Here is a 54,636-nt window from a genome sequence, read left to right as displayed (position 1 = left end):
ATGCAGAAGCGCATGATCGACGCCCAAATGCAGGGCGTGGAAGCTGCGCGCGACATGGTGGAGGCCGCGCAGCGCCAGGTGCAGAGCGGCATGGCCGTCGCGCAGGCGAACGAGGCGGGCATGAAGGCGATGAAGAACTGGATGAACCTGTGGGGCGTCCGCACTTGACGGCGACGATCGCTCTTCCGGCCGTTCGCGGCGCATTGAAGGCGGACGCGCCGCTGGCCCCGCTCGTCTGGTTCAAGACGGGCGGACCCGCGCAGTGGCTGTTCGAGCCGCAGGATGCGGACGATCTGTCCGACTTCCTCGCCCAGCTTGACCCGGACATGCCCGTGATGGCGCTTGGCCTCGGCTCCAACCTCATCGTTCGCGACCGCGGCGTGCCGGGCGTCGTGGTGCGTCTCGGCAAGCCGTTCGCCAGGGTCGAGCGGCAGGACGAAACGACGCTGGTCTGCGGCGCTGGAGCGTCGGGCATCCTCGTCTCGTCGACCGCCCGGGATGCGGGCATCGCTGGGCTTGAGTTTCTGCGCTCCATTCCCGGCACGGTGGGCGGCTTCGTCCGCATGAACGGCGGAGCCTATGGCCGCGAGACGGCCGACATATTGGTGGAGTGCAACATTGTGCTGCGCTCGGGCGAGCAGGTGACGCTGCTCAATCGCGACCTAGCTTACACTTATCGCCACTCCAATCTTACCGATGGGGCGATCGTGGTCAGCGCCTGCTTCCGGGGGAAGCCGGGCGAACCCGCCGCGATCCAGGCGGAAATGGACCGCATCGCCGCCGCGCGGGAGGAAAGCCAGCCGCTGCGCAGCAAGACCGGCGGATCGACGTTCAAGAATCCCGATGGTCACAAGGCCTGGCAACTGGTCGACGAAGCAGGCTGCCGCGGCCTGCAACTGGGCGGCGCGCAGGTGAGCGAGAAGCACACCAATTTCCTCCTCAACACCGGCAACGCCACCAGCGCCGACATCGAGGCGCTGGGCGAGGAAGTCCGCCGCCGCGTCAAAGACAAAAGTGGAATTGAACTGGAATGGGAAATTCAGCGCGTCGGAGTGGCGAAGTGACTCGCGGTCCCTGGCATGTCGCCGTCCTGATGGGCGGCTGGTCGGCGGAGCGGCCGGTGTCGCTGTCGAGCGGGGAGGGCGTGGCCAAGGCGCTGGAATCGCGCGGCCACAAGGTCACGCGCATCGACATGGATCGCGACGTGGCGCGGCGCCTGGCCGACGCCCAGGCCGACGTCGTGTTCAATGCGCTGCACGGCGTGCCGGGCGAAGACGGCACGATCCAGGGCATGATGGACCTGATGGGCCTCACCTACACCCATAGCGGCCTTGCCACCTCCGTCATCGCGATCGACAAGCAATTGACCAAGCAGGCGCTCCTGCCACACGGGATACCGATGCCCGGCGGCCATGTCGTCGACAGCGAAAGCCTGTTCACCGCCGACCCCCTGCCGCGCCCCTATGTGCTGAAACCCGTCAATGAAGGCAGCTCAGTCGGCGTCGCCATCGTGACCGCGGAGGGCAATTGTGGCGATCCCATCGCCCGCGACAGCATCGGCCCTTGGCAGGACTTCCCCCAGCTGCTGGCCGAACCCTATATTCGCGGCCGCGAACTCACCACCGCCGTGCTGGGCGACGAAGCGCTGCTGGTGACGGAGCTGCGTCCCAAAAGCGGCTTCTACGATTTCGACGCCAAATATACCGACGGCATGACCGAGCATGTCTGCCCCGCCGACATCCCGCCCGAAATCAGCGAAGCCTGCAAGGCGATCGCCTTGCGCGCGCATCAGCTGCTCGGCTGCCGCGGCGCGTCGCGCGCCGATTTCCGCTGGGATGACGAGCGCGGGCTAGACGGCCTCTATCTGCTGGAAGTCAACACCCAGCCCGGCATGACGCCGCTCAGCCTCGTTCCCGAACAGGCGGCGAAGCTGGGCATCGACTATGCCACGCTGGTCGAAACGATCGTGGAGGAGGCGCTGGGCCGCTCCGCAACGCCGGGAAAGACGGGGCAGGGGCATGGCTGAGGCACGGATAAGGCGCGGCGGCGCCGCGCGCATGAGCAGCGCCAAGGGCAGGGGTGCGGGCCGCGCCGGGCGCGGTCGCGCGCTCAAGCGGCAAAGCTGGGTCGATCGGCTGATCGAGCATCTTCCGGTCAGCGAAGCGACGCTTCAGCGCATGGCGAGCTGGGCGATCGTCGGCATCTTCGGCGCGATCCTTGTCGCCATCGCCATGTTCCTCGGCCTGCCCGAAATCGCGCGGCAACAGGCGGCGGACATCGCCGCGCGCGCGGGCTTCGAGGTCGAGAAGGTCGAGGTGCGCGGCGTCGAGCGCATGGACGAACTGCCGGTCTACAACATCGCGCTGGGCCAGGTCGATCGATCGATGCTGTCGCTGGACCTGCCCCATGTCCGCGCCGGAATGCTGAAGCTCGGCTGGGTCAAGGATGCGCGCATATCGCGTCGCCTGCCCGACACGCTGGTGGTCGACATTGTCGAGCGCGATCCGGTTGCGGTGTGGCAGCATGACGGGCAACTGCATCTCATCGATGTGTCCGGCGTCGTGCTGCAGACGGTGTCGGCCAGCGCCATGCCCGACCTGCCGCTGGTCGTTGGCCCCAACGCCAATCGCCAGACCGCCGGGCTCAACAAGCTGATGGAAAACGCCCCGGCGCTCAAACCGATGCTCGCCGGCGCCACCTGGGTCGGGAACCGCCGCTGGGACCTGCGCTTTCAGTCGGGGGAAACCCTTTCCCTGCCGGAAGGGGATACGCAATCGGCGTCGGCGCTGGTGAATTTCGCGCGGATGGACGGGGTGAACCGGCTGCTCGGCCGGGGCATCGTCAAGTTCGACATGCGCGATCCCGATCGCTTCGTCCTGCGCCTGCCGCAGGGGCGGGTGGAGGAAAAACCGGTTGAGGCGGCGACGAGCGCCGCTGCCCCGGCGGAAGGTGAGGAAGGCTGAAATCCATGGCGCAGCCCAAGGTCGAAAAGCTCATCACAGCGGTCGACATTGGCTCCTGGAAGGTGTCCGCGCTGATCGCCGGGCGCACCGACACGGGCGAACTGGCGATCCTGGGCACGGGCCAGCGGGAAAGCCGGGGCGTGCGGCGCGGCTTCATCGCCGATATGGAGCGCACCGAACTGGCCGTGCGCGAAACGGTGGAGCAGGCCGAGCGCGTCGCCGGCACCAATATCGAGGATGTCTGGGTCAGCTTTTCGGGCGGCAGCCTGGTGAGCGATGTCGTCACGGTCGAGCGCGACATGGGCGGCTATCGCGTGGAACAGCCCGACATTGACGATCTTCTCACCACCGGCCAGCAGGGCATCGATCCCGATGGCCGGATCGTGCTTCATGCCCAGCCGACCTGCTTCACCATCAATGGCAAGGTGCCGGTCAAGAAGCCGCTCGGCATGCACGCCGATCTTCTGGGCGTCGACATTCATGTCGTGCTGGCGGACGGCGCGCCGCTTGCCAATCTCGACCTGTGCGTGCGCGGCGCGTATCTGAACGTCAATTCGATCGTCGCCTCGCCGATCGCGACCGGCCTTGCCTGCCTGTCGGAGGAAGAGCGGGATCTTGGCGTCGCGCTGGTGGAAATGGGCGCTGGCGTCACCAATGTCTCGCTCTATGCCGGTGGCATGCTGGTGGGCCTGCATTCCATTCCGATCGGCGCGTCCGACATCACCGATGATATCGCCTCCTCCTTCGGCATCCGCCGCAGCCAGGCCGAGCGGATCAAATGCTTCTATGGCTCCGCCATGCAAAATCCCCGCGACTTTCGCGAGATGATCGAGATCGCGCCGCCCCATGGCGACGTCGCCGTGCCGGGCCAGGCGGCCGGCCCCAATGCGGAGGGCGGCAAGATCACGCGCGCGGCGCTGGTGGGCGTCATTTGCGAACGGCTGAACCAGATCATGACCGAAGTGAACGCGGCGCTGGCCGGCATGGGCTTCAACTCGACGGGACGGCAGGTGGTGCTGACCGGCGGTGGCGCGGAAATGAAGGGCATCGCCGACTATGCCCAGGGCGCGTTGGGCCGGGCGGTGCGGATCGGACGCCCCAGGGGCTTGTCCGCCTTGCCCGAAGCGCATAGTGGCCCGGCTTTCGCGACTTTGGCGGGTCTGGCGCTTTACGGCGCTTCCAACCCGGTTGATCTCCGCACCATGGCGCCTGCGCCGCAGACCGTGCATCGTCTGGGCGCGCCGCTGTGGTGGCAGCGCATGATGCGGGCGATCAAGGCGAACTATTGAACGAATTTGGGCAAAGACGAAATTAGGTGGTTCAATCCCCTATTTTCTGGTGTTAACGATTAATGACGATGTCGCTTCCTGACGAGGAAGCTGAGGGAGCAGAATATATGAGCATTGAGATCAGCCCGCCTCATGTGGACGAACTGAAGCCGCGCATCGCGGTGATCGGTGTCGGCGGCGCGGGCGGCAATGCCATCGCGAACATGATTGCCGCGTCGGTCGAGGGGGTGGACTTCATCGTCGCCAATACCGACGCGCAGGCGCTCAACAGCTCGCCCGCCGAACGCCGCATCCAGCTGGGCCCCCAGATCACCGAGGGCCTGGGCGCGGGGTCGCGTCCGGAAATCGGCAAGGCAGCCGCGGAAGAGACGATCGCCTCGGTCGAGGAAGCGCTCAATGGCGCGCATATGTGCTTCATTACCGCCGGCATGGGCGGCGGCACCGGCACCGGCGCCGCTCCGGTCATCGCCAAGGCCGCGCGTGATCGCGGCATCCTGACTGTCGGCGTCGTGACGAAGCCCTTCACCTTCGAGGGCAATCGTCGCATGAAGTCGGCGGAAAGCGGCATCGAGGAACTGCAGAAGCATGTCGATACGCTGATCGTCATCCCGAACCAGAATCTCTTCCTGATCGCCAATCCGAACACGACCTTCAAGGAAGCGTTCCAGATGGCGGACGAAGTGCTGCAGCAGGGCGTGCGTTCGATCACCGACCTCATGATCATGCCCGGCCTCATCAACCTCGACTTCGCAGACGTGCGTTCGGTCATGGGGGAAATGGGCAAGGCTATGATGGGCACCGGCGAAGCCGAAGGCGACGGCCGCGCGCTCCAGGCGGCCGAAAAGGCGATCGCCAACCCGCTGCTCGACGGCGTGTCGATGCGCGGCGCGAAGGGCGTCATCGTCTCGATCGTCGGTGGCGACGACATGCGCCTGATGGAAGTGGACGAAGCCGCCAACCATATTCGCGAACTGGTCGATCCGGATGCGAACATCATCTGGGGTAGCGCCTTCAATGACAATCTCAACGGCAAGATCCGCGTCTCGGTCGTCGCCACGGGCATCGACAATGATGTCGGCGGCCAGGCCGCGCCGCTGACCCAGCCTTTCAGCTTCGCCAGCCGCCCGGCCGTGTCGGTGCCGCAGCAGGCGGCGCGTCCCGCGCCTGCCGCGCCGGCGCCCGCGCCGCAGCCGGCCGCGCCCACGCCGCCGGCCGAGCCGGAAACGCTGGAACTGGACGTGCCCGAAGCGCCTGCGCCGATGGCCGCCCCGGCTGCTGCGGCTCCTGCGCCGACGCCTGCACCCGCGCCCTTCTCGCCGCCCAAGCCGGCCGCCATCTTCTCGGACGAAAATCCCGATGAGGATGAACTGGTGCTGGGCGCCGACAATGCCGAAATGCCCGCGCCGGCTCCTGCGCCCGCCCCGACCCAGCCCGCCCCGCGCGTCGCCACTGGCGGCACCCTGTTCGAGCGGATGGCGGGCCTGACGCGCGGATCGGAAAAGGCGCCGGGTTCGAACGCTGACGAGGGCACGCCGGGCGTCGATATTCCCCGCTTCCTCAATCGCCAGAGCAATCAATAAGGGTGCGCGCGGTCCGGCCGCGCGACTGCCCGTCAAAGCGCGCCATCGGCCGCCCGGAGCGGCCCGGCGCGCTTTTCGCTTCGGCTAATTTCCCATTCAGCATGGCATCGGCTAAGAGGGAAATGTGACAAAGTCTCTTCCCTGGATTCTCGCCGCGCTGCTCGCCGCGCATCCCGCTTCCGCCCAGACCGATCAGGCCGACCTGGTCCGGCCGCTGGGTGCTGCCGACCTCAACAGCAATCTCGCGCGGCTCGCCGCCAACCCGCGCGACGTCGACGCGATGATCGGGGCGGGCGAGGCGGCGCTGGCGCTGGATGATCCGCATGGCGCGGCGGGCTTCTTCGCGCGCGCCGACGCGATCCAGAGCGGCAATGGGCGGATCAAGGCGGGGCTGGCCCGGGTCATGCTGAAGCTACAGAACCCGGGTGAGGCGCTGCGCTTGTTCGATCAGGCGCAGCGGCTGGGCTTCCCCGATGGCGGGATCCTGATGGATCGCGGGCTGGCGCGCGACCTGACCGGCGACCAGGCGGGGGCGCAGCGCGACTATCAGGCCGCGCTCGCCCGATCGCCCGACAATGCCGAACTGCGTCGCCGCTACGCCGCCTCGCTCGGGATAGCCGGGCAGGTGGACGCTGCGGAAAAGATGCTGGAGCCGCTGCTCTACAAGAGCGACCGCGCTGCATGGCGCTATCGCGCCTTCATCTATGCGATGAACAACCGCCAGGCCGATGCCCGCAAGGTAGCAATGCAGACCATGCCGGGGCAGCTGGCGGCGGCGATCACGCCCTATATGGAGAAAATGCCCTATCTGACCGCGCAGCAGAAGGCAGCGGCCGTGCATTTCGGGCAGTTCCCCTCGCAGATCGGCACGACCATCGCCGCCGTCACGCCGACTGCCCCGCCGCCCGGCAGCGCGCCGGCGACCACTGCGCCCGCTACGCAGGTTGCACAGGCCGCCGCGCAGCCGCCGGCGCAGGCCAAGCCCCGTCCGCTCAGTCGCGCCGAACAGCGCCGCGAGCGGCGCGAAGCCGCGCGGCTCGCGCGCGTGGATGGCAGGGTCGCGCCCACGCCGGCTCAAAGCCAGCCGACGCAAGCTCAGGCCACGGCCACACCTTCGCCCGCTCCCACCGCCAGCCAACCGACGCCGACGACCGCCCCCAGCACGCAGCCGCGCCAGCTTGCGCAGGCGCAGACGGTCCAGCCTCTGCCGGCACGGCCCGCCCAGCCAGTCGTCCAGCCCTTGCCCCAAAGGCCGACAACGCCCGCGCCCTCCACGCCCGCTCCGACGCCCACCGGAGCCGCGTCGACCATGCAGGGGCCGCCTGCGCCAGGCTTTGAGTCGATTCAGGGCCCCGCGTCCGCTAGGCCCGCCGCCGTCGATCCGGGGGCGCAGCGCGACGGCACGGCCGTTGCTCGCGCGACTACGCCCCCCGCCACGCCGGCGGCGCCACAACCCGCGCCCGCCTCCGGTCCCGCCACGCTCCAGCCTGCCGCATCGCCGCCGCCCGCGCCTGATCCCGAGGCGACCCGCACCCTGGCCGACATTATCCGCGCCATCGACGTCCCCGATGCAGAGCGGCAGACGACCGTCGCCGCCGTCGATCTGAACGAGATCGCGGCGATGCAGGCGGAACGTCGTGCCGAACGCGAAGCCGCCGCCGCAGCCGCCGCGGCCAAGGCGAAAAAGGAAGCGGCCGCCAAGGCCAAGGCGGAGGCCGCCGCCAAGGCGAAGAAGGAGGCGGAGGAAAAGAAGCGCCTTGCCGACAATCCCGCGCGCAACTGGCTGCAGGTCGGTGTCGGCCAGAGCAAGTCGGCGCTCGCCTTCACGATGAAGCGGCTGCGCGGCCAATATGACAGCATCGCGCCGCAGGATGCCTGGACCGCGCGATGGGGCCAGACCAATCGCCTGCTGGTTGGCCCCTTCGCCAGCTTCACCCGCGCCAAGGAACTGGAAACCAAGCTGAAGGCCGCCGGCGCCGACGTGTTCGCATGGAAAAGCGACGCGGGGGAGGTAGTCGAGACGCTGGCGGGCGAGTAAGGGGCGGGGCATGACGATGCTCGCCTCCTATGCCTGCCATCCCGCCGCCAGCCGCGGCCGCCTCCATCCCGAGCCGGGCGGGGAGATGCGCGGGCCGCGCGACGTGTTTCAGCGCGATCGCGACCGCATCATCCATTCCATCGCCTTTCGCCGCCTGCGCCACAAGACGCAGGTGTTCGTGTCGCCCGATGGCGATCATTATCGCGTCCGCCTGACCCATAGCCTGGAAGTCGCGCAGATCGGCCGCACCACCGCGCGCACGCTGGGCCTCAATGAGGATCTGACCGAGGCGCTGTGCCTGGCCCATGACATCGGCCACCCGCCCTTCGGCCATGCCGGCGAGGATGCGCTGGAGCAGGCGCTCGACGCGCATGGCGGGTTCGATCACAATGCGCATACGCTGCGCACGCTGATGCTGCTGGAAAGCCCCTATCCCCGCTTCCGCGGGCTCAATCTCAGCTGGGAAATGCTGGAGGGCCTGGCCAAGCATAATGGTCCGATCAATCGACCCGGTTGGGCGATGCGCGAACTCGACGCGATGTTCCCGCTCGACCTTGCCAGCCATGCCTCGCTGGAGGCGCAGCTGGCCGCGATCTCCGACGATATCGCCTATGACAATCATGACATTGACGATGGCCTGCGCGCCGGGCTGCTGACGCTGGAGCAGCTGCTGGAAGTGCCCTTCGTGCGCGCCTGCTGGGATCGGGTGCGCGCCCGCTATCCCGATGTGGCGCAGGATCGGCTGCTGCGCGAACTGGTGCGCGAACAGATCGGCGTGATGGCCAATGACCTGATAGACGCCACGCGGCGGAATATCGCCGAATCAGGGGTGCAGACGGTCGCGGATGTCCGCGCGCTCGGCCGCACCCTGGTCTGTTTCTCGCCCGAACTGGCCGCGCAGGAGCGGGCGCTCAAGCGCTTCATGTATGCGACCCTCTATCATCATCCCGACCAGCTGGCGGCCGCCGACCGCGCGCGGGTGATCGTCACCGACCTGTTCCGCGCCTATCAGGATGATCCCGCCCTGATGCCGCCCGAATGGCGCGCCGAGTGCGCGCTGGAGGAGCCGACCCGCAGCCGCCACATCGCCGACTTCATCGCCGGCATGACCGACCGCTATGCCGAAAAGCGGCATCGGGAAATCTACGGAGCGCTTGCGCTGGCCGATTGACGCGCCCCGTCCTTTGTCGCAATGCGCATCTCGTCTCCGGCGGATTCGTTCGTCGGGCATGATGCGGGAGAGCATGGGAAGCCTTTGAGGCCGCCCCGTCGCCGAAGGAGCAACCGCCCCGGAATCTCTCAGGCCAATGGACCGCATCATGTGCAAGGCACTCTGGAAAGCGGACGGCTCGCCCGTCCCACCGAAGGGGTAAGCTGGTCGGCCGCAAGGCCGCTGGTCAAAGCTCTCAGGTTCCGTGACAGAGGGGGTGGCAGCGACCCGGCCCATCGGGCAGGATGACGCTGTCGCCACGCACTCATCATGGAGGCCGCTCATGTCCGGCACTGACGACGTCGCCCATCTCGAAGAAGATCTGCCGCTGCAGGATCTGCCGCTCGATGCCTGGCATCGTGCCAAGGGCGCGCGCATGGTCGGCTTCGCCGGCTATCACATGCCGATCCAGTATGAAGGCATCATGGCCGAACATGCCTGGGTGCGCGAACAGGCCGGTCTGTTCGACGTCAGCCATATGGGCCAGCTCAGCTTCTCGGGCGAGGGCGTGGACGCCGCGCTCGAACAATTGCTGCCCAGCGACATCAAGGGTTTGAAGCCCTTCCGTCAGCGCTATTCGATGCTGCTGGACGAAGAGGGCGGCATTCTCGACGACCTGATGGTCTCGCGCTTGGGCGACGGCGCGTTCGACGGCGCCGACATCTACATGGTCGTGAACGGTGCGACCAAATATGACGATATCGGCTGGATGATCGAGCATCTGCCCGATGAGGTCGTCATGAACCATATGGACGAGCAGGCGCTGCTGGCGCTTCAGGGTCCGCAGGCCGGCGATGCGCTCGCCAGCCTCATTCCCGAAACCGCCGACCTTCTCTTCATGCAGTCGGGCCTGTTCACCTGGCGCGGCGTGCCGCTGTGGATCAGCCGCTCGGGCTATACCGGCGAAGACGGCTTTGAAATCAGCGTTCCGGGCGAGGATGCCAAGCTGCTGGCCGACGCGCTTTGCGCGCTGCCGCAGGTCAAGCCCATCGGCCTTGGCGCGCGCGATTCGCTGCGGCTGGAGGCGGGGTTGCCGCTCTACGGCCATGACCTGACGCCAGCCGTCAGCACCATCGCGGCGGATCTCGGCTTTGCGATCCAGAAGCGGCGGCGCGAGGAAGGCGGCTTCATCGGCCATGCGCGCGTGATGAAGGAACTGGCGGACGGACCAGGCGCGCGCCGCGTCGGGCTGCGCATCGAAGGCCGCCTGCCTGCGCGCGAAGGCGCCAAGATCTACGCCGGTCCAGTCGAAGTGGGCGCGGTCACGTCTGGCGGCTTCGCCCCGACCGTCGGCGCGCCGATCGCCATGGGCTGGGTCAGCACGCCCCATTCCGCGATCGACACCGCGCTGGAAATAGAAGTGCGCGGCAAGCGTATAGCCGCTGCGGTCGCGCCGATGCCGTTCGTTCCGCACCGGTACCGCCGCAAGGCCTGATTTCATCATCTCCGCAGGGGAGTATCTGTATGAGCCGTTATTTTACCGACGAACATGAATGGATTGATGTCGAGGGCGAAATCGCCACCGTCGGCATCACCGACTATGCGCAGGAGCAACTGGGCGACATCGTGTTTGTCGAACTGCCCGCCGAAGGCGCCACGTTCGAAAAGGGCGATGACGCCGCCGTGGTCGAATCGGTCAAGGCCGCGTCCGACGTCTATGCGCCGATTTCGGGCGAAGTGGTCGAAACCAACAGCGCGCTGGAGGACGAGCCCGCGCTGGTCAACAGCGACGCCGAGGAAGATGGCTGGTTTTTCAAGCTGCGCCTGACCGATGCGACCGAACTGGAAGGCCTGATGAACGAAGCCGCCTACAAGAAGTTCGTGGCGAGTCTCTGATGCCTGAATAAGCCCCTCCCTTCCAGGGAGGGGGAAGGGGTGGGTGGCGAGCAAAGCGAGCCTTGCGACCTGGCCTCACGGCGTTGCCGGCGATTGCCGCGCAATCGCACCCACCCCCGGCCCCTCCCTGAAAGGGAGGGGAGTGGAGATATAGATGCGCTACCTACCCCTTACCGACGGCGACCGGCAGGCGATGCTCGCCACCATCGGCGCCGCTTCCATCGACGACCTGTTCGTCGACGTGCCCGCCGAAGCCCGGCTGGCCGGCACCATCCCGGGGCTTCCCGACCATGCCAGCGAACTGGCGGTCGAGCGGCACATGGCTGCGCTGGCGCGCCAGAATCTGTCGGCAGGGGAAGCGCCCTTCTTCCTGGGCGCGGGCGCCTACAAGCATCATGTTCCCGCCAGCGTCGATCATCTGATCCAGCGCGGCGAGTTCCTGACCGCCTATACGCCCTACCAGCCCGAAATCGCGCAGGGCACGCTGCAGGTGCTGTTCGAATTCCAGACGCAGGTCGCGCGGCTGCTGGGCTGCGACGTCGCCAACGCCTCCATGTATGACGGGTCGACCGCCTGCTGGGAAGCGATCGGCATGGCGCGGCGCATCACCAAGCGGGGCAAGGCGATCCTGTCGTCGGGCCTGCATCCCCATTATGTCTCGGTCGCGCAGACGATGGCGAAGTTCACGGGCGACGAGCTTGCTTATGCGACGCCGGAACTGGACAGCGAAAGCGACAACAGCACGCTGATCGCGGCGATCGACAAGGACACGAGCTGCGTTGTTGTCCAATATCCCGATATTCTCGGCCGAATTGAAGATCTTACCCCCCTGGCGGAGGCCGCGCATGCGGCCGGCGCGCTGCTGGTCGCGGTGGTGACCGAGCCCGTCGCGCTGGGTGCGATCAAAGCGCCGGGCGCCATGGGCGCGGACATCGTCGTGGGCGAAGGCCAGTCGCTCGGCGTCGGCCTCCAGTTCGGCGGGCCCTATCTCGGCCTGTTCGCGTGCAAGCAGAAATATGTGCGCCAGATGCCCGGGCGCCTGTGCGGCGAGACGGTGGATGCGGCGGGCAAGCGCGGCTTCGTGCTGACGCTCTCCACCCGCGAGCAGCATATCCGCCGTGAAAAGGCGACATCGAATATCTGCACCAACTCCGGCCTTTGCGCGCTGGCGTTCAGCATCCACATGACCTTGCTGGGCGAGAGGGGGCTGCGCCAGCTGGCCGGCCTCAACCACGCGCTGGCCTGCCAGGCAGCCGACCGGCTAGCCAAGGTGCCGGGCGTAACGCTGATGAACGACAGCTTCTTCAACGAATTCACGCTGATCCTGCCCACCGATGCGCGGGAAGCGGTGCGCAACCTGGCCGACCGGGGCATCCTTGCCGGCGTATCGCTCGGCCGCCTCTTCCCGACCGCGCCGGACCTCGCCAACGGCCTGGTCGTCGCGGTCACCGAAACAACGACGGCCGAGGATATTGAGGCCCTGGCCAAGGCTCTGGAGGAGGAACTGGCATGACCATGCTCAAGGAAGGCCGCCCCACCGCTCCCACGCCTGTCGAGGACGCCCATATGGCCCCCGCTACCGCCACTGGCAATCGCGCGCTGATGCTGGAAGAGAAGCTGATCTTCGAGATCGGATCGACCGACACCACTGGCGTGGATTTCGCCGCCGCGCCGCAGGTCGCCAGCCGCCTCGGTTCGCTGGCCCGCACCGACAGCATCGGCCTGCCCGGCCTGTCGGAGCAGGAGACGGTGCGGCATTATACCCGCCTCAGCCGCCAGAACTACGCCATCGACCTTGGCCTGTTCCCGCTCGGTTCCTGCACGATGAAGCATAATCCGCGTCTGAACGAGAAAGTCGCGCGGATGCCGGGCTTTGCCGACATCCATCCGCTGCAGCCGCAATCGACGGTGCAGGGCGCGCTGGGCGTCATCAACGAACTCGCCGTCTGGCTCATCACGCTGACCGGCATGCACGGCGTCGCGATGACGCCCAAGGCCGGCGCGCACGGCGAATTGTGCGGCCTGCTCTGCATCCGCGCAGCGCTGGAAGCGCGCGGCGACGCGCGGCAGGTGGTGCTGGTGCCCGAAAGCGCCCATGGCACCAACCCGGCCACCGCGGCCTTCTGCGGCTACAAGGTCGAGGATATTCCCGCCACCCCGGATGGCCGCGTCGACCTGGAAGCGCTCAAGGCGCGGCTCGGCCCCGATGTCGCAGCGGTGATGATCACCAATCCCAATACCTGCGGCCTGTTCGAACGCGACATGAAGGTGATTTCCGATGCGGCCCATGCCGCCGGCGCCTTCGTCTATTGCGACGGCGCGAACTTCAACGCCATTGTCGGCCGGGTCCGCCCCGGCGACCTGGGCGTCGATGCCATGCACATCAACCTGCACAAGACCTTCTCCACGCCCCATGGCGGCGGCGGTCCGGGCTCCGGCCCGGTGGTGCTGAGCGAAGCGCTCTCGCCCTTCGGCCCGCTGCCTTACACCGCGCGCATGGCCGATGGCACGATCCACCTGATCGAGGAGGATAATGTCGGCGAGGAGATGCCGCAGAGCTTCGGCCGCATGTCGGCGTTCCACGGTCAGATGGGCATGTTCACGCGCGCGCTGACCTATATTCTCTCCCATGGCGCGGATGGCCTGCGCCAAGTGGCGGAGGATGCGGTGCTGAACGCCAATTATGTGCTGCGCAGCCTGGAGGATGTGCTCGACGCGCCCTTCGGCGCCAGCGGCCCATGCATGCATGAGGCGCTGTTCAGCGACAAGGGGCTGGCCGAAGGCTTCACCACGCTCGACATTGCCAAGGGGCTGATCGACGAGGGCTTCCACCCGATGACCATGTATTTTCCGCTGGTCGTCCATGGCGCGATGCTGGTCGAACCGACCGAAACCGAAAGCAAGGCGGCGCTCGACCAGTTCATCCTGGCGCTGCGCAGCCTGGCGGAGCGGGCGAAGGCCGGAGACGAGGCGCTGAAGGGCGCGCCCTATCATGCGCCGCGCCGCCGCCTCGACGAGACGCTGGCTGCGCGCAAGCCGGTGCTGAGCTGGAGCGAACCGGACCTGGCGGACGCCGCCGAGTGACCCTCTGGGTTCCGGGCGAAGCGGGGGCGGCCGGCGAAAGACGCCACGCCCCCGCCACGCTGCGAAACCGTGACGCTATCGTAACGATCTTGCGAGATGCTCTGCCATCGTCCGGCCTGGTGCTGGAGGTGGCGAGCGGCAGCGGCGAACATGCTGTCCATTTCGCTGTCGCATTCCCGCATCTCGACTGGCAGCCGACCGATGCCGATCCCGCCGCGCTGGCGTCGATCGCGGCTTGGCGCGCGGAGGCGAGTCTCCCCAATCTCCGCCCGCCGCTCCAACTGGATGCGAGTGCGGACTGGCCGATCGCGCAGGCTGATGCGATCCTGTGCATCAACATGATTCACATCAGCCCATGGGAAGCCACGCTCGGCCTGCTGAAAGGGGCAGGGGCCGCGCTGGTACCGAGCGGCCTGCTCTATCTCTATGGCCCCTACACGCGCGACGACGTGGAAACCGCGCCCAGCAACCTGGCCTTCGACGCCTCGCTCAAGGCCCGCGACCCATGCTGGGGCCTGCGTGCGGTGGAGGATGTGGTCGTGGCGGCCGGGAAGGAAGGGCATGCGTTTGAGCAGCTGATCGAAATGCCCGCCAACAATCTGTCGTTGCTGTTCCGGCGGCGCACTTGAAAGAGCAATCTGCTCCTGTGAAAGCCGGAGCCGAGGGCGTCAGAGCGTTCCCCGCGATCCTGGGCTCCTGCTTTCGCAGGAGCACCTCTATATAGTAGTTCCATGCCCAACCAACTCCTCCCCCTCGTCACTGCCGAACTTGCCGCCCCGGCCGATCCGCGCGCGGCCGCCATGGCAGGTGCGCTTGCCGCGAAATATCCCGATGCCGCGCGCGCCGTGCTTTTCTACGGCTCCTGCCTGCGCGAGGCCAATCTCGACGGGCTGATGCTCGACTTCTACCTGATCGTCTCCGACTATCCGGCCGCCTATGGCAAGAGTTGGCTCGCGCGCGCCAATGCGCTGGTGCCGCCCAACGTCTTTCCATTCGAACATGGCGGGCTGATCGCCAAATATGCGGTGCTGTCGGAAGCGGACTTTGCCCGGCTGAACAGCCCGGCCGCTGACAATGTGTCGATCTGGGCGCGCTTTGCCCAGCCGTCGCGCCTGCTCTGGGCGTCCGACGATCTGGCCCGGCAGCGCGCCTACGCCGCCGTGGCGCAGGCTGCCCCGACGCTTCTGTCACTCGCCCGGCCGGTCGCCGGCGATGGCTCCGATGTGCTGGACGTGTGGCGCGCGGGCTTCACCTGCACCTATGGCGCCGAACTGCGCGCCGAGCGGACGGGACGATCGCTTTCGATCGTCGACGCTGATCCCGACCGCTATCGCCGGTTTGGCGAGGCCGCCCTGGCCGATGGCCTGCCGCCGTCACCCGTTGATGCCGCCGCTCTCTGGCGCCGGCTGCAACGGCGGGGCAAGCGGCTGTCGGTGCTGCGCCTCGCCAAGGCGAGCTTCACCTATGCCGGCGGGATCGACTATCTCGCCTGGAAGATCAATCGCCATGCCGGCACGCGGATCGTGATCAAGCCCTGGCAGCGGCGCTGGCCGCTGCTGGGCGCGGTCACTCTGCTGCCGCGGCTGTTGCGGGGTGGTGCGATCCGCTGAGCGTCGCGCCCAGCGCCTGGGCGAGCGCCGCCAGCGTATAGGGCTTGCGCAGCACCGGGTGGCCGCCGAAATCCGCCTGGTCGCTGGCATCGCCGGCATAGCCGGTGACGAACAGCACGGGCAGATGGCGGTAGGCCGCGGGCAGCGCCCGGACCATTTCCGGCCCGGTCATGTCGGGCATCAGCACGTCGCTCAGGATGAGGCCAATGTCGCCATTATGCGCCAGCAGCCGGGCCGCCTTGGCCGGATGGTCGCAGGCGATCGGCAGATGGCCCAGCTCACCCAGCGCCGCGATCGTCTGGTTGAGCACGCGCGGATCATCCTCCACCACCAGGATGCGCGTGGGCGGATGCTCCACCGGCGCGCGCGCCAGCGACAGGCTATCGGCCGCCTGCGCATCGCCCTGGGCGGCGCAGCGGGGCAGGTACAGCTGGACACTGCTGCCCCTGCCGGGTTCGGAATCGATGCGGATTTCGCCCTGGCTCTGGCGGACCAGGCCGAAAATCTGGCTGAGGCCCAGACCCGTGCCCTTGCCGACCGGCTTGGTGGTGAAGAAGGGTTCGAACACGCGCGCCAGGACATCGGGCGCCATGCCGCAGCCATCATCCGTCACCGTCAGCCGGACATAATCGCCCGGCGCGCATTCGCCGATCTCACCCTGCGCCAGCGTCGCGCGGCCGGTCGCCAGCGTCAGCCGTCCGCGCCCTTCCATGGCGTCGCGTGCATTGACGCACAGGTTCAGGATCGCATTTTCCATCTGATGCTGGTCGACGAAAATCTGCCAGCCTTGCGCGTCCCGCTCGAACGTGACGATGATCTGGTCGCCAATGGAGCGGTCGATCAGGTCGGCCATGCCCGACAGCAGCTGGTCCGGATCAATCGCGCTCGGCAGCAGGGGCTCGGACCGAGCGAAGGCGAGCAGCCGGCGAGTAAGGGCGGCCGCGCGATTGGCGCCCTCCATCGCATTGTCCAGATGGCGCGAGGCTTCCTCGGGCTTCAGCCGCAGCTTGCGCCGCGCCAGTTCCAGCCCGCCGACCACAACAGCCAGCATGTTGTTGAAGTCATGCGCGATGCCGCCGGTCAGCTGGCCGATCGCGTCCATCTTCTGCATCTGGCGCAGATTGTCCTCGGCGGCGGCGCGCTCGGCCGCTTCGCGCTTCAACTGGTCATAGGCGTCGGACAGTTCGGCGGTGCGGGCGCGCACGGCGGCGTCGAGCCGGTCGGCGCGTTCCGCCTCCAGCTCCGCCTGGCGCCGGGCGTTGCGCCGGTCATTCAGAGCGACATGGGCGAACCAGGCCGCGAACAAAACGCAGACCAGCAGCACCAGACCGAACAGGCGCCAGGTGCGCCCGATCCATTCGCTGCGGTCGCCGGCGCGCGACACCGCCAGGCTGCGTTCGCGCAGCCGCGCATTTTCCGCCTGTATGACGCGGTCGAGCAGCGCGGTGATGCGCTGGAGGTCCTGGCTCTTGCCGGCCTGATGGAATTTGGCGAGCGCGGCCATTTTCTGGTCGTAGGTGGTGCGCAGCCCGATCTCGCTCAGCGTCTTGCCGCGCTGTGCGAAGGCGCTTTGCAGCGCCTCGACATTGCCGCGCTGCCAGCCGGCGCCGCGCGTGGCATAATAGAGCGTCTTGAGCTGGCTGCTGGCGCCGCGCCACTGGTCCTGGAACAGGCGGCCGGTGTCCGGCTCCAGGCTGATCACATAGCGGGCCAGCGTCACTTCGGCGCGGGCGATGCGCGCTTCGAAGCCGCGGGCAAGCGCGATGATTTCGAAACTGCGCTGCTGTTCCGCCAGCGCGCGGGCATGATCGCGCGAGGCGTTGCTGGCGGTGTAGAGCAATGTGCCGAGCGAGCCGATCAGCAGGACGACGAGCAGCCAGGGCACGGCCCGGCGCAGCGCGGCGGCCCACCGGCTGCCGCGCCCCTGCGTCTGCTGGTCCTGAAGATCGCTGTCCGCCATTGACGCTGACCTTAGCCCAACAAGGTTAAGGGCGAAATATCGCAGGCGAAAAGTTCCCGCGTCGCCTTGCGATCTATCGCAAGTGCAGGGCAGTCTGCCCCGCCGCCTGCAAAGAAGCTTCAGCCGATCGCGCCGGTCGCGCGCCCTGCCGCTTCGAACATGCCGATGATCTGCTCGACCTGCTCGTCGCTATGATCGGCGCACAGCGAACAGCGCAGCAGGAAGGTGCCGGCGGGCGTGGCTGGCGGGCGCGCCATGTTGACGTAGAGACCCAGTTCCAGCAGCGCCTGCCACATGGCGACGGCCTGGGTCTGGTCGGTCAGGATAACGGCGATGATCGCCGATTGCGGCGTCTGCGTGCCGAGTGTGAAGCCGAGGTTGGTCAGTCCCTGGTGCAGGCGCTGGCTGTTCTTCCACAGATGCGCGCGCTTCTCACCGGCATGCATCAGCTTGCGGATGCTGGTGGCGGCCGTGGCGACGACGCTGGGCGGCAGCGAAGCGGTGAAGACATAGGGGCGGCAGACCAGCCGCAGCACCTCGAACTTGGGGTGGTTGGACACGCAGAAGCCGCCGACCGTGCCGACCGACTTGGAGAAGGTGCCGACGACGAAGTCGACATCCGCCTCCACGCCCTGCTCCTCATAGACGCCGCGGCCATGGGCCCCGAAAAAGCCCATGCCATGGGCTTCGTCGACCAGGATCATGCAATTGGGATGTTTGCGGATGGCCGCGACCATCTCGGGCAGCGGCGCCACGTCGCCGAGCATCGAATAGACGCCCTCCAGCACGACGAGCTTGAGCGCGTCGGCGGGCAGGCGGCCGAGGCGCTTGTCCAGATCCTCGACGCTGTTGTGGCGGAAGCGGACGATGTCTGCATCGCCGAGGAAACAGCCGTCATAGATGGACGCATGGCTGTCGGCGTCCAGCACGACATAGTCGCCCTTGCCAGCCAGGGTCGAGATGATGCCGAGATTGGCCTGATAGCCCGTCGAAAAGACCATGGCGCCGCTGGTGCCATAGAAGTCCTTGAGCGCTTCCTCGACTTCCTTGTGCCCTTGATAGGTGCCGTTGAGCACCCGGCTGCCGGTGGTGCCGGCGCCGAAATCGTCCAGCGCCTTCTTGCCCGCGGCGACCACATCGGGGTCGAACGTCATGCCCATATAGTTATAGGTGCCGAGCAGGATCGTGTCCTTGCCCTTGATGACCGCCTGGGTCGGCGACTTCACCTCGTCCATCACGATCGCGAAGGGATCGCGCACGCCGGTCGCCAGCAGCGCCTCGCGCTCGGCGATCAGGGCGTCGAACTTGGAGAAGAGGTCGCGCGCGGCGGGCGTTTCCGCCGGGGTGTGCGCGTCGTTCGCGGTTGCGGCTGCGTCGGTCATTTCCATATCTTCCGTTCGGTTCGAGCAGCATCGAGCGACGTCGAGATGCGGCAGTCGAGAACATTCTTCCCGTCCTCTCGACTTCGGTTCTCGACAGGCTCGAACCTCCGCTCGAAACGAACGGGTTTGGTCGGGGTCAGGCGGCCTTGAGCTTCGCCACCGCGTCGACCAGCTGGCCCACGGTTTCGATCTCGGCCTGCATGTTCATGGTGATGATGATGTCGAACTCATCCTCGATCGCGGCGACGAAATCCATCACGGTAAGGCTGTCCCACTCCAGGTCGCCCGCGAAGCTGGTGCTTTCGGTCAGCGCGATGCCCTTCTTGTTGAAAGGGGCGATCTGCGCGGCGACGCTGTCGAAGATTGCGGTGCGATCCGTCATTATCGTGAAAATCTTTCCGTCAAAGCGCGGCTTGTGCCGCCTCTGCCCGCCCCTTGGCAAGCGAATAAGGCGTCAATCGGGCAGCATCGCGCCCGAATGTGCAAGCGAAAATCGGCGGCTTAGCGGAAATTGTCGGCGTAGGCCTGAATTTTCAGCGTCTTGGGCGGAGTGGGGATCAGCGTGTAGGCGATGCCATATTTGTCGGCATAGGCAATCGCGGCGTCCTGTGTGGGGAAGGTCAGCTTCACCTGGCTCTGCGTATCGCCCGAACCGGCCCAGCCGGTCAGCGGATCGGGCGTCTTGGCTTCGGCCTGCGCAAATTCCAGCACCCATTTGTGAGTCAGCGCCTTGCCCGACTGCATGGCGTTTTTCTGGATCTGATAGATGCGCGCGCTCATCGCGTAGGGACTCCGTTCAAGATCATGGTGCGTTGCACCAGCCGCGGCGTTCAAGTCAAGACTTGGCGCGGGCGTCGGCCTTTTTGGTGCGCAGCGTCGCGTTGGCGGCGGCAGGATCGTCGGGCCAGGGATGGCGCGGATAGCGACCGCGCATTTCCTTGGCAACATCGCGCCAGTTGCCGGCCCAGAAGCCCGGCAGGTCGCGCGTCGTCTGGATCGGACGACCTGCCGGCGACGTGAGCGAGAGGACGAGCGGAATGCGCGCGCTGCCCACGGTCGGATGATCGGCGAGGCCGAAGAGCGCCTGCACGCGCAGTTCGACCCGCGGGCCGCCCTCGGCCGCATAATCGATGGCATGGGCGGAGCCGGCGGGCGAGCGGAAGTCGGGCGGCGCCAGCCGGTCGAGCTGCTGCTTGGCGTCCCAGCCGATCAGCCCTTCCAGCACGCCGGACAATTGCGAGCGATCCATGTCCGACAGGCGGCGCTTGCCCTGAAGCAGCGGCGGCAGCCAGTTGTCGAGCGTCTCGATCAGCATGGGGTCGGACAGGGCGTCGATGCCGGCGAAGGCGGCCCGCATGCGCAGGGACCGGGCGGCATCCGACCAGGGAAGAAGGGACAGGCCGCCCTGGCGCACGCCATCGGTCAGCGCAGCGACCACGGCCTCGGGATCGGGCCGGTCGTCCGATCCTGAGGAGAGCCGCACCGCGCCCAGCCGTCGCTCGCGCAGCGCTTCGACGCCGCCATTAGCGGCCCGGAAGCGGACGCTGCGATGCTCCGCGACGCGGTGGCCGAACAGGGCCAGGATGTCGGCCTCACTCAAGGGCGCGGCGGACAGGATGCGCGCGCCCGCCGCGCTGCCCTGCACCTCGCCCACCGCCAACCACTCCTCACGGGCGAGGGGAGAGACGGGATCGAGCCGGAAGCCCCGTCCGCCGACGCTGGCCCAGTCCGCGCCGTCGGCGGAGCGGCGCTTGGCCACCCGATCGGGAAAGGCGAGGGCGAGGCAGAGGCCGACGCTATTTTCCCCCCTCCCTTCCGGGGAGGGGCCGGGGGTGGGGGGCGAGTGAAGCGAGCCTCCTGCGGAGGCACCCACGCCAACCCCTCCCTTGAAAGGGGGGGGCTTTATGAGAGACGCCCACCTTTTCGCCAGCCCTCTTGCCGCCTCCGCGCGCTTCCCGCTTTCGCGCCGCCAGCGCTGCCGGCGCAGCGTCAGGTCGATGTCCTGTCCGCCGATGCCGCGCTCGCCCAGCAGCACCGCGACATCGGCGGCGACATCGCCAAGCCCCCTTTCGCCGGCGCGCACCAGCATATGGGCGAGGCGCGGGCTGAGAGGCAGTTTCGCCAGCGCCTTGCCATGGGCGGTGATGCGGCCATCCTCATCCAGCGCGTCGAGCAATGTCAGGCGCTTGCGCGCTTCCGTCACCGCAGGCGCGGGCGGCGGGTCGAGCCAGCGCAATGCCGTGGGATCGCTGACGCCCCAGAGCGCGCAATCCAGCAGCAGGCTGGACAGATCGCTTTCCAATATCTCCGGCGGGTCGAAGGGCGGCATGCCCGCGGTCGCCGCGGCTTCCCAGAGGCGATAGGCGACGCCCGGCCGTTGCCGCGCGGCGCGGCCGGCGCGCTGTGTCGCTGACGCCTGGCTGGCGCGCTCCGTGACGAGACGCGTGACTCCGGCTGCGCGATCATAGCGCGGTCGCCGCGCTAGGCCCGAATCCACGACGATGCGGACGCCGTCGATGGTGAGGCTGGTTTCGGCGATCGACGTGGCGAGGATCACCTTGCGCCGTCCTTCGCGCGACGGGCGGATCGCCGCGCGCTGCGCCGCCGGGTCGAGTGAGCCATGGAGCCTGTGGATCTCCGCCGCTGCACCCTCGATCCGCTCGGCGGTGCGTTCGATCTCCGCGACGCCGGGCAGAAAGGCGAGCAGGTCGCCCTCGGCCTCTTCGCCGAGCGCCCGGCGGATGGCCGCCGCCATCTCATCCTCGATCCGCTTTTCCGAGGCGCGGCCGATATGGCGCAGGTCCAGCGGCTGGATACGCCCTTCGCTTTCGATCACCGGCGCGCCGCCGAGCAGATCGGCAAAGCGTGCGCCGTCCAGTGTCGCCGACATTGGCAGGATGCGCAGGTCGGGCCGCAAAGCGCCTTGGGCGTCGAGCGCCAGCGCCAGGCCGAAATCACTGTCGAGGCTGCGTTCATGGACTTCGTCGAACAGCACCGCCGACACGCCGGCAAGTTCCGGATCGTCCTGGATGCGGCGCACGAAAATGCCCTCCGTCAGGACCAGCAGCCGCGTGCGGGCCGACATCTTGCTGTCCATCCGCGTGGCATAGCCGACCAGGCCGCCGGGCTGCTCACCCAACAATTCGGCAATCCGCTCGGCCGCCGCGCGCGCGGCCAGGCGACGAGGGGACAGCAGCAGCACCTGCCCGGTGCACCAGGGTTCGCCCAGCAGCGCTGGCGCCACCGCCGTGGTCTTGCCCGCCCCCGGCGGCGCGACCAGCACCGCATTGCTGCCGCTGCGCAGGGCGGCGAGCAGATCGGGCAGCACGGCATGGATGGGAAGCGCGGTCATCGCGCTTCCTCTCGCGCCAATCGTCGCTGTGCGCAAGCGGCCGGCTTATCCGAAGAGATAGAGGTGGATGGGATTTTTCGGATCGAGCAGCATCTTGGCGGTGAGCGCCAGCGACATGACGACCAGCAGCGGCTTGATGAGCCGTGACCCGAACCGCATGGCGAGGTGCGAGCCGATCTGCCCGCCCACCAGGCTGCCGAGCGCCATGGCGAGGCCCGCGACCCAGATCACATGCCCGCCCGCGAGCATGGTCAGAAGCCCCGCAATATTGCTCGCGAAATTGGCGGCCTTGGTCTGCGCCGTCGCGCGGAGGATCGACAGCCCGCCCAGCGCCAGGAAGATGGTGGTGTAGAAGGCGCCGGCGCCGGGTCCGAAGAAGCCGTCGTAGAAGCCGATCATGCCGATCAGCCCCGACAGGCCGGCAATGCCGACGCGGGCATGGCGATCCGTCTCGCCCAGCTTGGGCGAGAAGGTGAAATAAGCGGCCATGGCGATCAGCAGCGCGGGCATGAGGCCGGCCAGGATCGATGGATCGACTCGTTGCAGCAGCCAGGCGCCGCCCACCGACCCGATGAAGGCGGCGATCACCGGCCCCTTATAGGTTTTCAGGTCCATATGGCCGCGCCGGGCATAGGCGACGCAGGCGCCGAAGGTGCCAAAGCAGCTTTGCAGCTTGTTGGTGGCGACCGCCTGCACCGGTGGAATGCCCGCCGCCATCAGCGCCGGCAAGGTGATGAGGCCGCCGCCGCCCGCCATCGCGTCGATGCATCCCGCCATCAGCGCCGCGGCGACAAGGAAGGCAAGCATGTCGGGGGAAAGGATCATGGCGGGTCCGGTTCAGCAAAATGCCCGTTCGCCCTTGCGCCCTGCCGAGGGACTTTGTCGCGAGCGGAAAAGGGACCGGCTTCGGCAGGGCAGGCCGGGGCCCGAGCGGACGGACAGGGAACGGAGTGTCCGTCCCCCTCAATAGGCGCGCGCTATAGCGAATTCGACCGCTTCGGTAAGGGCCGCTTTGGCCTTGCCGGCATCGAACATGCCCAGCGCGTCGATGGCGCGCTGCCCATAATGGCGCGCGCGGGCGAGCGTGTCGGCAATGGCGCCGGTCTGGCGCAGCAGGCCCGTGGCATGGGCCAGATCCGCGTCGCTGACGCGATGGCCGGCGATCGCCGCCTTCCAGAAGGCCCGATCCTCGTCGCTGCCCCGCGCATAAGCGAGGATGACGGGCAGCGTCACCTTGCCATCGCGGAAATCGTCGCCCGCATCCTTGCCCATCGTCGCTTCGTCCGATTCATAATCGATCGCGTCGTCGATCAGCTGGAAGGCGATTCCCAGGTTGCGGCCATAGACGTCGAGCGCCTGCTCCTCCTTTTCGTCCCGGTCCGCGACCACGGCGGAAATGCGGCAGGCGGCGGCGAACAGGGCGGCGGTCTTGGCGCCGATGATGTCGAGATATTGTTCTTCGCTCGTGTCGATCTTGCGCTGCGCGGTCAGCTGATTGACCTCGCCTTCGGCGATCACGGCCGATGCGCCGGACAGGATCTTGAGCACCTTGAGCGATTCCGCCTCGACCATCAGTTCGAAGGAGCGGGAGAAGAGGAAGTCGCCGACCAGAACGCTGGCGCTGTTGCCCCAGATGATGTTGGCGGTCTTGCGGCCGCGGCGCATCCCCGATCCGTCGACCACATCGTCGTGCAGCAGCGTCGCGGTGTGGATGAACTCGACCGCGGCGGCAAGCTTGTAGTGACGCGCGCCGGCATAGCCGACCAGGTCCGCGCAGGCGAGGGTGAGCATCGGCCGCAGCCGCTTGCCGCCGCCGGCGATCAGGTGCCCCGCCAGCTCCGGGATCAGCGGAATGCGCGACTGCATCCGGTCCAGGATCACGCTGTTGACCTGGTTCATGCCATCGGCGACCAGATTCATGATGGGGTCAAGCGACGGCGCGGCGGTCGCGCGGCCGATCGGGTGGACGTTACCGGGGGCGGGTGCTGTCATGACCCGGTTCATGTGGCGGTGCAAAAGAGCAAAGGCAAGCGGGAATAGCTTGCACGGCGCGCCACAAGCGGCAAAAAGCGCGGCGATCAACCGCAGGAGCCCCCAGATGGACGAGACCTTGAAACGCTATCGCGAAAGCATCGACAATATCGATGCGGCGCTGGTGTTCATGCTCGCCGAGCGGTTCAAGGTGACCCAGGCGGTCGGCGAATATAAGGCGAGCCATGATCTGCCGCCCGCGGACCCGGGCCGCGAGGAGCGCCAGATCGCGCGGCTGCGGCAGCTGGCGGCGGACGCGAAGCTGGACCCCGACTTCACCGAGAAATTCCTGCGCTTCATCATCGATGAAGTGATCCGCCATCATGAGCGGCTGCGTGAGGCCTGATCAGCCGGCGGGGTAACGTTCATGGCCCGCATTGGGCCAGTGGAAGCCGGTATAGGTGAGCATCGTCGAGAAACTTTCCGACCGCACCTGGTGCCACCACCCGATCGGGATGAAGAGCAGGTCGCCCGGCGTCAGCTGCACCTCATAACGCAGCACGTCGCGCGCTTGCGGGAAGCGCTTGAGCTGGGCCTCGTCCGTCACGTCGCGCACGTCGCTGAACACATGCCCTCGATGCGCGAGCCGCCGCGTCTGCGACGGCGGGATCAGGATCAGCCGCTTGGTGCCGGTGACCTGCGCCAGCAGATTGTTGGTGAGGTCGAAATGAAGCGGCGTGAAGGCGCCCGCCCCGCCGATCCACACCATGCCCTGGGGCCGGCGCAGATAGGCGTCGAGAGGACCGAGATCCTCGTCCAGGGGCGCAAGCGCGGGCGCGTTGGTGGCGCTGTTCGATGCGGTCAGATAGGCGTCGTTGCCGCCCGCCCGCACCAGGTCGATGAAATGGCGGAAGGGCGCTCGCTTGCGGTGCCGGTCCTTCTTCAGCTCATAGTCGGCGGCGCTGGAACGGCCGCCCTGATATTCGATTTCCGCGTCGCCGATCCGATCGGCGAGATAGTCGGGCGTCCAGCGTTCCAGCGCCGGCCAGCCGGTCATCGCGCCCTTGATCAGCACCGGGCGGCCCGGCGCGTAGAAGCTGTGGAGAAATTCCTCGCCTGACAGATTTTCCGCCGTCAGCAGGCCCGACGCGTAGGGCGACAATGCGCGCTGCGCCTCCTGCACGTCGGCCAGCCAGTCGCGCCGGCGTAGCGCTAGTCGATCCTCGTCAAAAGAAGGCTTGGGCGCGGCCGGTTTGGCGACGGGCGCGGCCGGACGCGGCGCCGGCGCGCGATTGAAGTCGATCTGGCGGAGCGCCATCTGCATCGCCATGTCGGCGGCCTGGGCAGGAAGGGACGGCTGACGCTTGCTCATGCCGCCGCATAGCGCGCGATCATGACGACGATGTTGCAGGCGATGACGTTTGTGTGACGATCACGCCGGCTCGACCAGCTCGGCAGCGGCGTCGCGGGCCCTGGCGCGACCCTGCGATCGACCGAGCAGGACGCCGCCCAGCGCCAGGGCGAAGCCGATGAGTTGCACGGGCCCCAGCTGCTCGCCGAACAGCGCCCAGGCCTCGATCGCGGCGAGCGGCGGCACGAGCAGCAGCAGCATCGACATGGCGGTCGGCCCCTGATGCCGCACCAGCCAGACGAGCAGGCTGAGCCCCGCCGCCGACAGGCCCAGCACCGACCAGCCAAGGCCGATCCACAGCGTCGGATCATTGTCCCAGCGCCAGTCGCCCACGATCAGCGTCGCGGCGATCGCCACCAGCGCGCCGCCCAGATTTTGCGCCGCGCCCGACATCAGGATCGGATCGCCGGCAATCTGGCCCCGCTGAATCAGCGTGCCGCCGGTCATTGCGATGATGGCGAAGAGGCCGGCGAGCACCGGCACCGCCGGCACTCCGCTGGCGCCGCTGCGTTCGATGGCGGGCAGCAGGACGCAGGTGACGCCGATGATCGCGATGGCAAGGCCCGCCCAGCCGCGCCCGGGCAGGCGATCGCCCAGCAGCAGGACGCTGGCGACCGCCACCATCAGCGGCTGGGTCGCGCCCAGCAGCGCCATGATGCCGGCCGGCAGGCCCCGGCCGACCGCCCACCAGCTGATCGTCAGATAAAGGCCATGCAGCATCGCCCCGGCGCCGAGATGCAGCCCCAGCCGCTTGCCACGCGGCCAGCTCTGCCCAGCGAGGGCGGCCGCGCCGGCGAGCAGCAGCGTGGTGGTGACCAGCCGCACCGCCAGCACCAGTTCGGGCGCGCCATGCGGCACGACGGCGCGCGCGACGATGAAGCCGGTGGACCAGATGAGGACAAACAGGATGGATGCGACAAGGCCGAACATGCGCGCGGCCTTGGCGCAAGCGCGGCCTCCTGTCGAGGCGCGGCGTCGAAAGTCCGCCTACATGCCTAAAGGCCCCTGGCGCCTCAGCGCACCGGCGTCCAGGTCTGCGTCTTGCAGAAGAAGGCGATGCAGCCCTGCACCTTCAGCGTGCCGTCGGCGTTGCGGCTCATCTTGCTGTTATAGCTTTTGCCGCTTTCCGGGTCGTAGATCGTGCCCTTCCAGATATCGCCGGCGTCCGTGAAGCCGGACAGCAGGGCGAGGCCGACGAGCGGCTTGGAGCGCTGCGCGGGATCGGGATTTTTGACGTCGGTCTGTGGGCGGCCGGGCGTGGGCTTCACGATCTTTTCGATCCGGCCGCACAATTGCTTGCCGCATGGCGCGATGTTGACGATCGCCTTCCCATCGACGGTGGCCCAGCGCCCGGTGACCGGCTGCGCCGCTTGAGCGGGCAGGGCGGCGAAGGCGCCGATTGCGGCGGCGGCGAGGCCAATGGTGCGAATGACGGTCATGCGATCCTCTCTCTTCTTTCCTCTTACGTTAGCGTAAAATAGAGAAGGAAAGCCCGTCGCGCCAGCGCTTTGTGGGCGCGCTGGCGCGGGTGGCTGGACGCTACGGCAAGCGCCAACTCTCTATTAGAATGCCGCGCTGATCGAGCAGGCCGCCGGGCCCAGGATGACGACGAACAGGGTCGGCAGGATGAAGAGAATCAGTGGCACGGTCATGATGGCGGGCAAGCGCGCGGCCTTTTCCTCCGCGCGCATCATGCGTTCGTGGCGGAACTCGGCCGACAGGACGCGCAGCGCCGACGCGAGCGGCGTGCCGTATTTTTCGGTCTGGATCATGGTGGTGACCACACCCCTGACCGCGTCCAGCTTCACGCGCGAGGCGAGGTTTTCGAACGCCATGCGCCGTTCGGTAAGGAAGCTGAGTTCGATGGCGGTCAGCTGGAATTCGTCGCCCAGTTCCGGATAGGCCTTGCCCAGTTCCCGCGCCACGCGGGCAAAGGCGGCGTCCACGGTCAGGCCCGCTTCGGCGCAGATCACCAGCAGGTCAAGCGCGTCGGGCAGGCCCTTGCGGATGGCGGCGGAGCGCTTCTGCACCTTGTTGTCGATGTAGAGGTCAGGCGCCTTGTAGGCCAGCAGCAGGGGAACGGCGAAGGCGAAGAAGCGCTTTACCGGCCCCCATTCGGGATTGATGCCGACGCCATAGAGCAGGATCGCGGCAAGGCCGCCAATCACGATCGGCAGGATCATGCGGCCGAAGATCACAGCGACCGCCAGATCCTTGGAGCGGATGCCGGCCTGCGCCAGGCGGGTCTGCACGTCCTTGAGCTGGTCGTCCTGCAGCACCTTGAGGCTGGACAGGAATGACCGCATCTGGTCGGTCGTCTGGTTCTTCTTGACCAGCTTGGCGCGGCGCTTGGCGGTCGACGCGGTGATGCCGGCCTTGAGCTGTTCGCGCCGTTCGTTCAGCGCCTTGACGCGCTTGGCCATGGGGTCGCGCACCGTCATCACCGCATAGAGGGCAAAGAGGACGGCAAGCGTCGCGAGGCCGGCCAGCAGGGTGCCGAAATCGGTGGCGGTCATGCCGAACAGGGTGCCGGCGGGGTTTGGGGCGTCCATATTCTAATGCCTCCCCGTCAAATCTCGAAATTGACCATCTGGGCCATGATGAAGGCGCCGATGCCCATCCAGCACATGCCGCCGATCCCCACGACCTGCATCGTGCTGAGCCCGAACAGGCCAGCCGGATCGGGCGTGAAAAAGGGCTTCATATAGTTGAAGTTGATGTAGCAGATCATGCCGAACACCAGGAATGGCAGGGCGCCGATGATGTAGGCCGACGCCTTGGATTCGGACGACATGGCGCGGACCTTGAGCTTCATCTGCGCGCGCTGGCGCAGCACCGTGGCGAGGTTCGACAGGGTTTCGGCCAGGTTGCCGCCGGTTTCGCGCTGGATCGCGAGGGTAATGACGAAGAACTGAAACTCCGCCGTGCCCAGCCTATCCGCGGTTTCCTGCAGCGCCTGCTCCATCGTCCGGCCGATCTTGATGCGCTCGGTAATCAGCTTGAATTCCTCGCCCACGGGGCCGGGGATCTCGTTCGATACGACGCTCAGCGTTTCGGCGATCGGCAGGCCCGAGCGCAGGCCGCGCGTCAGCAGTTCGAGCGCGTCAGGGAATTTGGCGTTGAACTGGTTGATCCGCTTGGCGATCAACCGTCCGACCCACCAGTGCGGCAGGCCCAGGCCCGCGGCCAGGCCGACCAGGACGGCGAAGAAGAAGGGAAAGCCGCGCAGCATCAGCAGGGCGGTGACGACAAGGAAGATCACCGCGCAGGCCGTCATATACTGGCTGAGCGTCCATTTCTTGCCGGTCATCTTGATGCGCTTGGCCAGATTGTCCGGATTGGGGATCAGCGAGACCAGCATCTTGGCCTCGGTCCCGGTCGCGCGATTGGAGATCGCCTTGCGCATCCGCGCTTCCAGCAACGCTTCGGCTGATTCGCCATGGCGTCCGCGAATGGTCGCGACGCGGCGCTTGCGCGCCTTCTCCGGCGACGGACCGGCAAAGGCCATCACAATCAGCCCCAGCATGGTCGCCAGGAGCACCGCGATCAAGATGACATTGCCGTCCATGGTTCCACCTTGTCCTGTGTCGGCCGCCCGTCATCGGGCGGCGCGCGCCTTCAGCCTTCGTTCGCGGCCTTGTCCTTGCGCCGCGATGGCAACATGCTCTTGAGGTCGATCTTGCTCAGCAGCGAATCGCTCTTCGCGGGACGCGCGTCGGGCCCGTCCTCTTCCGAGGCGCCCAGCGCCTCGTTCAGCAAGGCGGCGCAGGCCGCGCCCACCTTGCTGCCCTTGGCGACTTCGGCCAGCGTCTTGCCGAGCTTTGCCGCCTGCGAGGCAACCCGCACATCGCACGGCACCAAAATGTCTACCTTGCGCTCGATCGACTGTTCGAAATCCTTGCGGCTGATTTCGGGCGAGCCGGGCTGCACCTTGTTGGCTACCACGATCGGCCGCGCCTGTGGGGCGTTGGTCTTGAGCCAGGACAGGATGCGGATCGTGTCGCGCGCCGCCGCCAGCGTCAATTCGGTCACAATGAGCGCGACATTCACGCCGCCCATCAGGTGCGGATGCTGGATCAGCATGCCGCGCGGAAGGTCGACGACGCTGCATTCGAACGCGGCCTGGAACTCCTCCAGCAACTGGTAGAAGGCGCCCCCATCGGTGAGCATCGGCTGACTGATCGGCGCTTCGGCCGACAGGATCGCCAGCGTGTCGCTGGCGCGCACCATCGCGCGCTCGATGAAGAGGCCGTCGATGCGGCTGGGGTTTTCGATCGCGTCGGTCAGGCCGCGGCCCGGCTCCAGGTCGAGCGCCAGCGCATTGGTGCCGAAATGCACGTCGAGGTCGAGCAGCGCGGTCGCGCGATTCTTCTTGTCCGACAGCATCCAGGCGAGCGAGGTCGCAATGCTGGACGCGCCCACACCGCCGCGCGTGCCGATCACCGCCATGGTGCAGTGCGGCCGCTCGGGCCCTGTATCGCGCGGGGCCATGAACACCGCCTGCGCCTGCGCCAAGGCATCGCGCAACTGGTCCGCGCCGAAGGGCTTGAGCAGATAGTCCTGGATGCCGCTGGCGACCAGGTCGCGGTAGAGGCGCACGTCATTGACTTGGCCCGACGCGATCACGACGGTGCCGGGTTCGCACACTTCGGCCAGGCTGTTGATGTCGTTCAGCGGATCGCCGCTTTCGGACATGTCGACGAACAGGATCTGGGGCGACGCCGTGATCGACAGGGTCTGGACCGCATTGCGCATCCCGCCCTTGTTCACCTTTTCGGGCGCCCAGCCCATTTCCGCCGCGACGGCGCGCAGCACATCAAAACTGTGATCGTCGCAGACGAAGGCATGAAACGGATCACGCAGGCCGACGCCGGGTTTCCAGGGTGCGTTCATGTTACTGCTGGCCTTCCGCCTGAAGCTGCTTGAGATCGCCAGCGCCGGTCGGCGCCTTTTCGCGATAGGTGGAAATCGCACGATTGGACGTGGCGGTGCGCAGGTCGCTGTCGCTGGTCTGGCCGCGGACCAGATCCTCGGGATTGGCGACCATCGCGGCGATGTTGCTGTTGGTGCCGCAACCGAAATTGGACGAGGTGCCCAGCGTCATTTCGCTCTCCTGCTTGGCGCTCCAGTCGGGGCAGCCCGGCACGCTGGCGGTGGCGCGGCGCACGATCAGGCGGACGCTGCCTTGCGGCGCCATGCCGGCGACGGCCGAACTGTCTTCGCCCACCAGCAGGCCGTGGCGCGCCACGACATTGGCGATGCCTTCGCGCAGCGCCGGGCCGTAATAGCCGTCCGACACGATCGCGACCTGATCGCCATAGCCAAGGTCGATGGAGACGAACCAATCGTTGAGCCGCGCCGCTTCGGCGGGCGCGAGCGTGTCGCCCGGGCCGGCCATCACGTCGAACGTATAGGCGGCGTGACTGACGACCGGCTGATGCACCGATTCAACGCCGCGGTTGAGGCTGTCGGACGTGCAGGCCGCCAAAGGCATGGCCAGCAACGCCAGCGCGCTAAGCGTCTTGAGGGACAGAGAGGTCATGATCTTGGTCCTTCCGTCAGAAGCTGAAGCCGGGTGCGGCATCGCCATCCTTGCGGGCGACTGCCGGCGGCGGGGCGGCGGATGCTTCGGGGCCTGGCGTCGGCATGGGCGACCCGGGCGCGCGGCTGGGCATCGGGCGGCGAGCGCCGCTGGTGCCGCTGTGGCTCCGCTGCAGGAACAGGCCTTCGCCAAGGTCGGCGTTGCGGAAACCGTCGGTCGGCAGGCGCACGTCTGACGCGTTCATCGGCTTCACCAGATAGGGGGTGACGACGATGACCAGCTCGGTTTCGTTGCGCTGGAACTGTCGTGACTTGAACAGGCTGCCCAGGATCGGCAGGTTGCCAAGGCCCGGTATCTTGTTGACGTTGTTCGACGCTTCGTTGTTGAGCAGCCCTGCGATCATGAAGGCTTGTCCCGAACCGAGTTCGACGGTGGTTTCCGCCGTCCGGCTGCGCAGGGCGGGGACATTGGCGTTGATCGAGAAGTCCAGGCTGGACACGGTCGGCCGGACCCGCAGTGAGATGCGGCCATCAGCCAGCACCGTGGGCGTGAAGGCCAGCTGCACGCCATATTGCTTGAATTCGATGCTGTTGCCCTGCAGGCCGTTGCTGACCGTGTAGGGATATTCGCCGCCGGCCAGGAAGCTGGCGGTTTCGCCAGACAGGGCCGTCAGGTTGGGCTGCGCCAGGGTGGAGGCGAGGCCGCTCGATTCGGCCAGATCCAGCGCCCCGGCAATGTCCATGCCGAATATGCGCGCGACGCCACCCAGCGAATAGGAGCCATCGACCGGCGAGGTGAAGTTCCAGCTGTTCGTGTCGCTGTCATATTGCGCGAAATCGCGTAGGCCGCCTCCGACGAAGCCGCCGGTCGAGCCACTATCCCGACTGTTGAAGTTGGTGCCGATCTTGTGGCCGACATCCTTGGCGACTTCGGCAATCTTGACCTGCAGCATCACCTGCAGCGGCGTCGCCATGCGCAGGCGGCTGACCACGGTCACGTCCTTACCGACGAAGGCCTGCGTCAGCCGTTCGGCCTCGGCCGCGTCCTCGGGCGCCTGGATCGTGCCGGTCAGCAGCACCATGCCGTTCATCGTGTTGACGGCAATCTTGGCGCCCGGCATGGCCAGGCGCAACATGTCGTCGATGCTGGTGATGTTGTTGCCGACGCGGACCGTGCCCGAAAACAGCACCTTGCCGTTGGAGGCGGTGGCGAAAACCGTGGTTTCGCCCGCCTTCTTGGCGATCAGGTAGAGCTGGTTCTGGGAGCGGACATGCACGTCGACCACTTCGGGATCGGCGATCACCACATCCGACATCTTGGCTGGCAGGTTGACGACGCGGCTGCCGCCCACCGACAGCAGGATCGCACTGTCCTGCGCGCTGGAGATGGCGGCGTTGACGGCGCTGGTCGGCGCGGCGGCAAAGGCCAGCGCCAGGCCGATCGCGACGGCGGGACCGGCAAGCTTGTGCATGGGCTTCATCTTACTTCCCCCCGACCGGAACTTCGGTCACTGTGGTGCCGCGCGCCACGCGGATGGTCGGGCCCTTGAAGGCGACCGTGCCGACCGGCGCGCCATTGGCGGCCATGGCGGGCGGCACGCTTTCGACAGGCTTGGGCGGAACGGAGCTGCGCTGGTAGCGCGACACGTCGGCGCCGGTGGAATAGGTGGTGCCGCGATCGACTGGCTGCGCGGCGAGCTTGGCGAGGATCGCCTTTTCCGCCGCCGGGCTGGCGCCATCGGGCAGGTCGACGTCAGCGCCGGCGATGGCGGTGTCGAGGTCCGCAGGCGTGTCCGCCATCGACCGCAGCGACATGGACAGCGATCCGACGGTCTGCGCCACCGCGATCTTCTCGGCGATCTTGGGCGTCACTTCCAGCGTGACGTTGGAATAGGTCTGGACGACGGGCTTGCCGTCGGGGCCGAGCGCGTCCATCCGCTGGTCGGTGGCCAGCACACGCAGGTTGCGCAGGATGGTTTCCGACACTTTGAGCGGCTCGCCTTCGCCGCCGCCCGCCACGCTCTGCGTCAGGACGAGGTCGATGCGGTCGCCCGGAAAAACGAAGCCGGCGACCGAGGTCTGGGCCGACACCGGCACGGTGACCGCGCGCATCCCGGGCGCCAGCGCCGCGGCCAGGAAGCCGCGATCGCCCGGCTTCACCAGCGCGCCCTGCGTCAGCGGCTGGCCCGCCGTGATGGCGGTGCGCACGACGCTGCCCGCCAGCCGGGCCGGATCGGCCTGGCCGCGCAGATAATAGGCCTGTTCGACCAGATCCTTGGGCCAGGGCTGGAAGCGGAAGCTTTCCGCATCGAGGATGGTCCCCACCGGCAGCGCCTTGACCGCGACCAGCACATGGGGCTGGTCGGGCGCGACCGGCATGTTCGCCGCGCTGACATTGGGCGTGCTCGACGAACTCAGCATGTTGCGCGCGAGCAGCGCTGTTGTAACGGCTATGATCAGCGCGCCAACAAGCAGCACGATCTTCTTAGCATCCATGACGAAATTCGCCTCCCTCGAGTGGGTGCCAGGCCCCCATTGCCCCACTCATCACGCAAAATGGTTAAGATATCGTTCGCCAATCATGCACAGGGCGGCGAACGAGATGGCGACCCCATAGGGAATCTCGGGCTGGCCCTGCTTTTTGGCGATACGGTGATGGATCATCGTGACCAGCGTGACCGCGCCGCCCAGCAGCGCCATCAGCATGATCAGCGTCATGAGCGTCTGCCAGGGGAACCACAGCGCGAGCGCGCCCAGCAGCTTGACGTCGCCGCCCCCCATCATGCCGATCGCGAACAACAGCGTGAACAGCGCGAAGACGATCGCGCCGACCAGCAGCTGCGCCGCCATGCCCGGCCAGGGCTCCAGCCCGCTGGCCAGCCACCACAAGGGGGCGAGCAGCGCGACGGCCAGGTTCAGGCGGTTCGAAATGATACGGGTGCGCAGATCGGTGACGGCCGCCGCGATCAGCAGCGCGCTCAGGGCGATCATCAGCGCCAACCGGAAATATTCCCCCGACATGCGCACTATTCCCTAGACCGCATGGCTTACCAAACCTTTACCTTGTGGTGAGGTTTTCTGCGGCGTTCAGGCGGTTCGGTCGAAAAACCGGGCCGACATGAATCAATATGATGGCCGGCAGAGGCAAAACCGAAACGGGCCGGAATGCGACTGGAATCGCACCCGGCCCTATCACGCGAAGGGAAGTTCGCATGAGTGACGCTGGATATACGCTGAACCCATATTTGATCCAAGGCCCTGCGCTCTTGGCGTTCAGTGGCGGTCGCACATCGGCAAAGTTGCTCAAAAAGGTCTTGGACGCGCACGGTGGCATTCTACCCGCCGACGTGCATGTCGTATTCTGCAACACCGGCAAGGAGCGTGAGAAAACGCTGCGCTTCGTCTATGAATGCGGCGTCCGGTGGAATGTGCATATTCGCTGGCTGCAATGGCTTGATCGGCGCAAAGGAACGGCAGTCGCCCAGCGCTTTGAGGAAGTGGGCTTCAACAGCGCCGCTCGGCGCGGTGAACCGTTCAAGGCGCTGATCGCCAGCAAGAAGGCGCTCCCCAATGCGGTCGCGCGATGGTGCACCGAACACTTGAATGTGGATCGGCGTGCAAAAAGGACCCCGTTAGCGGGGTGATCGGCGTCTAAAAGGGACCCCTCATTTCGATAGCTTACACAGCCGCGTGGAAGTTCATGCGGCGAGATCGGGATGTTGGTTTTGGAGACAGTGGTTCGTATCCGGCGTGAGTATGCCGGCGGGAAGGCGATCAAGGCGATCGCGCGTGATCTGCATGTGTCGCGGAAGGTAATCCGCAAGGCGATCCGGGCGCCGGAAGGCGCATTTGATTATCGACGCAAGGTTCAGCCGCTGCCGCGGATCGGTCCGTTTCAGGATCGGCTGGATGTGCTGCTGGAAGAGAACGAGGTACGGGGCCGACGTGACCGGCTTCGGATGACCCGTATCCACGACCTTCTGGTGCGTGAGGGTTTCGAGGGCTCTTACGATGCCGTGCGCCGCTATGCGGCGCGGTGGAAGATCGAGCGGCGCAGGGATGTCGGCGACGGGACGACGGCCTTCATTCCGATGCTGTTCCAGCCCGGCGAGGCCTACCAGTTCGATTGGAGCCACGAGGATGTCGAGATCGCCGGCAAGCCGATGCGGGTAAAGGTCGCGCACATGAGGCTGTGCGCATCGCGGGCTGTGTATGTCCGGGCCTATCCACGCGAGACCCAGGAGATGCTGTTCGACGCGCATGCGCGCGGCTTTGCCTTCTTCGGCGGCGTGCCCCGGCGCGGCATCTACGATAATATGAAGACGGCGGTGACGAGCGTGTTCACCGGCAAGGACCGGGTGTTCAACCGGCGGTTCCTGATCATGGCCGACCATTATATGGTCGAGCCCACGGCCTGCTCGCCGGCGGCGGGATGGGAGAAGGGTCAGGTCGAGAACCAGGTGCAGACGATCCGGGGACGCTTCTTCCAGCCCCGTCTGCGGTTCGCCAGCCTCGAGGAGCTCAATGGCTGGCTGGAAGCTGAGTGCCGACGCTGGGCCGAACGGCAGGCCCATCCTGAGCAGGGCGACCAGACCGTGGCGCAGATGCTGGAGATGGAACGTCCTGCATTACAGTCGATGCTGGGGCCGTTCGACGGCTTCAACGAGAGCGAGCACGGCGTGTCGGGCACCTGCCTGATCAGCTACGATCGCAACCGTTACTCGGTCCTCTCGACGGTGGCGCGGCGCACGGTGCAGGTTCGGGCCTATGCCGACCGCATTGTCGTGCGATGCGGCGATGAGGTCGTCGCTGAGCATCCCCGCTTCTTCGGGCGGAACCGCACCATCTATGATCCCTGGCACTATCTGCCGGTGCTGGCCCGCAAGCCCGGCGCTTTACGCAACGGCGCACCCTTCCAGGACTGGGAACTGCCGCCGGCGCTCGCCCGGTTGCGACGCAAGCTGGGCAACGGCGATGATGCCGATCGGCGGTTCGTGCGCGTGCTGGCGGCCGTGCTGACCGATGGCCTGGAACTCGTCGAAGCCGCCGTGCGGGAGGCACTGGCAACCGGCACGGCGAGCGACGACTTGATCCTCAATATCCTGGCACGGCGCCGCGAACCGCCGCGACCGCTGACGATCGTCACGTCGGAGGACAATGCCCTGCGGCATCCGCCGATCGCCGACTGTTCCCGTTACGACCAACTGAGGAACTTCCATGCAGCGGCATGACATGATCGACGCGATGCGCGGGCTCGGACTCAAGGGGATGGCCGGCGCGTTCGATGAGGCCGTCACCACAGGGCTTCAGCGCCAGCGCACGACGATGGAGATACTGACCGATCTGCTGCGTGCGGAGGCAACGCACCGCCACGCCGCCTCGATCCGATACCGGATGGCGGCCGCCAAGCTACCGGTGGTGAAGGACATTGATGCCTTCCACTTCGAGGGGACGCCGATCAACGAGGGGCTGGTCCGTTCGCTGCACGGCGGGGCGTTCCTGCCCGCACGGCGCAATGTCGTCCTGGTCGGTGGCACCGGCACCGGCAAAACCCATCTGGCCATCGCCATCACCGCCAATGTCGTCCGCGCTGGAGCGCGGGGGCGTTACTTCAACACCGTGGATCTGGTGACCCGCCTCGAAGAGGAAGCCCGGATCGGAAAAAGCGGCGCGCTTGCCGCCCAGCTCTCTCGCCTCGACCTCGTCGTGCTCGATGAGCTTGGCTATCTTCCCTTCGCCCGTTCAGGCGGGCAGTTGCTGTTCCATCTGGTCAGCAAACTTTACGAGCAAACCAGCGTCATCATCACGACCAACCTGGCGTTCGGGGAATGGCCGACGGTGTTCGGCGACCCCAAGATGACCACCGCTCTCCTCGATCGCGTCACCCACCATTGCGACATCATCGAGACCGGCAATGACAGCTGGCGCTTCAAGAACCGAAACTGATCCCCCGCCGCACGCCGGGATTAAGATGCTTTGCGCTGCGCGCGCCTCCGGTCGGGCTCCGCCCTCCCTACGCCGCGCGCAGCGCAAGGCGCGTTCCTCGACCGTCGTGGCATCCTTGAAAGGGGGTCCCTTTTGCGCGCCGATCGGGGGTCCCGTTTGCACGCCGATTGACAGCCAGCTCGAAAGCCAGCTCGAAAGCCAGCTCCGCAGCCAGCTCCGCAGCCAGCTCTACAGCCAGCTCCGCAGCCAGCTCGGCAGCCAGCTCGAAAGCCAGCTCGGCAGCCAGCTCTACAGCCAGCTCTACAGCCAAAACCTATACGAAAGCGGCTTTTTGTGGGGATCAATGGATCTCTACTGGCTCGCCTTCTATAGGTTCGGCCAGAAAATCGGCGCAAGGTATGATGTCGATGTCAGTAGACGCTTTGACATCATGGAAGGCATTTCGCAGCAATGCGCATATTGGTGGCCTTTCGATGGGATCGTCATTGCATCGGAAAAACCGCGCGTTGTCCGGTGGGATGACAATCGCCTGCTCCATGGCGAAACCGGCCCCTCCGTCGAATTTTCGGACGGCTATGCACTGCACACCTGGCATGGTCAGGCGATCCCCGCTGAATGGGTAACGGGAAAGCCGCCATCACCTGTCGAATGCCTGACTTGGCGGAATCTGGATCAGCGCGCAGCTGCCTGTGAAATTGTCGGTTGGCACAACATCCTTGATGAGGTTGGCGCGCGGACGATCGATGACAGCGGTGATCCGGCATGGGGTAAGCTGGTCGAAGTCGATCTGCCCGACAATGGGCCGCAGCGAATGCTCGACGCCATGTGCGGCACCGGGCGGCGGTTTGCTCTTCTTACCACCATGAATGTCAACACTGTCGATGAAGCTCAGAGCGAGCTTCACGGCGGCATCCCCGCGCACATTCTGCGCAACTCTGTCGAAAGGACGTAACATGAAGTTCGATTTTGATCCTTCGCGCAAGGCCATTCCCCAAGGCGATGTCTACCTGATCCCCATCATGTCCATTCCGGCAGAAGCGTCGGCGATTGAACCTGAAAAGGGTCAGTTCATCGTCACGCATTCGGAGACAGGCCATCACCATGTCGTGATGGAGCGCCCGACCGTGAAGATGTTTAGCGCCATGGATACCTTTCGTGGCTTTCTGCTGGTCGAAGGTGAGCCGGCCACGTTGGAGCATCTGCGCGAGCACCACACACACGCGCCTCAGGAAATCCCTGCCGGAGCCTGGCTGATCCAGCGCCAGCGCCAGCCTTCGCCCGAAGGATGGCAGCGCGCCGCCGACTGACCCATCACCGGACCCAGCTTCCCGGCTGGGCGAGGATGACGAGTTTGGAGATTGGATATGTCTCAGACACCATTCGAACGCCTGAAAGCCCACATGGCGGAGCACTATCCGACGATCGGCTGCACGCTGGTATCGGACGCGCACCCTGCTGCGATCGAGGCCGCTCTGTCCGGCCAGATGCTCCGCATCCCTGATCGTGCCGCTTACGAAGGCGCTGGCGGCTGGAAAGATGGCCGGTTCGGTCAAGCTTACGACCTGATTGCCGAGGCGCTGAAAGAGCGTGGGACGGTCAACTGGCACCGCCATCACCTGCTGACACTGATCGAGGAGGAGGACAGCAACCATGACGCATGATTTTGAATGCGCCTCATGCTGTGGCTACGGCACCGACGATCGTGAGCCAGACGGCGATTGCTTCACTTGCCAGGGCAAAGGCTGGATTAGCTGCGATCGCGGCGGAGTCGATTGCCCGCATAATGTCTGTGCCTGTGAGCGCGCTTGGGAGCGCCAGCAGGAAGATAACGCCAGCGAACCGCCCGTCACCATGGCAGAGCAATATCAGCGCGCCGCCGAAGAAAAGCGGAGGCTCTCATGACCCGCATCCTATCCGCCCTCCGCTGCTCTGGTTCGCATATCCGCCTGTCTACAGGGGAGGCAATCGCAACGGCGGTGATCGTTTTTGCGATGGTTTGGGTGTGCGTGTTGTGAGCCGGAAAATCCCCGAAAACCGGAAAGGAACTGACATGGCCATTGCGCCTGTGACTGAACTCGTTCCCGTCGCTGCCGGAAATGCAGCCGCCGCTGTCGTTCTGTTCGATCAGGACAAGTTCGATGCATTTTACGCCAAGCTGCGGGCGGACATTGAGGCCGTCCCGATCGACCTCACCACCAAGAAAGGCCGCGACGCCATTGCTTCGGCCGCCGCCAAGGTGCGCACCGAGAAGGCCAGCATCGACCGAGATCGCAAGCGTCTGACGCAGGAATGGCGTGACAATACCGCGCTGGTCAATGGCGCCTGGAAGGGCATCGAGGCGCGGCTTGATGAGCTGGCTGTAGAAGCCCGCAAGCCGCTGACAGAGTGGGAGCAGGCGGAAAAGGCTCGCGCCGACAAGGTCGATGCCATCATCAACAAGATCGTGTTGGACGGCATGGTCACGCTGGAAGACACCGTTGCATCCGTGCGCGAACGCGGCTCGTCCGTCTTCAACACCGAACTCGACCCCGAATTGTTTGGCGAAAAGCTGGACGCCGCGCAAAAGGCCAAGAACCACGCTGTCGATATGCTCAAGACGGCGCTTGCCCGGCTGATGCGCGAGGAAGCGGAGCGCGCCGAACTGGAGCGCTTGCGCGCGGCGGAAGCTGAGCGCGCCGCCAAGGAGCAGGCAGAGCGCGAGGCCCGTGAATCGGAGGAACGTGCCGCCGCCGAGGCCAGGGCAGAAGCCGAGCGGCGGGAAGCCGCCGAGAAGGCAGAACAGGAACGCATCGCCGCCGCGCAGCGCGAAGCTGAGGAACGTGCCAAGCGCGAAGCTGCGCAGGCCGCCGAAGCGGAACGCCAGCGCATCCAGCGCGAGCATGACGAGGCAATCGCCGCCGAACGCCGCCGCGCCGAGGAAGCGGAGCGCGCTGCCCAAGCTGAGCGTGATCGCATCGCCAAGGAGGAAGCTGCCCGCAAGGCTGAGGCGGAACGCATTGCAGCGGAACAGGCAAAGCGCGAGGCTGATCAGGCCCATCGCACCAGTGTCAAGACTGCCGCCAAGCAGGCGCTCATGACCTGCGGCGCTGACGAGGAAACGGCCCGCAAGATTGTAGTCGCCATCCTTGCCGGCGAAGTCCCCAACGTAACGCTGAGGTTCTGACCATGAGCGACAACCCTTTTGCCCTCGATTATGTCGAGCCGAAGCAGGATGACATTTTCGAAGCCTTCGACCGCGAAGCGCCTGCGCCAATCGAAGCGAAGGCCAAGCCTGTCGCGATCGGCGAAGTGACCCGCCTGTCGAGCGCAGACTATCACTCTGACCCAGCCCCGGAGGCGAGTTTGTCCGCGACGCTGGCCAAGCTGCTTATCAGCCGGTCGCCCCGCCATGCATGGCTGCAAAGCCCGAAGCTGAACCCGGCGCGCAAGTCGGTCCACCGCAAGACGTTCGACATCGGACGCGCGGCGCACCGGGCGATCCTGGGTTGCGGTGATGATTATGTGCTGATCCCGGATGATGTGCTGGCGGCAAATGGCGCGGCCAGCACGAAGGAGGCCAAGGCGTTCATTGCCGACGCCAGAGCGCGCGACCTCACGCCGCTGAAGGCTGAGGAAATTTCTCAGATCGAAGCGATGAAATTGGTCGCCGACGCTCGACTTGCCGACCATGGCGTCACGCTTGACCCGGCTCGATCCGAACTGTGCGCCATCGCCCAGATTGATGGCATCTGGTGCCGCGCGATGTTTGACAACGTGCCGTCCGATCCGCGCGAGCCGATCTACGATTTCAAGACCTGCGAAGACGCCAGTCCGGAAGCCTGCCTGCGTGCGATCCTGAACTATGGCTACGACATTCAGGCAGAGCATTATCGCGCTGTCTGGAAGGCCGTGACCGGCGAAGATCGGAACTTCGTCTTCATCTTCCAGGAGAAGTCCGATCCGCACGAGGTGACGCTGGTTCGGCTGTCGGGGTCATTCGAGGCGATGGCCAAGCGCCGCGCCACCCGTGCCCGCATGATGTGGGCCGCCTGCATGAAGTCCGGCGAATGGCCGGGATACCCAACCGGCCTGCATGAGGTCGATGCCCCGTCATGGCTGGTCGAACGCGAATTTCAGGAGGAAATATAATGGCTATCCGCTTCATTCCCGTTGCCGAAATCAACGACCAACTGACGATCGCGCTCGGCATTTCCGGTGGCTCGGGCACCGGCAAGACCTTCACCGCCCTGCGTGTCGGGCGCGGCATCGCCGAAGCCATTACCGGCAAGAAGGGCGCTCCCATCGGCTATGTCGACACCGAGAACAAGCGCGCGCTGCACTACAAGGCGGCGTTCCCCGAAATTGCGCATTTCGACTTCACCGCGATCAACGATGACGGCGAGCTGGTCGGGTTCGGCCCGGAACGCTGGATCGAAGTCATCGACGCGGCCGAAGCGGCGGAACTGCCGGTCCTGATCTTCGACAGCTTCAGCCACGCATGGGAAGGCGTCGGCGGCGTGCTGGACCTTCATGCCCAGGTGCTGGAACGTCTGGTGCAGCAGGCGCAGGCCCGCGCGAACGGTCGCTATGAGGTCGATCCGGCGCGGTTCAGCCAGCTTGCATGGGCAGAGGTGAAGCCGCGCTATCGCCGGCTGATCGATCGTATCGTTCGCGCCAAGACCAACATCATCATCTGCACCCGCGCCAAGCCGGTCATGCAGAAGGGCTTCGGCGACAAGGCGGAGAACGCCCGTGCGACCAAGACGCGCCGCAAGGACGTGCCGTGGGACCCGGCGAGCGATGGCGACCTGATGTTCGAAATGACCGCGATGGTGATCCTCGATCCGATCGCGCCAGGCTGTCCCGTCCACCAAATCAAGGTCGCCGACCAGTTCAAGGGCTTGCTCGATCCGCGCCGGCCCATGGGCGAGGACACCGGCCACGCCATGGCGGAATGGGCCAAGGGGCAGGGCGGCGCGCAGAAGCAGAAGGAGTTGATGGACTTCGCGCGCGACAAGGCCCGGCTCGGCAAGTCGGCTTTCACCGAATGGTGGAACAGCGATGAAGGCAAGGCCGCACGCCCGACCGTTCGCCCGATCATGGACGACATCACTGCCCTGTGCGCCGAAGCCGACCGCATGGCCAGCCAGTCCGACGACGATCCGTTCGGCAACGAAGGTCCGGCCGACGAACAGCGCGGCGAAGCATTCAACGGCTCCGACGAGGACGAGATGGCCCGCAAGGTGCGCGAGGAAACGAACGCCATGGCTGAGGTGGCGTAATGCAGATCGTCAACATCGCCGGCAATCTCGGCAAGGATGCCGAGTTCAAAACAACGCAAGGCGGCGACCCGTTTTGCCGCTTTTCGGTCGCTGTCACGACCGGTTGGGGCGACCGCAAAGCTACGACATGGTGGGACGTTACCCGGTGGGGCAAGAACGCCGAAAAGCTGGCTCCCCTGCTGACCAAGGGAACCAAGGTCGCGGTCTCGGGTGAAATCTCGACTCGCGAACATGAGGGCAAGACCTACCTTCAGATACGGGCCGATCACGTCACGCTGCAAGGCGGCGCACAGGGCAACACCGACCGCGGATCATCCACCGCAAGCACCCCCAATAGACAGCAGGAACAGCAGCGAGGCTTCGGGTCGAGCGCCGGGTTTGACGGCGACCTGGACGACGAAGTGCCTTTCTGATCGCAGCATAAGGAGACAGCAGATGTTCGGATTGATGTTCGTGAAAGAGCATAAGGCGGTCGTGGCAGAGTTTCGCCGGCAGATCAGCGTGCTGACCGACAACAAGCGCCGTATGGCTGAAAGCATGGAAAGCGAGGCTCGCCACCTGCGCCGCCAGTTGGACAAGATGCACGACAAGGTTGCCGCGCATGAAGCCGAACTCACCAACTGGCGCGCCAACGGCCAGCTTCGCGACCCCAAGACGGGGCGGCTGATCCCGCGTGCCAAGAAGAAGCAGATCGCCAAGCTGGAAAAGATCACGTTCTAACCCGCCGCCCGAGGCAATTCCCCCGGCACGGGCCTTTGACGCCGGGGGAGGAAGGACAAGGATGATGAGCGACAAAGACTGGCAGTGGTGGTCCGGCACCAATGACGAATATTACACCAATGGCCCGTTCCAGTGCCGCGAACATGCGGTCGAAGAATTGGACGGCGAAGGTGGATATATCATCGAAGCGGTAAAACTGCACGTGCGTTTCAACGCCGACCAACTGATAGAAAACCAGTATTTCGAAGACGACGACTATTTCAGCGGTGAGAATTCTGATCCAGATCGCGCTGGAAGCGTCGCCATCATTAAGACGGCTAACGCCGAATTGCAAGGATTGCTAGACGCATGGTGCAACAAGTGGCAACACACCTTTGTTGCTCCAGAAATGTTCGCCGCCACGCGCAACGCGGCGATTGTGCCGGAATTTGCCGATGAGGCGGCTCAAGAGGCTTGGCTCGCGGAGAATCCCGCATGACACGCCCCCATTCCCCCGACCTGCGGGCGAAGGTTCTGCCCAGCCGCCCATGGAGACAGATCGAGCGCACGGTTCATAAGCCTGGCGAGTGGCGTCAGACGCCTACCGGGTTTGAGCGGGTGCCGTCGTGAGTGAGCGCGGGACACTCGAAATCGTGCAAGTCGTCGTGAAGGTTGACGATGGCGACCTGTGCGCGGTGGCGCTTCCGCCCGGTTCCACAGAATATCTGATCGCTGTGATCCAGACATTTTCTGACGGCCCGATCAAGCTGGCGCGCCTGCCTGGCGTCAAGATGGTGCCCATTAGCGAGTTGCAGTCATGACCCAGCGCGCAAATTGGTTCCGCTGCTGCATGGAGTGCAACTCCACCGCGCCGAACCGATCCGGCATCTGCGACCAGTGCGCCGTGACCCACGGCTACGCCAACGACAACCGCGCTCCGGTGCAATTCAGCGATGATGTGCAGCCCGATCAGCGCGAACAGAAGGAGGATTTATGGCCGAGGAATTGAGGGCGGCGCTGGAGCGCTTACCGATCCGAACAGAAATTCTGAATGTGGACACCGGAGAACGCGGTGGACAATCGGTTGAGGTGCCTTTGGCGCTGCGCAACCGCATCCTCGCCGCCCTCCGCGCATCAACCGATGCTGCCGTGATGGATGAATTGAAGATCGAGGAAGCCGAAATGGCAGGCATGGATAAGGCCGCCACTTTCTGCATTGAAACGCTCGCCAAGGCGTTGGGCATTGACGATTGGCAGATGGCCGATGGTAGCGAAGAATGGCACGGCGATGTTGCTGGGACGATCTACAACGTCCTGAAAGCCGGGCGGGTTTATGACGATGAGGATGGCCGCGTTGCTCGCCTTGAGGACGCCCACCCGCCCGCCGATGCTGCGGCTGTTGCGGGGGAGGGCTTCTATTACGTTATTGACATGCCGCTCAATGCCGAGGGTCTTGGGCCGGCAACCATCGGCAAAGATGCTGTCAAAATGACATATCAGGTGTGGGATCAATACTGTGACACCCACGGCGAATTTGATTTGCTATCGAACGCAATCCGCCATGCCCAGCAATTGAACGCCCTATCCCACCCTGCACCCGCCGAGCCAGACGACCTGACCGCCGTTTACATGGCGGGCCGCAAGAGCATGAGGGATGAAATGAAGGCTGCCGAGCCGGTTGGGCTGCGGGAGGCGACTCAGGAGGCAAGGAACACCCTACACGCCCTCAGGATGGGTCATCGCGTTGATCTCACTAGTTCGATTGAGCGCATCGACAAAGCCCTCTCGACCCTCGCCCGCACGGATGAGGCCAGCACGGATGGAGGGGCGGTCGTGAGCAACCATATCGGACCCAGGCCGGACGAATATCATAGGCGCGAATTACCCGGCGATGCATGGGTGAAGTGCCAAGGCTGTCCGGCATTCCGCGTCCATGATTGGCACTATTTTTATTGCCGCCACCTTGGCGACCAGACCAAGCCAGATGCCTGGAGTGAAGGCTGGAAGCGCCTCGCAACCCCAATCTATAAGCGCGCCGACTTAGCACCCTGCGGTCTGCCAGAACAGGAGCCATCCCAATGACCCAGCCAGTGGACATAGAGGCGCTGCGGGCGCTGATGGAGCGGGCGCCTGACCTGGACGAATTGCGTAACGATTTGTCCATGCCCGCGACGGCGGCCTTACTGGACGCGCTCCCCTCCCTCCTAACCGAACTGGAGGCTCTACGGGCAGAGCGGGGGCGGATGGTGGAGGCGGCGCGCAATCTATTACCGTATCTTCGCTGGACTGTTGGCGAGGAAAACCCCGGCTTCCATCCTACAATGCCAAGCGCGGTAGCTGCGTTTGAAGCCACCCTCAAGGAGCCATCCCAATGAAGATCATCATGCACTGTGAGCCAAATGAGGCGGCCGAGCTGGCAGCGCTTATTGTTCGCGAGATACCCACGTTCGAGCGCAGCTGCCGGGGCATTGGCTGGGGTTGGCACTATTTGGTCGGCGGAAGAACCTTCTTCCTGCGCCAGATCAAGAACGGCATTTCGGCAAGCCCCTGTCCGGAGGAGCCATCCCAATGACCACGACACCCAGCGCGCGGGCGAGGGAGGCGGCGGCCGAATATATCGCCCTCATGCAGTATCCCGGATCACCCTATGCTGGCCAAAAGGCGCATATCGGAATGCATGTGGTCCAAGCCTTCGCCCGCTTCGAAGCCGAGATACGGGTCGAAGCCACCCGCGCCGCAAACGAGCGGATCGCGGAGTTGGAGGGGGCGTTCGACTTATACGGCCGTCACTTTTCAACGTGCGAAGTGACCGCGGGGGCCAGCGCCGAGTGCAATTGCGGCCTGGAGGAAACTCGCGCCGCCCTCCAGCACAAGGAACCCAAGCCATGAAGATCCGCAAGGCGAAGGAGGGGTGATGGGTAAGCACGTTCCGCATTGGCCTCGGATGCTCAAGAAGGCGTCCGTTTGCGCCTATCTCGAAATCTCCGGCGCTGAGCTGGAGCGTGAGATTATCTCCGGCCGCCTGCCGCACCCCGTCAAGCTGGGCAATGGCCTCCATTGGAGCCGTGCCGATATTGACGCGCATCTGGAACGCCTTACCGGAGAGGCCGCCGCCGACGACTGGCGCGCGGGGACGAAGCTGTATGCCAACGGATAGGATCGTCAAATATGTGAAGCGGGCCAAGTCGAAGGGCCATGTCTATTATTATTTCGATACCGGGCAGACAGACGACGATGGCAAGCGCATCTGGAAGCGATTGCCGGATCCCGCCGACAAGGCGTTCGCTGCGACCTACGCCGCCATGCTCGGGCATCGAGCGCGTCGGCAGAATGTGGTGGAGCGCCTGACTGTCGCAAAGTTGATCGATCTCTACCAGTGCAGCGACAAATTCAGCAAAATGGCAGATAGCACGAAGCGGCTTTATCGCCTGTATCAGGCCGAGTTGGTCGACAAGCTGGGCACCGCGCCGGCGCAATTGGTTGAACGGAAGGACATTGTGCTGTTGCTCGACCAGATGGCGGACAGGCCCGGCGCTGCAAACATGGTGAAGCGATCGGGCGGCGCTGCCTATGCCTGGGCGCGCAAGCGGGGGCATGTGACCAACGACCCGTTTTTCGAGATCGAAGAAATGGACACCGGAGAACATGAGCCATGGCCGGAAGCGGCATTGCAGCTTTGCCTCACCGCCGAAGATGACATCGTGCGCCTGACCGTGCACTTGCTCTACTACACTGCCCAGCGCATCGGCGACGTTGCCGCCATGTCATGGCGCGACATTCGAGACGACGCCATCCACATCACGCAAAAGAAGACCGGCAAGCATCTGATCATCCCCCTCCATCAAGAACTACGGAAGGAACTGGCGCGGCATTCCCGCAGCCTGACGACGATCATTCCCGGCAAGCCAATGGAGAGCAAGAACAACCGCCTCCGCCTCGCGATGCAGACGATTTGCACCGAAGCCGGATTCAAGATTGTCCCGCACGGGCTGCGCAAGAACGCGGTCAACGCCTTGCTGGAGGCCGGTTGCAGTAGCGCCGAAACCGCTGCGATCAGTGGCCAGTCGCTCCAGATGGTCGAGCATTACGCCAAGCGAAGATCGCAGAAAAAGCTGGGCCTGTCCGCTATGGAAAAGTGGGAGCGAACATAATGGGCTCATTCAAACTCTTTCAAACTGGCCCCGAAACCCGCAGGAAACCGTTGCTATTTTTTACCAAACCGTAACCATGCCGCCCATGGATTCGCCGCTCTTTCCCGCATCCAAGCCTTTCGATCGGCGCGCCTGGCCGATGGGCGGGCGGCTGGACTTCTGGCATGGCCAGGATGGCTGGCCGATCCGCCGCTACCGGCTGGGGGAAGGGACGCGCGGGCGGCTGCTCATCATCAATGGCCGCGGCGACATGATCGAGAAATATCTCGAGCTGATCGACCATATGGCGCGGCGCGGCTGGGCCGTCACCGCGTTCGACTGGCGCGGGCAGGGCGGATCGGGGCGGCTGACCGACGATCCGCTATGCGGCCATATTCCGGATTTCGCCGACTATATTGCCGATCTGGTCGATCTGGCCCGCGACTGGCGGGCGGAGGGCGAGGGGCCGACCGCGATGCTGGGCCATTCCATGGGCGGCCATATGCTGCTGCGCGCGCTGGCCGAGGGGATGGCGCAGCCGGACGCGGCGGTGCTGGTCGCGCCGATGCTGGGACTGCACAGCGGGCCCATGCCGCGCTGGCTGGCCGTCGCGATGACGCGGATGATGCTGCGGCGCGGGCTGGGCGACAAGCGCGCCTGGACGCAGAAGGAGGAGTCGGAACGGCAGCGGCGCATCCGGCAGAAGCGGCTGACGCACGACCCCGAACGCTATGCCGATGAACTATGGTGGCGCGATCACAGCCGCGAGATCGCGCTCGGGCCTCCCAGCTGGAACTGGGTGAGCCAGGCGCTCGAATCGACCCAGGCGCTGGAACGGAGCGAAGGGCTGGCGCGCGTGCTGTGCCCGGTGCTGATCCTGGCGGCGCAGACGGACCAGCTTGTGTCCACCCCCGCAATCCGCCGCGTCGCCGCCCGTCTTCCCCGCGCCCGGTTGCATGTCTATGGCCGCGAGGCCGCGCACGAGATATTGCGCGAACTTGATCCGGTGCGGCTCGACGCCTTCGCCCGGATCGAGAATTTTCTGGACGAGACGGCGATTTGACCCTGTTCGACATCGTGATCGTGGGCGGCGGCATGGCGGGCGCCAGCCTGGGCGCGCATCTCGCGACGGATGCGCGAGTCCTGATCCTGGAGATGGAGGCACAGCCGGGCTATCACGCCACCGGCCGCTCCGTCGCCTTCTGGGAGGAAACCTATGGCGGCCCGGCGGTGCAGCCGCTGACGACCGCGTCGGGACCGCTGCTGGAGTCGCCCGATCCCGCTTTTCACGATCGCAGCTTCCTGTCGCCGCGCCGCACGCTGCATGTCGGGCGGGCGGAGGATGCGCCGCTGCGCGACGCGCTGCTGGCGCGGTTCGCGGGCAAGGTCGCGCTGAAGCCGGTGGACCCTGCGCCCCTGGTGCCCGGACTGCGGCCTGACTGGACGATCGGGGTCATGGAGCCGAGCTGCCGCGACATCGACGTGGCGGCGCTCCACCAGGCCTATCTGCGCCGGTTCGCGGCCGCCGGCGGCGAGATGTGGCTCAGCGCCAGCCTGCTGGCCGCGCGCGCCGAGGCCCATGGCTGGCGCATCGAAACGTCGCGCGGGCCGGTGCGCTGCGGCCTGATCGTCAACGCGGCGGGCGCCTGGGCGGACGAGGTCGCGCGGCGCAGCGGCGTCGCGCCCATCGGCATCACCCCGCTGCGGCGGACGGTGGTTCAGCTTGGCGTTCCGGCCATGCCCTCGCCCGACCTGCCGCTGGTGATGGACCTGGGCGCGGGCTTCTATTTCAAGCCGGAGGGGCCGGGGCGCGTCTGGCTGACCCCGCATGACGAGGATCCTTCGCCCCCATGCGACGCCGCGCCCGAGGAACTGGCGGTGGCGCAGGCGCTCGCCCGTTTCGAGGCCGCGGTAGACTGGCCTGTGACGCGGATCGAGCATAAATGGGCGGGCCTGCGCAGCTTCGCACCGGATCGCGCGCCGGTTTACGGGCCTGATCCGGATGTGCCGGGCTTCTTCTGGTTCGCGGGGCAGGGGGGCTTCGGTATCCAGACCGCCCCGGCCGCTGCGCTGCTGGGCCATGCGCTGATCAGCGGGTCGGCGCTGCCGCCCGCGATTGCGGGGCTGGACGCCGAACCCTATCTGCCCGGGCGCCTGCGCTGATCAGCTTTTGTGACGGGCGGTCAGCAGATAGTTGATCGCCTTGTTGGTGGACAGGGCGAAGCCCCGGGCGGGATCGAAGCTGAGGCCGCTGCTGTCGGTCACGTCCAGGCCGGCCTCATCCAGCAGCGCCGTCAATTCCTCGGGCGTCAGGAACTTGCCCCAGTCATGCGTGCCCTTGGGAATGCCGCCGATGCTCTCGCCGATGGTGATCATCGCCAGGCGCGACAACGGCGTGCGATTGGGCGTGGACAGGATCATGAGCCCGCCGGGCGCGAGCTTTGCGGCCAACGCACGCAGGAAGGCGGCGGGATTGGCGACATGCTCGATCACCTCCATCGACGTGACGAGGTCGAAGCCATCCTCGGCCATCGCTTCCACCGGCGTGGCGCGATAGTCGATGCTGAGCCCCTGGCCCTCCGCATGCGCCTTGGCGGCAGCGATATTCTCCGGAGCCGCGTCAAGGCCGGTCACCGCCGCGCCCAGCCGCGCCAGCGGTTCGGCCAGAAGACCCGCGCCGCATCCGACATCCAGGGCGCGCTTGCCGTCAAGCGGGCGGAAGGCCTGCTCCCGGCCGGGCCAATGCTGGTCGATGGCGGCGCGGATATAGCGCAGCCGCACCGGGTTCAGCTTGTGCAGCATCGCGCTCGATCCGCGGGGATCCCACCAGTCGGCGGCCATCGCCCCGAAATGAGCGGCTTCCCTGGGGTCGATCGTTGCGGGCGCGTTAGGAGCCATGGTCACTTTCGTCTGTCTGTTTCCCCGGCTTCTAGCAGTCGCCGCGTCGCAGGCAAATGGATCACGTCAGCCGCTGCCGCTCGCCTTGTCCTCCGCGTCCATCTTGCGATACAGATCGTCGGTCGCCTGCTCGGTCCGCGCGATGTCTCGCGGATCCTTGCGCCGCTTGTTGCTGATGATCACGAAGATCAGCACCAGCCCCAGCAGCACCGGTCCGCCTATGACGGCAAGGCTCCAGATACTTCCATCCATCCTATCCTCCTGTCCTGTCTGACAGGAAAGATCGGGAGGCGCGGCTTGTTCCACGAGGCGCCGTGCGATTGCTTGCCATATCCGCCGCGGCTGCTAATAGGAGCGCCGTTTTGCCCCTCCGGGACATAATCTTTCACAGCAACGGCAAGGTTCGGCACACAAATGGCGCGCATCGTGATGAAATTCGGCGGCACCTCCATGGCGGGGATGGAGCGAATTCGCAACGTGGCCGCGCGCGTCAAACATGTCGTGTCCCAAGGCCATGAAGTCGCGGTGGTCGTGTCCGCCATGGCGGGCGAAACCGACCGGCTGGTGGGCTTTTGCAAGGAAGCCTCGCCGCTTTACGATCCGGCCGAATATGACGTCGTCGTCGCGTCGGGCGAGCAGGTGACCAGCGGCCTTCTCGCCATGACGCTCAAGGCCATGGGCGTTGATGCGCGCAGCTGGCTCGGCTGGCAACTGCCGATCCGCACGATCGAGGCGCATGCCAAGGCGCGGATCGCGACGATCGAGACCGGCGCGCTGGTATCGGCGATGCAGGCGGGGCAGGTCGCGGTCATCCCCGGTTTCCAGGGCATGATGGACGACAAGCGGGTGTCGACGCTGGGCCGCGGCGGGTCCGACACGTCGGCGGTCGCGGTGGCCGCCGCGATCAAGGCGGATCGCTGCGACATCTATACCGATGTCGATGGCGTCTACACCACCGATCCGCGCATCGTCGCGCGCGCGCGCAAGCTTGACCTCGTCACCTATGAGGAGATGCTGGAGCTGGCGTCGGTCGGCGCCAAGGTGCTCCAGACCCGATCGGTCGGCCTCGCCATGAAGGAAGGCGTGGTCGTGCAGGTGCTTTCTTCCTTCGATGAACCCACCCAGGATGACCTTCCCGGCACGCTGATCGTGAGCGACGAGGAACTGGAAGCCAAGCTCAAGGAAACGAAGATGGAACGTCAGCTCATCACCGGCATCGCCCATGACAAGAATGAGGCGAAGATCATCGTCACGCGTGTGCCCGACAAGCCGGGCGCGGTGGCCAGCATCTTCACGCCGCTGGCGGACGCCGCGATCAACGTCGACATGATCATCCAGAATGACAGCAAGGACACGGAAGAGACGGACGTCACCTTCACCGTGCCCCGCGCGGACCTCGCGCGCAGCGTCGACATATTGGAAGCGCGCAAGGAAGAGATCGGCTTCCGCCGCATCATCACCGACACCGAAGTCGCCAAGATCAGCGTCGTGGGTGTCGGTATGCGCAGCCATGCCGGCGTTGCCGCCACCATGTTCAAGACGCTGGCCGAACGCGGCATCAATATCGAGGCCATCTCCACCAGCGAGATCAAGGTCAGCGTGCTGATCGACGAGGACGAAACCGAACTGGCCGTCCGCGTCCTGCACACCGCCTACGGCCTCGACGCGCCCGCGGCTTGACAGAAACGCTCCCCTCCCTTTCAACGGGAGGATCGGGGTATATGGCGAGCGTAGCGAGTCTGCTTCCTCTCGATCGATGGCAGGCGCTTGCAGATGCAATCGCACCCACCCAAACCCCTCCCTTGAAAGGGAGGGGCTTTTTTGATTCGACGGATTGATGATATGACCAACGCCAAGCTCACGTCCCTCATGGCCCGCGGCACCGACTTTCTGGGTTGCGAGACCGCGATCCTTTGCGGCGCGATGAGTTGGGTCAGCGAACGCAATCTGGTGGCGGCGATCTCCAATGCCGGCGGCTTTGGCGTGATCGCCTGCGGCGCGATGACGCCCGACCTGCTGGATGCCGAGATCGCGGCGACCAAGGCGCTGACCGACCGGCCCTTCGGCGTCAACCTCATCACCATGCACCCGCAATTGTTCGACCTGATCGACGTCTGCGCCCGGCATGCGGTCGGCCATGTCGTGCTGGCGGGCGGCCTGCCGCCCAAGGACAGTATCGAGGCGATCAAGCAGCAGGGCGCCAAACTCATCTGCTTCGCCCCTGCGCTTAGCCTCGCCAAGAAGCTGGTGCGCTCCGGCGTCGATGCGCTGGTGGTCGAGGGGATGGAAGCGGGCGGCCATATCGGCCCGGTTTCCACCAGCGTGCTGGCGCAGGAAATCCTGCCCGACATGGCCGGCCAGGTGCCGGTCTTCGTTGCCGGCGGCATCGGCCGGGGCGAAGCGATCGCCGCCTATCTGGAAATGGGCGCGGCGGGCGTGCAGCTTGGCACTCGCTTCGCCTGCGCGAGCGAGAGCATCGCTCACCCCAATTTCAAGAAGGCGTTTTTCCGCGCTTCGGCGCGCGACGCGGTGGCAAGCGTGCAGATCGACGCGCGCCTGCCGGTGATCCCCGTGCGCGCGCTCAAGAATGCGGGCACCGAAAGCTTCACCGCCAAGCAGCGCGAAGTCGCCAATCTGCTGGACAGCGGCGCGATCGAGATGATGGAGGCGCAGTTGCAGATCGAACATTATTGGGCGGGCGCCCTGCGCCGCGCGGTGATCGACGGCGATGTCGAGGGCGGGTCGCTGATGGCCGGCCAGTCGGTCGGCATGGTGACGCGCGAGGAGCCGGTCGCGGCGATCATCGCGCAGTTGATGGATGAAGCCGCGCAGGCACTGGAGCGGCGAACCGCCTGAAACCTTGCGGTAAACCGAGTGTTGGGCATATTCCCTTGAAGCCAACCGCCCGGCATGACCGGCGCATAATCCTCTCGGAGAATTAGATGTTCGTCTCGCGCCGACTTGCTGGCCGGATTTCCCTGGTATCGCTGGCGGTTCTCGCCGCCTGTTCGACGCCGCCGCCCCCGCCGCCGCCCACGCCGCCGCCGGTGGTGGTGCCGACCGTGCGTCCGGTGCCGCCGGACAACGCCGCCGAAGGCATGGCCATCCCCACCAAGGATGAGGAAGGCAAATATCTGACCGCCAATCGCGGCGTCACGTCCAACACCGCCTTGTGGCATGTGCGCATGGCGCTCAACGTCGCGGCGCTCAACTGCGACAAATATGGAGCGACCGCGCGCAACCAGTATAACCAGATATTGGCGGTCCACGGACCGACCCTGAAAGCGGCCAATTCGGCGGTCGAGCGCAACTACAAGGTGGCCTATGGCAATGCCGCCATCGGATCGCGCGAGCGGCTGAACACGGTGGTCTATAATTTCTTTGCGCTGCCGCCGGTCATCAAGCATTTCTGCCCGGTCGCGGTGACGGTGGGCGCGAAGCTGCTTTCGACGCCCTCGTCGCAACTGCTGCTGACGGCGCCGCAATGGCTGGCCGAACTGGAAAAGCCGTTCCAGGAATTCTACGCCGCTTATGAGGATTATCTGCGCCGCCTGGCCGAATGGCAGTCGCGCTTCGGCGCGACCGTGACCGTCATCGTGTCGCCGACGCCGCTGCCGCCGCCGCCCAAGCCGCCGGGCGAAGCGCCGCCGCCGGGATGGCAGCCCAGCTATTCGAGCGCGCTTGAAGCGACCGCCCCGCCGCCCGGCGATACAGCGGGAGCTGCGCCGTCATCGTCCGCAACCGTGCAGCCGCTGCCGGGTGCGACGGGCATGTCCGTGCCCTCCACCGTCACGGTTCAGCCGCTCCCGCCTTCCGCCAGTGACGCGCCGGTCGGACCGCCTGCGCCCGGCAGCCCCACGTCCGATGACGGCGCGCCCCGGCTGGAGGTCCAGCCGATTCCGCCCCAGGGCGACTGAGCCAGAGAGTCAGCCGCGCGCGTCGAACCGGGCGCGCGCGGCCTCGACCATGTCCAGATTGCGTTCGGCCCAGATCCACACGCCGCAAAAGGCGGCGCTCAGGCTGTTGCCCAGCGGCGTCAGCGCATAATCGACGCGCGGCGGCACCACGGGGTGCACGGTGCGGGTCAGCAACCCGTCCCGCTCCATCTGGCGCAGCGTCTGCGTCAGCATCTTCTGGCTGATCCCCTCCACCTGCCGACCGATTTCGGTGAAGCGGAGCGTCCCCTTCTCCTCCAGCAGCTCCAGGATCAGCATCGTCCATTTGTCGGCCACTCGTCCGATCAGTTCGTTGACGAGTCGCTCGACCCGCGGGTCGATCTCGCTAGGCGGCACGGCGGCCAGATACTGTTCGGCCTCGGCAATATCCTGCGCGTCGAAGCGATTTCCCAGCGGATTTGCCATTTCTAACTTCCCGGTGACTACGGCACTTTCTGGTGCCTTCTTTCCAAAGGAGAGCATAGGGCTACATCAGCGGCAGGCCAATCGAAAGGAGCGATCCATGCAACCCACAGGCAA

61 protein-coding genes and 1 riboswitch (2 of these 62 cut by a window edge) are annotated in these 54,636 nt (G+C 65.9%); of the genes, 41 read left to right on the top strand and 20 right to left on the bottom strand.

Annotated elements, in window-relative coordinates; translation table 11 throughout:
• The 14 genes from ACGGKE_RS08015 to ACGGKE_RS07950 form a co-directional block, all read left to right on the top strand.
• Positions 1–168, top strand: partial view of a hypothetical protein gene (locus tag ACGGKE_RS08015; RefSeq protein ID WP_394436811.1) — the 3' portion only. 30 nt of this gene lie to the left of the window's left edge; the window shows 168 of its 198 coding nt (coding positions 31–198); its start codon lies beyond the left edge, outside the window; the stop codon is at positions 166–168.
• Entirely contained in the window at positions 150–1,064 is a 915-nt protein-coding gene (murB, locus tag ACGGKE_RS08010) for a UDP-N-acetylmuramate dehydrogenase (protein WP_394436809.1), read from the top strand. Before ACGGKE_RS08015 ends, murB begins: the two co-directional genes overlap by 19 nt.
• Entirely contained in the window at positions 1,061–2,026 is a 966-nt protein-coding gene (locus ACGGKE_RS08005) for a D-alanine--D-alanine ligase (RefSeq protein WP_394436807.1), read from the top strand. Before murB ends, ACGGKE_RS08005 begins: the two co-directional genes overlap by 4 nt.
• Positions 2,019–2,963: a cell division protein FtsQ/DivIB gene (locus ACGGKE_RS08000; RefSeq protein WP_394436805.1), complete on the top strand. Its 945-nt coding sequence runs from the start codon at positions 2,019–2,021 to the stop codon at positions 2,961–2,963. The genes ACGGKE_RS08005 and ACGGKE_RS08000 overlap by 8 nt, the downstream gene beginning before the upstream one ends.
• A 5-nt stretch (positions 2,964–2,968) precedes the next feature.
• The gene (gene ftsA / locus ACGGKE_RS07995) at positions 2,969–4,252 is read left to right on the top strand and encodes a cell division protein FtsA (protein ID WP_228165567.1); all 1,284 of its coding nucleotides are present in this window, start codon (positions 2,969–2,971) and stop codon (positions 4,250–4,252) included.
• Between the two features lie 107 nt (positions 4,253–4,359).
• On the top strand, positions 4,360–5,832 hold the full coding sequence (gene ftsZ / locus ACGGKE_RS07990; protein ID WP_394436802.1) for a cell division protein FtsZ: 1,473 nt from the start codon (positions 4,360–4,362) through the stop codon (positions 5,830–5,832).
• A gap of 124 nt (positions 5,833–5,956) precedes the next feature.
• Positions 5,957–7,870, top strand: a complete 1,914-nt coding sequence (locus ACGGKE_RS07985; RefSeq protein ID WP_394436800.1) for an SPOR domain-containing protein — start codon at positions 5,957–5,959, stop codon at positions 7,868–7,870.
• Positions 7,871–7,880: 10 nt separating this feature from the next.
• Entirely contained in the window at positions 7,881–9,041 is a 1,161-nt protein-coding gene (locus ACGGKE_RS07980; RefSeq protein WP_394436798.1) for a deoxyguanosinetriphosphate triphosphohydrolase, read from the top strand.
• Between the two features lie 54 nt (positions 9,042–9,095).
• Positions 9,096–9,195: riboswitch (glycine riboswitch) on the top strand.
• Between the two features lie 168 nt (positions 9,196–9,363).
• On the top strand, positions 9,364–10,515 hold the full coding sequence (gene gcvT / locus ACGGKE_RS07975; RefSeq protein ID WP_394436796.1) for a glycine cleavage system aminomethyltransferase GcvT: 1,152 nt from the start codon (positions 9,364–9,366) through the stop codon (positions 10,513–10,515).
• A gap of 29 nt (positions 10,516–10,544) precedes the next feature.
• A complete protein-coding gene (gcvH, locus tag ACGGKE_RS07970) occupies positions 10,545–10,916 on the top strand; it encodes a glycine cleavage system protein GcvH (RefSeq protein ID WP_394436794.1) in 372 nt (123 codons plus the stop codon).
• 154 nt (positions 10,917–11,070) lie between these two features.
• A complete protein-coding gene (gene gcvPA / locus ACGGKE_RS07965) occupies positions 11,071–12,429 on the top strand; it encodes an aminomethyl-transferring glycine dehydrogenase subunit GcvPA (RefSeq protein ID WP_394436792.1) in 1,359 nt (452 codons plus the stop codon).
• Entirely contained in the window at positions 12,426–14,000 is a 1,575-nt protein-coding gene (gene gcvPB, locus ACGGKE_RS07960) for an aminomethyl-transferring glycine dehydrogenase subunit GcvPB (RefSeq protein ID WP_394436790.1), read from the top strand. The genes gcvPA and gcvPB overlap by 4 nt, the downstream gene beginning before the upstream one ends.
• A complete protein-coding gene (locus ACGGKE_RS07955; RefSeq protein ID WP_394436788.1) occupies positions 13,997–14,629 on the top strand; it encodes a DUF938 domain-containing protein in 633 nt (210 codons plus the stop codon). The genes gcvPB and ACGGKE_RS07955 overlap by 4 nt, the downstream gene beginning before the upstream one ends.
• A 102-nt stretch (positions 14,630–14,731) precedes the next feature.
• Entirely contained in the window at positions 14,732–15,610 is an 879-nt protein-coding gene (locus tag ACGGKE_RS07950) for a hypothetical protein (protein ID WP_394436786.1), read from the top strand.
• Here ACGGKE_RS07950 and ACGGKE_RS07945 read toward each other — a convergent pair.
• From ACGGKE_RS07945 to ACGGKE_RS07915, 7 genes are all read right to left on the bottom strand, one after another.
• Positions 15,567–17,570, bottom strand: coding sequence for an ATP-binding protein (locus ACGGKE_RS07945; protein WP_394436784.1), 2,004 nt, complete (start codon positions 17,568–17,570; stop codon positions 15,567–15,569). The two genes, ACGGKE_RS07950 and ACGGKE_RS07945, sit on opposite strands and share 44 nt — an antisense overlap.
• A gap of 119 nt (positions 17,571–17,689) precedes the next feature.
• Positions 17,690–18,952, bottom strand: coding sequence for a serine palmitoyltransferase (gene spt / locus ACGGKE_RS07940; protein WP_394436782.1), 1,263 nt, complete (start codon positions 18,950–18,952; stop codon positions 17,690–17,692).
• 136 nt (positions 18,953–19,088) lie between these two features.
• Complete coding sequence (locus tag ACGGKE_RS07935; protein ID WP_228165579.1) at positions 19,089–19,334, bottom strand: acyl carrier protein; 246 nt, start codon at positions 19,332–19,334, stop codon at positions 19,089–19,091.
• A gap of 119 nt (positions 19,335–19,453) precedes the next feature.
• Positions 19,454–19,732 (bottom strand): ETC complex I subunit, encoded by a 279-nt coding sequence (locus ACGGKE_RS07930; RefSeq protein WP_394436779.1) that lies wholly within the window; start codon positions 19,730–19,732, stop codon positions 19,454–19,456.
• Positions 19,733–19,787: 55 nt separating this feature from the next.
• Entirely contained in the window at positions 19,788–22,304 is a 2,517-nt protein-coding gene (hrpB, locus tag ACGGKE_RS07925) for an ATP-dependent helicase HrpB (RefSeq protein WP_394436777.1), read from the bottom strand.
• Positions 22,305–22,349: 45 nt separating this feature from the next.
• On the bottom strand, positions 22,350–23,129 hold the full coding sequence (locus ACGGKE_RS07920) for a TSUP family transporter (RefSeq protein ID WP_394436775.1): 780 nt from the start codon (positions 23,127–23,129) through the stop codon (positions 22,350–22,352).
• A 138-nt stretch (positions 23,130–23,267) separates the two neighbouring features.
• Positions 23,268–24,296: a polyprenyl synthetase family protein gene (locus ACGGKE_RS07915; RefSeq protein WP_228165583.1), complete on the bottom strand. Its 1,029-nt coding sequence runs from the start codon at positions 24,294–24,296 to the stop codon at positions 23,268–23,270.
• Positions 24,297–24,402: 106 nt separating this feature from the next.
• On the opposite strand from ACGGKE_RS07915, the gene ACGGKE_RS07910 reads away from it, so the two are divergent.
• Positions 24,403–24,681, top strand: coding sequence for a chorismate mutase (locus ACGGKE_RS07910; protein WP_317516525.1), 279 nt, complete (start codon positions 24,403–24,405; stop codon positions 24,679–24,681).
• On the opposite strand, the gene ACGGKE_RS07905 is transcribed toward ACGGKE_RS07910, so the two are convergent.
• From ACGGKE_RS07905 to ACGGKE_RS07860, 10 genes are all read right to left on the bottom strand, one after another.
• Positions 24,682–25,647, bottom strand: coding sequence for a cupin-like domain-containing protein (locus tag ACGGKE_RS07905; protein WP_394436773.1), 966 nt, complete (start codon positions 25,645–25,647; stop codon positions 24,682–24,684). It abuts the gene before it with no gap.
• 60 nt (positions 25,648–25,707) lie between these two features.
• The gene (locus ACGGKE_RS07900; RefSeq protein ID WP_394436771.1) at positions 25,708–26,616 is read right to left on the bottom strand and encodes a DMT family transporter; all 909 of its coding nucleotides are present in this window, start codon (positions 26,614–26,616) and stop codon (positions 25,708–25,710) included.
• 83 nt (positions 26,617–26,699) lie between these two features.
• Entirely contained in the window at positions 26,700–27,125 is a 426-nt protein-coding gene (locus ACGGKE_RS07895; RefSeq protein ID WP_394436769.1) for a DUF2147 domain-containing protein, read from the bottom strand.
• A gap of 123 nt (positions 27,126–27,248) precedes the next feature.
• Entirely contained in the window at positions 27,249–28,238 is a 990-nt protein-coding gene (locus tag ACGGKE_RS07890; RefSeq protein WP_394436767.1) for a type II secretion system F family protein, read from the bottom strand.
• A gap of 17 nt (positions 28,239–28,255) precedes the next feature.
• The gene (locus tag ACGGKE_RS07885) at positions 28,256–29,254 is read right to left on the bottom strand and encodes a type II secretion system F family protein (RefSeq protein WP_394436765.1); all 999 of its coding nucleotides are present in this window, start codon (positions 29,252–29,254) and stop codon (positions 28,256–28,258) included.
• A 50-nt stretch (positions 29,255–29,304) separates the two neighbouring features.
• Entirely contained in the window at positions 29,305–30,579 is a 1,275-nt protein-coding gene (locus ACGGKE_RS07880; RefSeq protein WP_394436763.1) for a pilus assembly protein CpaE, read from the bottom strand.
• A 1-nt stretch (position 30,580) separates the two neighbouring features.
• Complete coding sequence (locus ACGGKE_RS07875) at positions 30,581–31,228, bottom strand: CpaD family pilus assembly protein (RefSeq protein WP_394436761.1); 648 nt, start codon at positions 31,226–31,228, stop codon at positions 30,581–30,583.
• 16 nt (positions 31,229–31,244) lie between these two features.
• The gene (locus ACGGKE_RS07870) at positions 31,245–32,699 is read right to left on the bottom strand and encodes a type II and III secretion system protein family protein (RefSeq protein ID WP_394441820.1); all 1,455 of its coding nucleotides are present in this window, start codon (positions 32,697–32,699) and stop codon (positions 31,245–31,247) included.
• Between the two features lie 10 nt (positions 32,700–32,709).
• Complete coding sequence (cpaB, locus tag ACGGKE_RS07865; protein WP_394436759.1) at positions 32,710–33,723, bottom strand: Flp pilus assembly protein CpaB; 1,014 nt, start codon at positions 33,721–33,723, stop codon at positions 32,710–32,712.
• A gap of 51 nt (positions 33,724–33,774) precedes the next feature.
• Positions 33,775–34,248 (bottom strand): prepilin peptidase, encoded by a 474-nt coding sequence (locus ACGGKE_RS07860; RefSeq protein ID WP_394436757.1) that lies wholly within the window; start codon positions 34,246–34,248, stop codon positions 33,775–33,777.
• A gap of 191 nt (positions 34,249–34,439) precedes the next feature.
• Here ACGGKE_RS07860 and ACGGKE_RS07855 point away from each other — a divergent pair, with 191 nt between their 5' ends.
• The 22 genes from ACGGKE_RS07855 to ACGGKE_RS07750 all read left to right on the top strand — a co-directional run bounded on the left by ACGGKE_RS07855 (position 34,440) and on the right by ACGGKE_RS07750 (position 49,426).
• Positions 34,440–34,871, top strand: a complete 432-nt coding sequence (locus ACGGKE_RS07855; RefSeq protein ID WP_394436755.1) for a hypothetical protein — start codon at positions 34,440–34,442, stop codon at positions 34,869–34,871.
• Positions 34,872–34,943: 72 nt separating this feature from the next.
• Positions 34,944–36,458, top strand: coding sequence for an IS21 family transposase (gene istA, locus ACGGKE_RS07850; protein WP_394436753.1), 1,515 nt, complete (start codon positions 34,944–34,946; stop codon positions 36,456–36,458).
• A complete protein-coding gene (istB, locus tag ACGGKE_RS07845) occupies positions 36,445–37,173 on the top strand; it encodes an IS21-like element helper ATPase IstB (RefSeq protein WP_037482228.1) in 729 nt (242 codons plus the stop codon). Before istA ends, istB begins: the two co-directional genes overlap by 14 nt.
• A 106-nt stretch (positions 37,174–37,279) precedes the next feature.
• Entirely contained in the window at positions 37,280–38,125 is an 846-nt protein-coding gene (locus tag ACGGKE_RS07840) for a DUF6745 domain-containing protein (protein ID WP_394436750.1), read from the top strand.
• Between the two features lies 1 nt (position 38,126).
• The gene (locus tag ACGGKE_RS07835) at positions 38,127–38,480 is read left to right on the top strand and encodes a hypothetical protein (RefSeq protein WP_394436748.1); all 354 of its coding nucleotides are present in this window, start codon (positions 38,127–38,129) and stop codon (positions 38,478–38,480) included.
• Positions 38,481–38,537: 57 nt separating this feature from the next.
• Positions 38,538–38,834 carry a hypothetical protein gene (locus tag ACGGKE_RS07830; RefSeq protein ID WP_394436746.1) on the top strand — a complete coding sequence of 99 codons (297 nt, stop codon included), beginning with the start codon at positions 38,538–38,540 and terminating at the stop codon, positions 38,832–38,834.
• Positions 38,831–40,336, top strand: coding sequence for a hypothetical protein (locus ACGGKE_RS07825; RefSeq protein WP_394436744.1), 1,506 nt, complete (start codon positions 38,831–38,833; stop codon positions 40,334–40,336). Before ACGGKE_RS07830 ends, ACGGKE_RS07825 begins: the two co-directional genes overlap by 4 nt.
• Before the next feature lie 125 nt (positions 40,337–40,461).
• Positions 40,462–41,301, top strand: coding sequence for a PD-(D/E)XK nuclease-like domain-containing protein (locus ACGGKE_RS07820; RefSeq protein ID WP_394436742.1), 840 nt, complete (start codon positions 40,462–40,464; stop codon positions 41,299–41,301).
• On the top strand, positions 41,301–42,434 hold the full coding sequence (locus ACGGKE_RS07815) for a hypothetical protein (RefSeq protein WP_394436740.1): 1,134 nt from the start codon (positions 41,301–41,303) through the stop codon (positions 42,432–42,434). The genes ACGGKE_RS07820 and ACGGKE_RS07815 overlap by 1 nt, the downstream gene beginning before the upstream one ends.
• Positions 42,434–42,847 carry a single-stranded DNA-binding protein gene (locus ACGGKE_RS07810; RefSeq protein WP_394436738.1) on the top strand — a complete coding sequence of 138 codons (414 nt, stop codon included), beginning with the start codon at positions 42,434–42,436 and terminating at the stop codon, positions 42,845–42,847. Before ACGGKE_RS07815 ends, ACGGKE_RS07810 begins: the two co-directional genes overlap by 1 nt.
• A gap of 22 nt (positions 42,848–42,869) precedes the next feature.
• Entirely contained in the window at positions 42,870–43,154 is a 285-nt protein-coding gene (locus tag ACGGKE_RS07805) for a hypothetical protein (RefSeq protein WP_394436736.1), read from the top strand.
• Between the two features lie 61 nt (positions 43,155–43,215).
• Positions 43,216–43,632 carry a hypothetical protein gene (locus tag ACGGKE_RS07800; protein WP_394436734.1) on the top strand — a complete coding sequence of 139 codons (417 nt, stop codon included), beginning with the start codon at positions 43,216–43,218 and terminating at the stop codon, positions 43,630–43,632.
• Between the two features lie 154 nt (positions 43,633–43,786).
• A complete protein-coding gene (locus ACGGKE_RS07795; RefSeq protein ID WP_394436732.1) occupies positions 43,787–43,954 on the top strand; it encodes a hypothetical protein in 168 nt (55 codons plus the stop codon).
• Positions 43,951–44,142 (top strand): hypothetical protein, encoded by a 192-nt coding sequence (locus tag ACGGKE_RS07790; protein WP_394436730.1) that lies wholly within the window; start codon positions 43,951–43,953, stop codon positions 44,140–44,142. Before ACGGKE_RS07795 ends, ACGGKE_RS07790 begins: the two co-directional genes overlap by 4 nt.
• Positions 44,127–45,215 carry a hypothetical protein gene (locus tag ACGGKE_RS07785; RefSeq protein WP_394436728.1) on the top strand — a complete coding sequence of 363 codons (1,089 nt, stop codon included), beginning with the start codon at positions 44,127–44,129 and terminating at the stop codon, positions 45,213–45,215. Before ACGGKE_RS07790 ends, ACGGKE_RS07785 begins: the two co-directional genes overlap by 16 nt.
• The gene (locus ACGGKE_RS07780; protein ID WP_394436726.1) at positions 45,212–45,508 is read left to right on the top strand and encodes a hypothetical protein; all 297 of its coding nucleotides are present in this window, start codon (positions 45,212–45,214) and stop codon (positions 45,506–45,508) included. The genes ACGGKE_RS07785 and ACGGKE_RS07780 overlap by 4 nt, the downstream gene beginning before the upstream one ends.
• The gene (locus ACGGKE_RS07775) at positions 45,505–45,705 is read left to right on the top strand and encodes a hypothetical protein (protein WP_394436724.1); all 201 of its coding nucleotides are present in this window, start codon (positions 45,505–45,507) and stop codon (positions 45,703–45,705) included. Before ACGGKE_RS07780 ends, ACGGKE_RS07775 begins: the two co-directional genes overlap by 4 nt.
• Positions 45,702–46,022: a hypothetical protein gene (locus tag ACGGKE_RS07770; RefSeq protein ID WP_394436722.1), complete on the top strand. Its 321-nt coding sequence runs from the start codon at positions 45,702–45,704 to the stop codon at positions 46,020–46,022. The genes ACGGKE_RS07775 and ACGGKE_RS07770 overlap by 4 nt, the downstream gene beginning before the upstream one ends.
• Positions 46,023–46,047: 25 nt before the next feature.
• Entirely contained in the window at positions 46,048–46,290 is a 243-nt protein-coding gene (locus ACGGKE_RS07765) for a helix-turn-helix transcriptional regulator (RefSeq protein WP_394436720.1), read from the top strand.
• Positions 46,291–46,303: 13 nt separating this feature from the next.
• On the top strand, positions 46,304–47,284 hold the full coding sequence (locus tag ACGGKE_RS07760) for a tyrosine-type recombinase/integrase (protein WP_394436718.1): 981 nt from the start codon (positions 46,304–46,306) through the stop codon (positions 47,282–47,284).
• A 76-nt stretch (positions 47,285–47,360) separates the two neighbouring features.
• Entirely contained in the window at positions 47,361–48,326 is a 966-nt protein-coding gene (locus ACGGKE_RS07755) for an alpha/beta fold hydrolase (RefSeq protein WP_394436716.1), read from the top strand.
• Positions 48,323–49,426: an NAD(P)/FAD-dependent oxidoreductase gene (locus ACGGKE_RS07750; RefSeq protein ID WP_394436714.1), complete on the top strand. Its 1,104-nt coding sequence runs from the start codon at positions 48,323–48,325 to the stop codon at positions 49,424–49,426. Before ACGGKE_RS07755 ends, ACGGKE_RS07750 begins: the two co-directional genes overlap by 4 nt.
• Here ACGGKE_RS07750 and ubiG read toward each other — a convergent pair whose 3' ends face one another.
• Positions 49,427–50,161, bottom strand: a complete 735-nt coding sequence (ubiG, locus tag ACGGKE_RS07745) for a bifunctional 2-polyprenyl-6-hydroxyphenol methylase/3-demethylubiquinol 3-O-methyltransferase UbiG (protein ID WP_394436712.1) — start codon at positions 50,159–50,161, stop codon at positions 49,427–49,429.
• Between the two features lie 66 nt (positions 50,162–50,227).
• A complete protein-coding gene (locus tag ACGGKE_RS07740) occupies positions 50,228–50,413 on the bottom strand; it encodes a hypothetical protein (RefSeq protein WP_317516514.1) in 186 nt (61 codons plus the stop codon).
• Between the two features lie 162 nt (positions 50,414–50,575).
• Between ACGGKE_RS07740 and ACGGKE_RS07735 the strand changes: the two genes are divergently transcribed.
• The 3 genes from ACGGKE_RS07735 (at position 50,576) to ACGGKE_RS07725 (ending at position 54,078) form a co-directional block, all read left to right on the top strand.
• Positions 50,576–51,841, top strand: a complete 1,266-nt coding sequence (locus tag ACGGKE_RS07735) for an aspartate kinase (RefSeq protein WP_394436709.1) — start codon at positions 50,576–50,578, stop codon at positions 51,839–51,841.
• 162 nt (positions 51,842–52,003) lie between these two features.
• Complete coding sequence (locus tag ACGGKE_RS07730) at positions 52,004–53,017, top strand: NAD(P)H-dependent flavin oxidoreductase (RefSeq protein ID WP_394436706.1); 1,014 nt, start codon at positions 52,004–52,006, stop codon at positions 53,015–53,017.
• An 86-nt stretch (positions 53,018–53,103) separates the two neighbouring features.
• A complete protein-coding gene (locus ACGGKE_RS07725; protein ID WP_394436703.1) occupies positions 53,104–54,078 on the top strand; it encodes a hypothetical protein in 975 nt (324 codons plus the stop codon).
• Between the two features lie 9 nt (positions 54,079–54,087).
• Here the strand turns inward: ACGGKE_RS07725 and ACGGKE_RS07720 are convergent, their stop codons facing one another.
• Complete coding sequence (locus ACGGKE_RS07720; RefSeq protein WP_394436700.1) at positions 54,088–54,522, bottom strand: winged helix-turn-helix transcriptional regulator; 435 nt, start codon at positions 54,520–54,522, stop codon at positions 54,088–54,090.
• A gap of 97 nt (positions 54,523–54,619) precedes the next feature.
• Between ACGGKE_RS07720 and ACGGKE_RS07715 the strand changes: the two genes are divergently transcribed.
• Positions 54,620–54,636: the start of an SDR family oxidoreductase gene (locus tag ACGGKE_RS07715; protein WP_394436697.1), read on the top strand. Its footprint extends 721 nt past the window's final position; 17 of the gene's 738 nt are visible here — the first part of the coding sequence; the start codon lies at positions 54,620–54,622; the stop codon falls past the right edge of the window.

The organism is Sphingobium naphthae (assembly GCF_043589935.1).
Lineage (GTDB): Bacteria > Pseudomonadota > Alphaproteobacteria > Sphingomonadales > Sphingomonadaceae > Sphingobium > Sphingobium naphthae_A.
This window is presented reverse-complemented; position numbering and strand designations above follow the sequence as displayed.

What these genes read in the sequence shown, in the direction of transcription:
- ACGGKE_RS08000 (WP_394436805.1), top strand. Translation starts at nt 2,019, where the DNA reads ATGGCTGAGGCACGGATAAGGCGCGGCGGCGCCGCGCGCATGAGCAGC.
- ubiG (WP_394436712.1), bottom strand. Translation starts at nt 50,161, where the DNA reads ATGGCTCCTAACGCGCCCGCAACGATCGACCCCAGGGAAGCCGCTCAT.
- ACGGKE_RS07885 (WP_394436765.1), bottom strand. Translation starts at nt 29,254, where the DNA reads ATGGACGGCAATGTCATCTTGATCGCGGTGCTCCTGGCGACCATGCTG.
- ACGGKE_RS07790 (WP_394436730.1), top strand. Translation starts at nt 43,951, where the DNA reads ATGACCCAGCGCGCAAATTGGTTCCGCTGCTGCATGGAGTGCAACTCC.
- ACGGKE_RS07870 (WP_394441820.1), bottom strand. Translation starts at nt 32,699, where the DNA reads ATGCACAAGCTTGCCGGTCCCGCCGTCGCGATCGGCCTGGCGCTGGCC.
- ACGGKE_RS07780 (WP_394436726.1), top strand. Translation starts at nt 45,212, where the DNA reads ATGACCCAGCCAGTGGACATAGAGGCGCTGCGGGCGCTGATGGAGCGG.
- ACGGKE_RS07755 (WP_394436716.1), top strand. Translation starts at nt 47,361, where the DNA reads ATGCCGCCCATGGATTCGCCGCTCTTTCCCGCATCCAAGCCTTTCGAT.
- ACGGKE_RS07875 (WP_394436761.1), bottom strand. Translation starts at nt 31,228, where the DNA reads ATGACCTCTCTGTCCCTCAAGACGCTTAGCGCGCTGGCGTTGCTGGCC.
- gcvT (WP_394436796.1), top strand. Translation starts at nt 9,364, where the DNA reads ATGTCCGGCACTGACGACGTCGCCCATCTCGAAGAAGATCTGCCGCTG.
- ACGGKE_RS07920 (WP_394436775.1), bottom strand. Translation starts at nt 23,129, where the DNA reads ATGATCCTTTCCCCCGACATGCTTGCCTTCCTTGTCGCCGCGGCGCTG.
- istB (WP_037482228.1), top strand. Translation starts at nt 36,445, where the DNA reads ATGCAGCGGCATGACATGATCGACGCGATGCGCGGGCTCGGACTCAAG.
- ACGGKE_RS07770 (WP_394436722.1), top strand. Translation starts at nt 45,702, where the DNA reads ATGACCACGACACCCAGCGCGCGGGCGAGGGAGGCGGCGGCCGAATAT.
- ACGGKE_RS07830 (WP_394436746.1), top strand. Translation starts at nt 38,538, where the DNA reads ATGTCTCAGACACCATTCGAACGCCTGAAAGCCCACATGGCGGAGCAC.
- ACGGKE_RS07910 (WP_317516525.1), top strand. Translation starts at nt 24,403, where the DNA reads ATGGACGAGACCTTGAAACGCTATCGCGAAAGCATCGACAATATCGAT.
- ACGGKE_RS07800 (WP_394436734.1), top strand. Translation starts at nt 43,216, where the DNA reads ATGATGAGCGACAAAGACTGGCAGTGGTGGTCCGGCACCAATGACGAA.
- ACGGKE_RS07815 (WP_394436740.1), top strand. Translation starts at nt 41,301, where the DNA reads ATGGCTATCCGCTTCATTCCCGTTGCCGAAATCAACGACCAACTGACG.
- ACGGKE_RS07930 (WP_394436779.1), bottom strand. Translation starts at nt 19,732, where the DNA reads ATGAGCGCGCGCATCTATCAGATCCAGAAAAACGCCATGCAGTCGGGC.
- ACGGKE_RS07890 (WP_394436767.1), bottom strand. Translation starts at nt 28,238, where the DNA reads ATGGACGCCCCAAACCCCGCCGGCACCCTGTTCGGCATGACCGCCACC.
- hrpB (WP_394436777.1), bottom strand. Translation starts at nt 22,304, where the DNA reads ATGACCGCGCTTCCCATCCATGCCGTGCTGCCCGATCTGCTCGCCGCC.
- gcvPA (WP_394436792.1), top strand. Translation starts at nt 11,071, where the DNA reads ATGCGCTACCTACCCCTTACCGACGGCGACCGGCAGGCGATGCTCGCC.
- ftsZ (WP_394436802.1), top strand. Translation starts at nt 4,360, where the DNA reads ATGAGCATTGAGATCAGCCCGCCTCATGTGGACGAACTGAAGCCGCGC.
- ACGGKE_RS07785 (WP_394436728.1), top strand. Translation starts at nt 44,127, where the DNA reads ATGGCCGAGGAATTGAGGGCGGCGCTGGAGCGCTTACCGATCCGAACA.
- ACGGKE_RS07805 (WP_394436736.1), top strand. Translation starts at nt 42,870, where the DNA reads ATGTTCGGATTGATGTTCGTGAAAGAGCATAAGGCGGTCGTGGCAGAG.
- ACGGKE_RS07735 (WP_394436709.1), top strand. Translation starts at nt 50,576, where the DNA reads ATGGCGCGCATCGTGATGAAATTCGGCGGCACCTCCATGGCGGGGATG.
- ACGGKE_RS07740 (WP_317516514.1), bottom strand. Translation starts at nt 50,413, where the DNA reads ATGGATGGAAGTATCTGGAGCCTTGCCGTCATAGGCGGACCGGTGCTG.
- ACGGKE_RS07895 (WP_394436769.1), bottom strand. Translation starts at nt 27,125, where the DNA reads ATGACCGTCATTCGCACCATTGGCCTCGCCGCCGCCGCAATCGGCGCC.
- ACGGKE_RS07725 (WP_394436703.1), top strand. Translation starts at nt 53,104, where the DNA reads ATGTTCGTCTCGCGCCGACTTGCTGGCCGGATTTCCCTGGTATCGCTG.
- gcvH (WP_394436794.1), top strand. Translation starts at nt 10,545, where the DNA reads ATGAGCCGTTATTTTACCGACGAACATGAATGGATTGATGTCGAGGGC.
- ACGGKE_RS07855 (WP_394436755.1), top strand. Translation starts at nt 34,440, where the DNA reads ATGAGTGACGCTGGATATACGCTGAACCCATATTTGATCCAAGGCCCT.
- ACGGKE_RS07945 (WP_394436784.1), bottom strand. Translation starts at nt 17,570, where the DNA reads ATGGCGGACAGCGATCTTCAGGACCAGCAGACGCAGGGGCGCGGCAGC.
- ACGGKE_RS07950 (WP_394436786.1), top strand. Translation starts at nt 14,732, where the DNA reads ATGCCCAACCAACTCCTCCCCCTCGTCACTGCCGAACTTGCCGCCCCG.
- ACGGKE_RS07765 (WP_394436720.1), top strand. Translation starts at nt 46,048, where the DNA reads ATGGGTAAGCACGTTCCGCATTGGCCTCGGATGCTCAAGAAGGCGTCC.
- ACGGKE_RS07810 (WP_394436738.1), top strand. Translation starts at nt 42,434, where the DNA reads ATGCAGATCGTCAACATCGCCGGCAATCTCGGCAAGGATGCCGAGTTC.
- ACGGKE_RS07915 (WP_228165583.1), bottom strand. Translation starts at nt 24,296, where the DNA reads ATGACAGCACCCGCCCCCGGTAACGTCCACCCGATCGGCCGCGCGACC.
- istA (WP_394436753.1), top strand. Translation starts at nt 34,944, where the DNA reads ATGTTGGTTTTGGAGACAGTGGTTCGTATCCGGCGTGAGTATGCCGGC.
- gcvPB (WP_394436790.1), top strand. Translation starts at nt 12,426, where the DNA reads ATGACCATGCTCAAGGAAGGCCGCCCCACCGCTCCCACGCCTGTCGAG.
- ACGGKE_RS07835 (WP_394436748.1), top strand. Translation starts at nt 38,127, where the DNA reads ATGAAGTTCGATTTTGATCCTTCGCGCAAGGCCATTCCCCAAGGCGAT.
- ACGGKE_RS07935 (WP_228165579.1), bottom strand. Translation starts at nt 19,334, where the DNA reads ATGACGGATCGCACCGCAATCTTCGACAGCGTCGCCGCGCAGATCGCC.
- ACGGKE_RS07905 (WP_394436773.1), bottom strand. Translation starts at nt 25,647, where the DNA reads ATGAGCAAGCGTCAGCCGTCCCTTCCTGCCCAGGCCGCCGACATGGCG.
- ACGGKE_RS07825 (WP_394436744.1), top strand. Translation starts at nt 38,831, where the DNA reads ATGATTTTGAATGCGCCTCATGCTGTGGCTACGGCACCGACGATCGTG.
- ACGGKE_RS07775 (WP_394436724.1), top strand. Translation starts at nt 45,505, where the DNA reads ATGAAGATCATCATGCACTGTGAGCCAAATGAGGCGGCCGAGCTGGCA.
- cpaB (WP_394436759.1), bottom strand. Translation starts at nt 33,723, where the DNA reads ATGGATGCTAAGAAGATCGTGCTGCTTGTTGGCGCGCTGATCATAGCC.
- ACGGKE_RS07860 (WP_394436757.1), bottom strand. Translation starts at nt 34,248, where the DNA reads ATGTCGGGGGAATATTTCCGGTTGGCGCTGATGATCGCCCTGAGCGCG.
- ACGGKE_RS07880 (WP_394436763.1), bottom strand. Translation starts at nt 30,579, where the DNA reads ATGAACGCACCCTGGAAACCCGGCGTCGGCCTGCGTGATCCGTTTCAT.
- spt (WP_394436782.1), bottom strand. Translation starts at nt 18,952, where the DNA reads ATGACCGACGCAGCCGCAACCGCGAACGACGCGCACACCCCGGCGGAA.
- ACGGKE_RS07900 (WP_394436771.1), bottom strand. Translation starts at nt 26,616, where the DNA reads ATGTTCGGCCTTGTCGCATCCATCCTGTTTGTCCTCATCTGGTCCACC.
- ACGGKE_RS07730 (WP_394436706.1), top strand. Translation starts at nt 52,004, where the DNA reads ATGACCAACGCCAAGCTCACGTCCCTCATGGCCCGCGGCACCGACTTT.
- ftsA (WP_228165567.1), top strand. Translation starts at nt 2,969, where the DNA reads ATGGCGCAGCCCAAGGTCGAAAAGCTCATCACAGCGGTCGACATTGGC.
- ACGGKE_RS07720 (WP_394436700.1), bottom strand. Translation starts at nt 54,522, where the DNA reads ATGGCAAATCCGCTGGGAAATCGCTTCGACGCGCAGGATATTGCCGAG.
- ACGGKE_RS07980 (WP_394436798.1), top strand. Translation starts at nt 7,881, where the DNA reads ATGACGATGCTCGCCTCCTATGCCTGCCATCCCGCCGCCAGCCGCGGC.